This is a genomic window from Geomicrobium sp. JCM 19039 (assembly GCF_000698145.1).
In the GTDB taxonomy this organism is placed as follows: Bacteria; Bacillota; Bacilli; order Bacillales; family Marinococcaceae; genus Geomicrobium_A.
Genome location: NZ_BAXB01000008.1, coordinates 1 through 57,671 on the forward strand (window position 1 = coordinate 1; position 57,671 = coordinate 57,671).

49 protein-coding genes, 9 pseudogenes and 1 riboswitch (1 of these 59 running past the window's edge) are annotated in these 57,671 nt (G+C 42.6%); of the genes and pseudogenes, 42 read left to right on the forward strand and 16 right to left on the reverse strand.

Annotated features, from left to right (window positions below):
* A pseudogene (locus JCM19039_RS26895) lies at positions 1–561 on the reverse strand (hypothetical protein); the annotation flags it as partial.
* A 139-nt stretch (positions 562–700) separates the two neighbouring features.
* Here JCM19039_RS26895 and JCM19039_RS24345 point away from each other — a divergent pair.
* Together JCM19039_RS24345 and JCM19039_RS09475 are read left to right on the forward strand one after the other, a co-directional pair.
* Positions 701–868 carry a hypothetical protein gene (locus tag JCM19039_RS24345; RefSeq protein WP_193744194.1) on the forward strand — a complete coding sequence of 56 codons (168 nt, stop codon included), beginning with the start codon at positions 701–703 and terminating at the stop codon, positions 866–868.
* An 87-nt stretch (positions 869–955) separates the two neighbouring features.
* Positions 956–1,453: a YusW family protein gene (locus JCM19039_RS09475; RefSeq protein ID WP_042426457.1), complete on the forward strand. Its 498-nt coding sequence runs from the start codon at positions 956–958 to the stop codon at positions 1,451–1,453.
* Between the two features lie 327 nt (positions 1,454–1,780).
* On the opposite strand, the gene allD is transcribed toward JCM19039_RS09475, so the two are convergent.
* Positions 1,781–2,794 (reverse strand): ureidoglycolate dehydrogenase, encoded by a 1,014-nt coding sequence (gene allD / locus JCM19039_RS09480; protein ID WP_042426460.1) that lies wholly within the window; start codon positions 2,792–2,794, stop codon positions 1,781–1,783.
* Positions 2,795–2,889: 95 nt separating this feature from the next.
* Here allD and JCM19039_RS09485 point away from each other — a divergent pair, with 95 nt between their 5' ends.
* The 8 genes and pseudogenes from JCM19039_RS09485 (at position 2,890) to JCM19039_RS09515 (ending at position 9,895) form a co-directional block, all read left to right on the forward strand.
* Positions 2,890–3,561, forward strand: coding sequence for a GntR family transcriptional regulator (locus tag JCM19039_RS09485; protein WP_042426462.1), 672 nt, complete (start codon positions 2,890–2,892; stop codon positions 3,559–3,561).
* A 712-nt stretch (positions 3,562–4,273) separates the two neighbouring features.
* Positions 4,274–5,178, forward strand: a pseudogene (locus JCM19039_RS09490) (TRAP transporter substrate-binding protein).
* The gene (locus JCM19039_RS09495; RefSeq protein WP_042426465.1) at positions 5,175–5,657 is read left to right on the forward strand and encodes a TRAP transporter small permease; all 483 of its coding nucleotides are present in this window, start codon (positions 5,175–5,177) and stop codon (positions 5,655–5,657) included. The pseudogene JCM19039_RS09490 and the gene JCM19039_RS09495 overlap by 4 nt, the downstream one beginning before the upstream one ends.
* Positions 5,657–6,926, forward strand: a pseudogene (locus JCM19039_RS09500) (TRAP transporter large permease). Before JCM19039_RS09495 ends, JCM19039_RS09500 begins: the two are co-directional and overlap by 1 nt.
* Positions 6,927–6,938: 12 nt before the next feature.
* A complete protein-coding gene (locus JCM19039_RS09505; RefSeq protein ID WP_307190219.1) occupies positions 6,939–7,601 on the forward strand; it encodes an alcohol dehydrogenase catalytic domain-containing protein in 663 nt (220 codons plus the stop codon).
* Positions 7,598–7,954, forward strand: a complete 357-nt coding sequence (locus tag JCM19039_RS27270; RefSeq protein WP_307190220.1) for a zinc-binding dehydrogenase — start codon at positions 7,598–7,600, stop codon at positions 7,952–7,954. Before JCM19039_RS09505 ends, JCM19039_RS27270 begins: the two co-directional genes overlap by 4 nt.
* 18 nt (positions 7,955–7,972) lie before the next feature.
* On the forward strand, positions 7,973–9,064 hold the full coding sequence (gene uxuA / locus JCM19039_RS09510) for a mannonate dehydratase (RefSeq protein ID WP_042426468.1): 1,092 nt from the start codon (positions 7,973–7,975) through the stop codon (positions 9,062–9,064).
* Positions 9,054–9,895: pseudogene (locus JCM19039_RS09515) on the forward strand (SDR family oxidoreductase). Before uxuA ends, JCM19039_RS09515 begins: the two are co-directional and overlap by 11 nt.
* A 114-nt stretch (positions 9,896–10,009) precedes the next feature.
* On the opposite strand, the gene JCM19039_RS09520 reads toward JCM19039_RS09515, so the two are convergent.
* Positions 10,010–10,366 carry a hypothetical protein gene (locus JCM19039_RS09520; RefSeq protein ID WP_042426472.1) on the reverse strand — a complete coding sequence of 119 codons (357 nt, stop codon included), beginning with the start codon at positions 10,364–10,366 and terminating at the stop codon, positions 10,010–10,012.
* A gap of 131 nt (positions 10,367–10,497) precedes the next feature.
* Between JCM19039_RS09520 and JCM19039_RS09525 the strand changes: the two genes are divergently transcribed.
* From JCM19039_RS09525 to JCM19039_RS09545, 5 genes and pseudogenes are all read left to right on the forward strand, one after another.
* Positions 10,498–11,562: an S-layer homology domain-containing protein gene (locus JCM19039_RS09525; RefSeq protein WP_042426475.1), complete on the forward strand. Its 1,065-nt coding sequence runs from the start codon at positions 10,498–10,500 to the stop codon at positions 11,560–11,562.
* The gene (locus JCM19039_RS09530; RefSeq protein ID WP_042426477.1) at positions 11,559–12,293 is read left to right on the forward strand and encodes a hypothetical protein; all 735 of its coding nucleotides are present in this window, start codon (positions 11,559–11,561) and stop codon (positions 12,291–12,293) included. The genes JCM19039_RS09525 and JCM19039_RS09530 overlap by 4 nt, the downstream gene beginning before the upstream one ends.
* Positions 12,294–12,969: 676 nt before the next feature.
* Positions 12,970–13,072: riboswitch (SAM riboswitch) on the forward strand.
* Between the two features lie 79 nt (positions 13,073–13,151).
* Positions 13,152–14,174: pseudogene (locus JCM19039_RS09535) on the forward strand (methionine ABC transporter ATP-binding protein).
* Positions 14,152–14,820 carry a methionine ABC transporter permease gene (locus JCM19039_RS09540; RefSeq protein ID WP_042426480.1) on the forward strand — a complete coding sequence of 223 codons (669 nt, stop codon included), beginning with the start codon at positions 14,152–14,154 and terminating at the stop codon, positions 14,818–14,820. The pseudogene JCM19039_RS09535 and the gene JCM19039_RS09540 overlap by 23 nt, the downstream one beginning before the upstream one ends.
* Before the next feature lie 235 nt (positions 14,821–15,055).
* Positions 15,056–15,866: pseudogene (locus JCM19039_RS09545) on the forward strand (MetQ/NlpA family ABC transporter substrate-binding protein).
* Positions 15,867–16,034: 168 nt separating this feature from the next.
* On the opposite strand, the gene JCM19039_RS09550 reads toward JCM19039_RS09545, so the two are convergent.
* The 11 genes from JCM19039_RS09550 to JCM19039_RS09590 form a co-directional block, all read right to left on the reverse strand.
* The gene (locus JCM19039_RS09550) at positions 16,035–16,361 is read right to left on the reverse strand and encodes a PTS lactose/cellobiose transporter subunit IIA (RefSeq protein ID WP_042426484.1); all 327 of its coding nucleotides are present in this window, start codon (positions 16,359–16,361) and stop codon (positions 16,035–16,037) included.
* Between the two features lie 13 nt (positions 16,362–16,374).
* Positions 16,375–16,980: a PTS transporter subunit EIIC gene (locus JCM19039_RS26465; protein ID WP_255343649.1), complete on the reverse strand. Its 606-nt coding sequence runs from the start codon at positions 16,978–16,980 to the stop codon at positions 16,375–16,377.
* Between the two features lie 85 nt (positions 16,981–17,065).
* Positions 17,066–17,695 carry a PTS transporter subunit EIIC gene (locus tag JCM19039_RS26470; RefSeq protein ID WP_255343650.1) on the reverse strand — a complete coding sequence of 210 codons (630 nt, stop codon included), beginning with the start codon at positions 17,693–17,695 and terminating at the stop codon, positions 17,066–17,068.
* Between the two features lie 13 nt (positions 17,696–17,708).
* Positions 17,709–18,026, reverse strand: coding sequence for a PTS sugar transporter subunit IIB (locus JCM19039_RS09560; RefSeq protein WP_042426487.1), 318 nt, complete (start codon positions 18,024–18,026; stop codon positions 17,709–17,711).
* Complete coding sequence (locus JCM19039_RS09565) at positions 18,007–18,276, reverse strand: hypothetical protein (protein ID WP_042426490.1); 270 nt, start codon at positions 18,274–18,276, stop codon at positions 18,007–18,009. The genes JCM19039_RS09560 and JCM19039_RS09565 overlap by 20 nt, the downstream gene beginning before the upstream one ends.
* Before the next feature lie 107 nt (positions 18,277–18,383).
* The gene (locus JCM19039_RS09570) at positions 18,384–19,190 is read right to left on the reverse strand and encodes an HAD-IIB family hydrolase (RefSeq protein ID WP_042426493.1); all 807 of its coding nucleotides are present in this window, start codon (positions 19,188–19,190) and stop codon (positions 18,384–18,386) included.
* 92 nt (positions 19,191–19,282) lie between these two features.
* The gene (locus JCM19039_RS09575; RefSeq protein ID WP_193744195.1) at positions 19,283–20,146 is read right to left on the reverse strand and encodes a hypothetical protein; all 864 of its coding nucleotides are present in this window, start codon (positions 20,144–20,146) and stop codon (positions 19,283–19,285) included.
* Entirely contained in the window at positions 20,113–20,289 is a 177-nt protein-coding gene (locus JCM19039_RS24350; RefSeq protein WP_193744196.1) for a hypothetical protein, read from the reverse strand. Before JCM19039_RS24350 ends, JCM19039_RS09575 begins: the two co-directional genes overlap by 34 nt.
* Positions 20,280–21,761 carry a sigma 54-interacting transcriptional regulator gene (locus tag JCM19039_RS09580; RefSeq protein WP_042426498.1) on the reverse strand — a complete coding sequence of 494 codons (1,482 nt, stop codon included), beginning with the start codon at positions 21,759–21,761 and terminating at the stop codon, positions 20,280–20,282. Before JCM19039_RS09580 ends, JCM19039_RS24350 begins: the two co-directional genes overlap by 10 nt.
* 948 nt (positions 21,762–22,709) lie before the next feature.
* Positions 22,710–23,090, reverse strand: coding sequence for a hypothetical protein (locus JCM19039_RS09585; RefSeq protein WP_042426501.1), 381 nt, complete (start codon positions 23,088–23,090; stop codon positions 22,710–22,712).
* A gap of 215 nt (positions 23,091–23,305) precedes the next feature.
* Entirely contained in the window at positions 23,306–24,193 is an 888-nt protein-coding gene (locus JCM19039_RS09590; RefSeq protein WP_042426504.1) for an S-layer homology domain-containing protein, read from the reverse strand.
* 206 nt (positions 24,194–24,399) lie between these two features.
* Here JCM19039_RS09590 and JCM19039_RS09595 point away from each other — a divergent pair.
* The 21 genes and pseudogenes from JCM19039_RS09595 to JCM19039_RS09680 all read left to right on the forward strand — a co-directional run.
* Positions 24,400–24,582, forward strand: a pseudogene (locus tag JCM19039_RS09595) (hypothetical protein); the annotation flags it as partial.
* Positions 24,583–24,714: 132 nt separating this feature from the next.
* Positions 24,715–25,848: a DNA cytosine methyltransferase gene (locus JCM19039_RS09600; RefSeq protein ID WP_042426509.1), complete on the forward strand. Its 1,134-nt coding sequence runs from the start codon at positions 24,715–24,717 to the stop codon at positions 25,846–25,848.
* On the forward strand, positions 25,841–28,933 hold the full coding sequence (drmD, locus tag JCM19039_RS09605) for a DISARM system SNF2-like helicase DrmD (protein WP_202963194.1): 3,093 nt from the start codon (positions 25,841–25,843) through the stop codon (positions 28,931–28,933). The genes JCM19039_RS09600 and drmD overlap by 8 nt, the downstream gene beginning before the upstream one ends.
* Positions 28,934–29,000: 67 nt before the next feature.
* Entirely contained in the window at positions 29,001–30,785 is a 1,785-nt protein-coding gene (locus JCM19039_RS09610) for a hypothetical protein (protein WP_152550158.1), read from the forward strand.
* Positions 30,786–30,805: 20 nt separating this feature from the next.
* Entirely contained in the window at positions 30,806–31,513 is a 708-nt protein-coding gene (locus tag JCM19039_RS23750) for an Eco57I restriction-modification methylase domain-containing protein (protein WP_193744197.1), read from the forward strand.
* A complete protein-coding gene (locus JCM19039_RS23755) occupies positions 31,513–32,382 on the forward strand; it encodes an Eco57I restriction-modification methylase domain-containing protein (RefSeq protein ID WP_042426511.1) in 870 nt (289 codons plus the stop codon). The genes JCM19039_RS23750 and JCM19039_RS23755 overlap by 1 nt, the downstream gene beginning before the upstream one ends.
* A complete protein-coding gene (locus tag JCM19039_RS09620; RefSeq protein WP_307190221.1) occupies positions 32,355–33,044 on the forward strand; it encodes a type IIL restriction-modification enzyme MmeI in 690 nt (229 codons plus the stop codon). The genes JCM19039_RS23755 and JCM19039_RS09620 overlap by 28 nt, the downstream gene beginning before the upstream one ends.
* 42 nt (positions 33,045–33,086) lie before the next feature.
* Positions 33,087–34,388, forward strand: coding sequence for a hypothetical protein (locus tag JCM19039_RS24800; protein WP_202963195.1), 1,302 nt, complete (start codon positions 33,087–33,089; stop codon positions 34,386–34,388).
* Positions 34,389–34,408: 20 nt separating this feature from the next.
* The gene (gene drmA / locus JCM19039_RS09625) at positions 34,409–36,994 is read left to right on the forward strand and encodes a DISARM system helicase DrmA (protein WP_202963196.1); all 2,586 of its coding nucleotides are present in this window, start codon (positions 34,409–34,411) and stop codon (positions 36,992–36,994) included.
* Complete coding sequence (gene drmB, locus JCM19039_RS09630) at positions 36,995–38,836, forward strand: DUF1998 domain-containing protein (RefSeq protein WP_042426517.1); 1,842 nt, start codon at positions 36,995–36,997, stop codon at positions 38,834–38,836.
* The gene (gene drmC, locus JCM19039_RS09635; RefSeq protein ID WP_042426521.1) at positions 38,833–39,618 is read left to right on the forward strand and encodes a DISARM system phospholipase D-like protein DrmC; all 786 of its coding nucleotides are present in this window, start codon (positions 38,833–38,835) and stop codon (positions 39,616–39,618) included. The genes drmB and drmC overlap by 4 nt, the downstream gene beginning before the upstream one ends.
* Before the next feature lie 156 nt (positions 39,619–39,774).
* A complete protein-coding gene (locus JCM19039_RS23145) occupies positions 39,775–39,978 on the forward strand; it encodes a hypothetical protein (RefSeq protein ID WP_081834442.1) in 204 nt (67 codons plus the stop codon).
* A 999-nt stretch (positions 39,979–40,977) separates the two neighbouring features.
* Entirely contained in the window at positions 40,978–41,736 is a 759-nt protein-coding gene (locus tag JCM19039_RS09645; RefSeq protein WP_042426524.1) for a DUF3427 domain-containing protein, read from the forward strand.
* Between the two features lie 450 nt (positions 41,737–42,186).
* Complete coding sequence (locus JCM19039_RS09650; protein ID WP_042426527.1) at positions 42,187–43,170, forward strand: plasmid pRiA4b ORF-3 family protein; 984 nt, start codon at positions 42,187–42,189, stop codon at positions 43,168–43,170.
* Positions 43,098–43,715, forward strand: coding sequence for a hypothetical protein (locus JCM19039_RS09655; protein WP_152550161.1), 618 nt, complete (start codon positions 43,098–43,100; stop codon positions 43,713–43,715). The genes JCM19039_RS09650 and JCM19039_RS09655 overlap by 73 nt, the downstream gene beginning before the upstream one ends.
* Positions 43,716–44,394: 679 nt before the next feature.
* Entirely contained in the window at positions 44,395–45,219 is an 825-nt protein-coding gene (locus JCM19039_RS24355; protein WP_042426532.1) for a tripartite tricarboxylate transporter TctB family protein, read from the forward strand.
* Between the two features lie 417 nt (positions 45,220–45,636).
* Positions 45,637–45,909 carry a hypothetical protein gene (locus JCM19039_RS09665; RefSeq protein ID WP_042426535.1) on the forward strand — a complete coding sequence of 91 codons (273 nt, stop codon included), beginning with the start codon at positions 45,637–45,639 and terminating at the stop codon, positions 45,907–45,909.
* Between the two features lie 81 nt (positions 45,910–45,990).
* Positions 45,991–46,527 carry a hypothetical protein gene (locus JCM19039_RS09670; protein ID WP_042426538.1) on the forward strand — a complete coding sequence of 179 codons (537 nt, stop codon included), beginning with the start codon at positions 45,991–45,993 and terminating at the stop codon, positions 46,525–46,527.
* 1,263 nt (positions 46,528–47,790) lie between these two features.
* Positions 47,791–48,291, forward strand: a complete 501-nt coding sequence (locus JCM19039_RS21955; RefSeq protein WP_052398675.1) for a M14 family zinc carboxypeptidase — start codon at positions 47,791–47,793, stop codon at positions 48,289–48,291.
* Complete coding sequence (locus tag JCM19039_RS09675) at positions 48,275–49,303, forward strand: hypothetical protein (RefSeq protein WP_052398676.1); 1,029 nt, start codon at positions 48,275–48,277, stop codon at positions 49,301–49,303. The genes JCM19039_RS21955 and JCM19039_RS09675 overlap by 17 nt, the downstream gene beginning before the upstream one ends.
* Positions 49,264–49,917: a hypothetical protein gene (locus JCM19039_RS09680; protein ID WP_042426541.1), complete on the forward strand. Its 654-nt coding sequence runs from the start codon at positions 49,264–49,266 to the stop codon at positions 49,915–49,917. Before JCM19039_RS09675 ends, JCM19039_RS09680 begins: the two co-directional genes overlap by 40 nt.
* Positions 49,918–50,082: 165 nt before the next feature.
* On the opposite strand, the gene JCM19039_RS24360 is transcribed toward JCM19039_RS09680, so the two are convergent.
* A complete protein-coding gene (locus JCM19039_RS24360) occupies positions 50,083–50,250 on the reverse strand; it encodes a hypothetical protein (RefSeq protein ID WP_193744198.1) in 168 nt (55 codons plus the stop codon).
* A gap of 119 nt (positions 50,251–50,369) precedes the next feature.
* Here JCM19039_RS24360 and JCM19039_RS09685 point away from each other — a divergent pair, with 119 nt between their 5' ends.
* A complete protein-coding gene (locus JCM19039_RS09685) occupies positions 50,370–50,705 on the forward strand; it encodes a nucleoside triphosphate pyrophosphohydrolase (RefSeq protein ID WP_042426544.1) in 336 nt (111 codons plus the stop codon).
* A gap of 632 nt (positions 50,706–51,337) precedes the next feature.
* Positions 51,338–52,531, forward strand: coding sequence for a YecA family protein (locus tag JCM19039_RS09690; RefSeq protein WP_042426547.1), 1,194 nt, complete (start codon positions 51,338–51,340; stop codon positions 52,529–52,531).
* 129 nt (positions 52,532–52,660) lie between these two features.
* Here the strand turns inward: JCM19039_RS09690 and JCM19039_RS09695 are convergent, their stop codons facing one another.
* Complete coding sequence (locus tag JCM19039_RS09695) at positions 52,661–53,410, reverse strand: LysR family transcriptional regulator (RefSeq protein ID WP_052398677.1); 750 nt, start codon at positions 53,408–53,410, stop codon at positions 52,661–52,663.
* Between the two features lie 115 nt (positions 53,411–53,525).
* Here JCM19039_RS09695 and JCM19039_RS09700 point away from each other — a divergent pair.
* From JCM19039_RS09700 to JCM19039_RS09715, 4 genes and pseudogenes are all read left to right on the forward strand, one after another.
* A pseudogene (locus tag JCM19039_RS09700) lies at positions 53,526–54,606 on the forward strand (isocitrate/isopropylmalate dehydrogenase family protein).
* Positions 54,590–55,321 (forward strand): DUF6282 family protein, encoded by a 732-nt coding sequence (locus JCM19039_RS09705; protein WP_052398678.1) that lies wholly within the window; start codon positions 54,590–54,592, stop codon positions 55,319–55,321. Before JCM19039_RS09700 ends, JCM19039_RS09705 begins: the two are co-directional and overlap by 17 nt.
* Positions 55,322–55,583: 262 nt before the next feature.
* On the forward strand, positions 55,584–56,621 hold the full coding sequence (gene ltaE / locus JCM19039_RS09710) for a low-specificity L-threonine aldolase (protein WP_042426550.1): 1,038 nt from the start codon (positions 55,584–55,586) through the stop codon (positions 56,619–56,621).
* Between the two features lie 44 nt (positions 56,622–56,665).
* Positions 56,666–57,671 (forward strand): annotated as a pseudogene (locus tag JCM19039_RS09715) (CitMHS family transporter) (it continues 347 nt past the right edge of the window).

Genomic DNA, 57,671 nt, shown 5'->3' on the forward strand with positions numbered 1-57,671 from the left:
GCCCGTGACACCTTGAGGCCCGGTACTACCTGTGACGCCTGTAACGCCCTGAGGTCCAGTATTGCCCGTGGCACCCGTGATGCCCTGAGGCCCAGTGTTGCCTGAGGCTCCCGTGACGCCTTGAGGCCCGGTGATGCCTGAGGCACCCGTGATGCCTTGAGGCCCGGTACTGCCTGAGGCACCCGTGATGCCTTGAGGCCCGGTACTGCCAGTGACTCCCGTTACGCCTTGAGCACCGGTAGTCCCTGTAACACCTGTAACAATTAATTGATAATCATTTGAAGAACCAGGTAGCCCCTGTGGGGAATCTGATAATACCTGATAAATGGAGCCTTCATAGGAAATGAGCATATTTCGTTGATATGTTGGTCTAGCATTTTCTGAAAAAGGGATGGCTTGTTGTAATCCAATCCTTGTGGGGCCTTGTGGTCCTGTACTACCAGTTGGACCTGTTGGACCATGTAAGTGGTGAGAGTTATATGCTATACCATTAATTAAATTGTTATTAAGATGAATTGATGGGTTTCGATTTTCCTTGCCTAAATGCCAAAATTCACGCACTTGATCACCTCATCATAGCGTACTGTAAATATTATGATATAACGACAACTTGTATCTTGTGTTTACTAGGTGTTGTAAAGTACAACATTGCCACCGTTATAACTGAAATACGAATTGTAAAGGAATGTTTAGATAACAGGTGATTCAAATAAACACGACAGGTTCGTTGGACGGTGAGATTGGTCCGGGTCGTGATAATCGTGGTGAAGTGCCGTTTGATGTGAACGCTTCTGATGAGTATGAGTTTATCTTTGAAAATCCATTCACGAGCGGGCAAGCAATCTGGACGATTACAGATTTAGAATGATGATTCGGCAGGCGAAGGCCTGCCTTTTTTGTTTAAATTTGGGTGAGATGGGCATCTTAAAGAAAACGATTGTGGAGGAATGTTCGGATGAAGAAGTATAACATGGCTAGCTTGTCGATCCTTATCGCCCTCGGACTCGTTGGGTGTGGCGGTACGGACGACGGAACGGTAGAAAATGAACAACCGCCGATGGAAGAGTCTACACCGACAGAAGATGAGGGTATGGCAGGCGACGAAACAACCGGCGGTTGGCACGAGTCGCTGTCATTTGAGGAATTTCAATTGGATGTCGAGTACAAAAGCGAAGAGTACGAAGTGGATTACGATTACAACAACGGCAACCCCGAAGCAGAAATTCAAGACACTAGGGGCGGATCAAACATCCAGGTAGCAGGAGATGAAGCCCTTGATCAACTTGCCTCTATTCTGCCGGAACTCGACATTGATGAGCAAACCTCGCCAGATGAGCTGGTTCAAGCCGTCGTGGAAGCGTTTGATTTAGATGAGACCTATGACGAACTCGACGTCGATGTAGAATTTTTCAACAACGAAGAAATTGAAGCCGAAGAAGATCAGAATCAATGAGACAAAGCCCGTGCGGGAATCGCACGGGCTTTACACATGTAGAGTCGGCCGGGTTGGATTGGCCAAAACCGTTCTCGAGTTGAGACAAGCTGTTACCGAGTTCCCTGCTTTATTCCGCAGAGCGGAAACATTTGACTAACTCGGTAACAGAATATATGAACTAGGGAACAGATGCAGTGAGTCACGCTGAAAAACCACGTCGGCGCGACGTTAGGTGCTTGGGAATATGAGCAAACCCCCGGTGAATCCTTGGATTCACCGGGGGTTTGTTAATGATATTTGTTTTCTGAAGCAGGATGCATGAAAATTTGCCGGTACAGACCGCCGCTATCGTCCATTTTCCATAAGAAACTCGTAAACAGATTCTGGCAGTGGAATGCCACTTTGCTTTCTTGTTTTAGCCGTTTGTGTCTCAATTTCGCCTGGAACAAAGACTCCTTCGTTGCCTTCAATGGCTGGAATGGACCGAAGTTCACGGATCATCATGTCCATGCGTTTTGTGAATGTTTCCAAGTGTGTGAACACACTAGGGTCCAGCGCCAAAACGAAGTGACCAAGTTCGCGATTTTGTCCATAGTCTCCATACATTTTAGATACGTGTGGGCCAAAGGCGGCTCCTGTGAGTAATGCTGAGAATATTTCCACAACCATCGCAAGACCATAGCCTTTCGGTCCACCAAAGGGTGTGAGGGAGACGACTTGGTGAGGATCAGTTGTAGAGTTTCCGTCTTTGTCTACGCCCCACCCTTCAGGAATGGATTGCCCTTTTTCTTTTGCTTGTAGAATTTTTCCTAGAGCGACTGTACTCGTGGCGAAGTCTAGAATGACGGATCCTTCTTCAGCAGACGGGAAGCCAAAGGCAATTGGGTTCGTACCGAAAAATGGCTCTGTACCACCAAACGGAACGACCACTTTGTCTGTATGGGTCATGGCAAGGCCAATCATGCCAGCGTCTGCAGCTTGCTGTACGAAGTAGGAGAGCGCACCGCAATGACTGCTATTTTTAACCGCGACAGCACCGATGCCTTGTTCTTTTGCAATCTGGATGGATTGATTCATCGCTTCTTTTGCGATGTAATGACCAAAACCGTTGTTTCCATCAAGGATCCCTGTACTTGGGGATGTTTTTGTGAATGTCGGCTCTGCATGGGCATCGAGACCACCTTCAGCTACTCGTCGAAGATAATGTTCAACCCGAAGCACGCCGTGGGAATCAACACCACGTAAGTTTGCGTGCACGAGCACGTCGGTTACATGTTCTGCGATGTGCTTTGGAATACCACCCCGCGTAAAAGCCGTTGTCGTAATGTCTGTTAGCTGTTGTTCTGTGAGCGTACTCATTCATTAATCACTCCTTAAGTATGTAAACGCTTTAAAATAATAGTAGCATACTTGTATGGTAGTGTGGTAGCATCATTTTTAGGAGGTGAGAAAAGTTGAATCGGACAAATTTTAAAGGATCAACCCGAGAGTATGTGTACGAGAAGATCCGTGAATCAATATTGAGTCTCGAGCTTACGCCGGGGACGGTCATTTCCGAAAAAGAAATCTCTGATGATTTGGAAGTGAGTCGGACACCGGTCCGTGAAGCTTTTCTTAAATTAACTGAAGATGAGTTGTTGACGGTTTTGCCACAAAGAGGTTCATTTGTCACACTTATTGACTTGGATCATGTTGAAGAAGCCCGTTTTCTTAGAGAGCAAGCAGAAGTAGGGATGATGAAGCTCGCATGCCATTCTTTTCCGGAATCGAAACGATTGGATATGTTGGCAAACATTGAAAAGCAAAAGCTTGCCAAGGAGAAAGAAGATGAACAAGCCCTTTTTTTGTTGGATCGCGATTTTCATTTGTTCTTAGCAGAAGGTACAAATAAAAAACGTGTTTGGCAAGTCATACAACGTATGGATGTGCATTCGCAAAGATTGCGTAAGTTGAGCATGAATTTGAAGTTGAATTGGAACCTCCTCATTGAACAACATGAAGCGATGGTTCAGGCAATTGAGCAAAAAGATGAACGAGCTGGAATGGAAATTATGCACGAGCACTTGACGTTGTTGCAGTATGACCAATCCCCGCTAAAAGCGGAATTTCCGGATTATTTTCAATAAAAACCTCTATAATCAAAAAAATTATCATTTTCTTGATTTGCACAGTTGCTGCTTTCCTTGCAAGCGAATGGTTTTACTCTAGAGCGCAAGGGCGACATCGGTGGCCAAAGTACGACCCCCGTGTTTTCTTTATACTCCAGAGCATAAGGGAGATACGGTTCACGTTTCTGCCTACTGGCTGCGGTGCGTAGAAACAAGTCCAAATGCCTCATATATTCATTTAAGTGACACTTGGCATAGAAAAATCATCATTTTAAACGTGGATGCGCACAAAAACGGAGTCACCGGTCACAAATCGCGATATAAGTGACAGTTGAGAGCCGAAAGTGGTCGGTGTAAGCGTTGGATTGTCACATAAGAGACAGGGCATAACATTCTTTGTGCCAGGTGGTGGCCCTCGGTCACGTCTTTTTGCCCTTCGACCAACGTTTTCCGTGTTGCCCGCAACCCTTGCAGTGACGAACAACGTTTGGGACCGAAGTAGTCGAAGGGAAACGAGATGAACTTCAACAGACAATATGTAGGCGTTTGCCCGTAAAGACCGATTTTAATCCTGGGATTTAGTGAATTTCTTTAGTTAAACTTATATAGAAAGCAGGTGTAGGCAATGTGGAAAGGGTTTTTGGCTTGTGTCTCTGGTGCTGTGCTGCTGCTCGGTGGATGCGCAGCCGAAACGTCCTCCTCCTCAAAAGAGGACGTTACTCGTTGGAAAATGACACACATTTCTGATTCGAGTCACTTGTGGCACCGAACAGCCGAAGAGTTTGCTGAACTCGTCGAAGAAAAAACAGACGGTGCTGTTGTGGTTGATATTTTTCCGAACAGTCAGTTAGGCAGTGAAGTAGATAACATCAACTCCATTCGCTACGGTGCAACCGACCTCACGATTACTGGAGAGACGTTAGAAGTGTGGACGCCAAACGCGGTCATGCTCGCCGTACCGTACGCATTTGAAGATGAGGACCATATGCGTCGTGTCATTGAAGGCCCATTAGGTGGCATTATTGAAAGCGATATCGAGCGTGATATTGGACTCACACCTCTTTTTTATATGGAACGAGCACCAAGGAACTTAACGTCGAATGTTGAAATTAATACGCCGGAAGATTTGCGCGGGTTTAATATGCGTGTACCAAACGTACCGTTATTTTTAGATGCGTGGTCACAAGCAGGGGCACAACCACAAGTGCTCAGTTTGAACGAAGTGTTTACCGGATTGCAACAAGGGGTGATCGACGGACAAGAGAACCTAATGACTTGATTGAGAGCAACGGGTTTTATGAGGTGCAGCAATACTTAAATGAAACCGAGCACGTACGTTCATGGATTTATGTAGTCGTTGGTAGCGAGCAATTGGAAGCGTTGCCAGCAGACCAGCAAGCGGCGGTCAAAGAAGCAGCGGCTGAAGCAGAAGCGTATGCCCAAGATCTTCATGAGGCAGAAACTGAAGCAGTACGGGAACGATTAGATGAGCAAGGCATGACCTTCAATGACGACGTGGATCAAGAAGCGTTTCGTGAAGCAATGATGCCAGCACTGGAAGAGTACTTCACAGAAGAACAGAACGAGTTGTACTTAGATATTCTCGCTGAAGGTGAAGGAGGAGAGAGTGAATGAAGCAGATGGAAAAAGTCGATGCGACACTTGGAACAACGACGATCCTATTATTTGCTGGTTTATTGCTCGTCGTCGTCATTCAAATCCTGAGCCGGTATTTCCCTTATGATTTTACGTGGACTGAAGAGCTTTCTCGCTACTTATTTGTTTATTCAATTGTGACGGCAGCTCCTTTGGCTTTACGAAAACAAGAATTTATCCGCATTGACATGTTAATTCTAGCACTTCCAAAATCAATTCAACGAATCTATGAAACCGTCATTAGTGTGCTTATTATTTTATTTTCAGCGGTACTTTTCGTGTTTGGTCTCCAGTTTACGGGATTAGGGTTAGATTTCTACGCGCCAACACTAGGAATACCTATGGCCTATGCGTATGCGGCTGTACCGATCCTCGGTTTATTGTTAATCGTGTATGGGGTTGTGACCATCATTGAACGCCTGCAAGGTGCCTATGACGAGAAAGGAGAAGAAAGCTAATGGCTATCCTCGTCATCGTATTGTTTTTATTACTCATTGCTCTTGGAATACCGATTGCGTTTAGCTTAGGGATTTCATCACTCATTTACTTACTCGTTGCCGGCGTACCTCTCACAGTCATTCCGCAAACGATGTTTGCCGGAATTGATTCATTTGTCATGCTAGCGATTCCAGCCTTCATCCTTGCAGGAAACTTAATGAATGCTGGCGGGATTACGAATCGAATCATTGACTTTGCTAATGCGGTTGTCGGGCGCATTCGCGGGGGACTTGCGCTAACGAACGTCGCTTCTTCCCTCGGGTTCGCCGGGATTTCAGGTACGGCGTTATCGGACACAGCGAGTATCGGATCAGTTATGATTCCAGCGATGAAAAACAAGGGTACGGGTCGGGTTTTCAGCGGCAGTTACCTCAATTTCATCAACAGTTGGACCGATGCTTCCTCCGTCGTTGCCGATGATCATTATCGGTACGCTCGCTAGCATTTCCATCGGTGATTTGTTCCTTGCCGGAGCGATCCCTGGTATTTTGCTTGCGATTGGATTTTTAATCGTCACATACATCATTAGTGTGAAGCGCCAATATCCAAAAGGGGAGAAGCAGTCACTTTCTACAATTGGAAAAACGTTTTTAGGGGCGTTTTGGGCGCTAATTATGGTCGTTATTATTCTTTGGGGGATTCTTGGTGGGTATTTCACACCAACTGAAGCTGCTGTCGTATGTGTGATCTATGCGTTTCTCGTTGGAAAATTTGTTTATCGAGAGTTAAATCTCAAGCTAGTACCGTCCATCATTAAAAACACACTCATCTCAACGGCTTCCATCCTTTTGCTCGTAGGATTTGCGAACACGTTCGGCTGGATTCTTGTCAGTGAAGGTGTGCCGCTTGTTATAGCTGACGGCATTCTCTCGATTACAGAGAACCCGATTTTTGTTATTTTACTCATTATTCTTTTATTGCTTGTGCTAGGAATGTTTATGGAGACCATCGCGGCACTTGTCATTTTGTTCCCCGTACTACTTCCGGTTGCGACAAGTATTGGTATGGACCCGATTCACTTCGGTGTCGTCATGGTGCTCGCACTCATGATTGGACTTTCCACGCCACCGGTCGGGGTTTGTTTGTTCGTAGCGTCATCATTTGCAAAAGTGCCAATTACAGTAACGGTTAGAGAGTTGCTCCCATTTTTCGCTGTTGCGATTCTCGTTCTACTCATCGTTGCGTACGTACCACAATTATCACTATTTTTACCCGGACTATTTGAGTAAAGGATGATGAAGATGAAAGCCATTCAAGTAAAACAACCTCACCAACTCGACATCGTTGACACGGAACGCCCAAAAGTTCAAACCGAAACGGACGTCATTGTACGTGTAACGACGGTTGGAATTTGTGGTTCGGATATGCACATTTATCACGGAAGCAACCCGTTTACCGTTTACCCTCGAGTCATTGGACATGAGGTGGCAGGACGTGTTGAAGAAACGGGTGCTGCTGTTACAAACGTGAAAAAGGGCGACCTCGTCGCCCTAGAGCCGATTCGCTCGTGTGGCACGTGTTATGCATGTAAGAACGACCGCCCGAACGTATGCACAGACCTCGTCGTGTACGGCGTGCATGCTGACGGTGGCATGAGCGAATGGATGCGAGCCGATCAGAGAAATTGGCACCCGGTCGAAGATCACGTGACTGAAGAAGCTGCGGCACTTATTGAACCGTTGACGATCGGTGCGCAAGCTAGTTTTCGTGGAAACATCCAGTCTGGGGACACTGTACTCATTATGGGGGCGGGCCCGACAGGCATAGCTTGTCTATTGCTCGCAAAAGAGCGAGGGGCGACAGTGTGGATGTCAGATTTCAATACGAATCGTCTTGATTACGCAACGTCTATCGGAGCAGATCGATCATTAACCCGGGAACGACAGACGTGGAAGAAGAAGTGACAAGAGCAACGGATGGCGAAATGATGAACGTCGTCATCGATGCGGTCGGCATTACGAGTACGTTTGAGCAAGCGGTTCAACTTGCATCAGTTGCCGGAACGGTCGTGACGTTAGGATTTAATGAGCAGCCGTCACACATTCCTTCTTTTCAACTTACAAAGAAAGAATTAAACGTTGTTGGCTCTCGACTACAGACGCATCAATTTCCTGCAGTGATTGAAAAAGTCAATGCTGGCCAGTTGAAACCAGAAGCGATCATTTCCCATCGGTTTCATTTTAAAGATGTTAAAAAAGCATTCTCTCTGTTGGAAAATGAACCTGAGAATGTACGAAAAGTCGTTATTGAATTTTAGTGGAAGGGGTTGAACGCGATGAGAATGACATTTCGCTGGTACGGAGAAGGCAATGACTCCGTTACAGCCGAGCAAATTAAACAAATTCCTGGCATAGAAGGGCTTGTGTGGGCTCTTCACGATCAGCCAGCAGGTAACGTGTGGCCACTGGAAGACATCATGCGTGTCAAAAAATACGCCGATACCCACGGCTTTCATCTTCACGTCGTGGAGAGCATTAACGTCCATGAAGACATCAAACTCGGCGCTGACACGCGAGACCGTTACATTGAGAACTACAAGCAAACGTTAAAAAACGTTGCTCAGGCAGGCGCACGCGTCGTCTGCTTCAATTTCATGCCGGTATTTGATTGGACAAGAACCGATCTTTTTAAACAATTAGAAGACGGTTCTACTGCCCTTTTCTATGAAAAAGCGAAAGTTGACCGGATGGATCCGTATGAGTTAATCGAACAAACGACGGACTCTGAATTCACGATGCCTGGGTGGGAGCCGGAACGCTTGAAGACGATCGAACACTCACTTCGAGCATATGAGCAAGTGAGTGAAGAAGACTTATGGGCGAATCTCCACTATTTCTTAGAGCGAGTATTGCCAGTCGCAGAAGAAGAAAATATTAAACTAGCCATCCATCCAGACGATCCACCGTGGTCTGTGTTTGGCTTGCCAAGAATTATCAATAGTGAAGAAGCGATTGAACGGTATTTGGCCATTTCCGACAGTCCGTCTCACTGTCTTACGCTGTGTAGCGGTTCACTCGGGTCAAATCCGGCAAACGATGTCCCTGCGATCATTCGCCGCTTTCATAATCGCATCGCATTTGCTCACATCCGAAATGTTCGTATCTATGAAAATGGGGATTTTATTGAGACGTCCCATCGAACGAAAGACGGGTCCGTTCCAATTGATGACGTCGTCAGAGCGTATCACGAGTCAGGTTTTACAGGGTACGTCCGCCCCGACCACGGCCGACATTTATGGAACGAACAATGTCGCCCAGGGTATGGGTTGTACGACCGGGCATTAGGGATCATGCACTTATGGGGTCTTTGGGACGCTTATGAACTTGTTGAAAAAACGAATCAGGAGGCGAAATCACATGCTCCCTAGACATACGAATTTAAAAGGGAACGTCGCAGTAATTACAGGAGGCAGTGGGGTGCTCTGCCGCACTATGGCAAAAGAGCTCGCGCGCCAAGGTATGAAAGTCGCGATACTAAACCGAAATGTAGCGAACGGTGAAAAAGTCGCCGAACAGATCAACATTGCAGGCGGAGAAGCTGTGGCTGTCGGATGCGACGTGTTAGACGAAACGAGCATCGCTGCCGCTTACGCGCAAGTAAAGAAAACGTTCGGCGCGTGCGACCTGTTAATTAACGGTGCTGGTGGCAATCACCCCGACGCGATCACCGAAAAAGAAACGTACGAAACTGGCGATCTAGAAAGCGATATTCAGTCGTTTTTCGATCTGCAATTAAGCGGATTTGATCACGTGTTCCGGTTAAACCTCGTCGGGACACTCTTGCCTACACAAGTATTTGCCCGAGACATGACATCAAGCGGGGGCACAGTCATTAACATTTCTTCCATGTCGGCCCCGGCCCCGATGACGAAAGTACCGGCCTACAGTGCCGCCAAAGCTGGTATCGACAACTTAACAAAATGGACAGCTGTCCATTTTGCAGAGACGGGTATTCGTGTGAACGCAATCGCGCCAGGGTTCTTCCTCACTGAACAAAATCGTGATTTGCTCACCACCCAGACGGGGGACGTACCGAACGTGCCAACAAAATTATTGATCATACCCCGCAGCGACGTTTCGGTGAACCCGAAGACTTACTCGGCACGTTGCTCTGGCTTGCCGATGACGAAACGTCACGCTTTGTCACTGGTATTACAGTCCCGGTCGACGGAGGGTTTATGGCATACTCCGGCGTGTAAAGAAGTCAAGCCTCTTGCAATGGTAAAAAGTCACCGTTGCAGGAGGCGTTTTTTTAATGCCGGTATATCTTGTGCTTTTCAAAATAAAAAGCAACCCTATTATACAAGGGCTGCCTAGTCGAATTCTTTCCAAAACTCGCCTGTATATTTGTCAACATAATAGCGGTTTAATGTCGCGATGTGTGACGGATCACCATCTTCGTCTGTAACCGACTCCACCGCGCGAATCACATATTCATTGTCGTCATTAATCCCGTCATTCATAAAGCCGTAATTTTCAGCTTCTGTTTCAAAGTCATTGCTCACAATGCCGATTACTTCTTCTTCATCGAGTATGTGCTCCTCTTCTGCTTCCACCTCTATCGTTCCTTGTTCTTCCATACGCTCACTTGGTTCAGACACCAATTCTCCTGCAACAGATTGAGACAAAGCCGCAGCGCTGAAGATTGATAAAGCTTGCAATGGATTCAATCAGACCATCTCCTTGCCTAACGATTCCCTAAAACATGAAAAAATCAACCCAAAAAATGAAAATAAATCTAAATTTTTGTATTTTGTTAAGCTATAATAAATATATCAAAATGAATAAGGGGATTATGTTAATGAGAAAGAATTTTTTAGTACTTAGCCTTGCAGGCGCCTTGGGTGCAGCAGCGTACTCAGGTCCTTCGGAAGTAAACGCTACTTACGATTGCCACCATGACATCATGGGACCGATTTTTGAAGATGTTTGTCATGGTACGACACACTCTTCCGAGATTCGTGAAATGCGAGATCGTGGTATTCTGACCGGTTATTCGGATGGCAATTTCCACCCAAATGAAACGATCATTCGCGGGCAGGTTGCAACATTAATGACGAGAGCTTTTGATATCCCTGTCCCTGATACCGTTTCAGAAGATCTTTATCCAGATGTGTCGTCAAGTCATCATTATGCACCTGTCGTCAAAGCGGTAACCGATGCAGGAATTATGACAGGCAGAGAAGGCAACTCAGTGTTTGATACAGGAGTCACTTTGCATCGTCAACAGATGGCGTCGATTCTCATGCGCGTGCTTGATATGAACGATGTTGAACGAGCAGAAGGAAATGGAGGACAAGTCACTGACTTGGACGATGCTCTTGCTGTGCATCAAGACAACATTCAAGCATTGCAAGCACATGGAATTACACAAACAACAGACGGAACATTTCGCCCAATGGAACCGGTCTCTCGTAGCCAAATGGCAACCTTTATCGAAAGAACGTTAGCTGTCCTCTATACAGATGAACTTGGGTTGCAATCTATGGAAATGGTCGATCCATATACGTTTAACATTCATTTTAACCGAGATATTCGCGATGTAGAATGGGATGCCGATGATTTTAGGTTACGCGGAAACACGGAACATTTGGAAGTGATCGATGATCAAACATTGCAAATTCGGACCGATTATAGATTGAATTATGGACAGGCACTTGTTTTGTACTATCAAGATCAACGTACGACACTCTCATACGAAAGAGAACGATCCGATATACGAAATGTGAACGTAGACATTAATGGAGCTCGTGTAGATGTGAGCGGGAATTCCCAGTTGACTTTGATGATTCAGGTTTTTACATTGTTTTGGAAGGTCCTGATGGTTTTGAGGAAAGTGCAGAAAAAGGGGCTGGATTGCAAATGAATGGGCATCGATTTGAGGCTTCATTTTCTAGACTCGTGCCGGGCGATTATATCCTCCTGTTAGACTCAAGGAACTACGGCAGAGAGGAATTCGAAATTACTATCGAGGAGTTTGATCCTACGTTTAGCCGAGTGGATGCTACGACAGACACGATTCGAAAAGAAGCAGGTCAAACATTGCAATTTGATGTAGACGGGCTGGAACTTTCAGTGGATGAATTGGCAGCTGAAGGGTATGAACTCATATTTAATCTAACCGATGGGTATGAGCTGACCGACTCATCAGGTGGATTTGACGCCTCAGAGCTTGCTCATCGGGAAACATTCAGCTACACAGTCGCAATTCGTGATGAAGAAGGTACAGAAATAACGTCCGATTCGCAAGAAGTGCTCGTCATTGACCCGAACGTTCCTGTCCACATCAGTCCGTTATTCGAACTCGATGGCAACTTCATGTCAAGATTTGTACGACTGGACCATACCGGTGCACAATTGGTGTTCAGAGGTCAAAACTACTTCTATGAATCCGTACCGACTGAGGTATTCGAATCCATAACGATTAAAGAAGTCACTTCAAGTCATCCAGAAAGTGCCGAATACGACTTAGAAGATGGATTGATTGTTCACGAAACAGGAGACACTGAACACGTCACATTTGACATCAGCTTTGAAGAAATTGAAGAAACCGCAAGCATCACACTGCCAGTGTACGGATACACGCCCGACAATTAAACAAACATGCAACAAGGCCGCCACTATATTGAAGTGGCGGCCTTGTTATGTTTTCCCAACGAGCGAGAGCCGTCAGGACTACTAGGGATAAAAACCCCATCCTTCTATATTTTTCAATCCACGCACCCATACAGGGTGCGACAACGATGTCTTTGCTCACTACCAGCAAACCGCTGAAATTTCAATCCACGCACCTGTACAAGGTGCGACCAGGTTAATCGTCTCTTCTTTTTGCTCTTTGACCATTTCAATCCACGCACCCATACAGGGTGCGACGGTACGTACGTACGAAGGTTCGTATATTGCGAAATATTTCAATCCACGCACCCATACAGGGTGCGACTGCGAAATTAAGGGTCTTTTGACCAATATCCGCTTATTCTTTCTTCTAACAACTACTTATTTCGCACATTAATGGGGTATAAACTAGCAATCATTACATACTTTCACAAAATTGACCCGATTTTTGGTGCGGGTCACCCAGGGTTTTTATGTTCGCTTCGGGTTCGCACCGGATGTGCATAGCCAATTTGAGGAAGCTTATGTAAGATGATTCGACATCGTTCATCCGCTTCCTGCAATAAAAATCATACTTCAATTCCGATCAGAAAAGTTAGTATTTTTGTTGACATTATCGCTTTAAAGTATTACGATAACTACTACTAACTTCATATTTTGCTTATCGAGAGTGACCGAGGGAATGGCCCGATGACGTCCGGCAACCTCCAATGAGGAAGGTGCCAAGTCCAGCAGAATGCAACAATTCTGAAAGATAAGTCGCGAAATTGTGCACATTGCCATTCAAGACTTTTTTCAGACGAAAAGGGTCTTTTTTTTTATTGGGTTGGGGGTCGAGAGATGATTGAAATTAACAATTTGACAAAAGTATATCAGACGAAAAAGAAATCGGTGACCGGTGTTAAGGATGTGAGTTTGTCGATTGCACGGGGAGATATCTTTGGCATCATCGGATACTCCGGGGCAGGAAAAAGTTCGTTGCTCCGCTGCATAAACGTGCTTGAACGACCGACGAGTGGTTCAGTCAGCGTAGACGGTACAGAGATGACTGGATTGAAGGGAGAGGAGCTCCGTAAGCAACGACTGAAGATCGGATGATTTTTCAGCATTTTTACTTAATTAGTCAAAAAACGGTCTATGACAACGTAGCGTTTGCGCTTCGGGCAGCAGGGGAGTCGAAAGAAGCCATCCCCGCACGGTCGACGAGCTACTTGGACTGGTTGAACTTTCCGATAAGCGTGATGTTTACCCGGCGCAACTGAGCGGTGGTCAGAAACAACGTGTCGGCATAGCGCGTGCTCTTGCAAATAACCCGGCGGTGCTCTTGTGCGACGAGGCTACGTCGGCTCTTGATCCGACGACGACGCAATCCATCTTGCGGCTGTTAAAAAATTTGAATCGAGACTTAGGATTAACGATAGTACTCATTACACATGAAATGGGTGTGGTGAAAGAGATTTGCAACCGAATGGCGATTATGCAGGACGGGGAAGTTGTTGAGCATGGGCGCGTATATGATCTATTTGCTGATCCGCAAGAAGCGCTCACACAAGAGTTCATCTCCAACGTCGTCTCATTTGAAGTGCCAGAAGAAACGCTCTCTGGGTGCTCGGGGACGATTATTAAAGTGACATTTCGCGGAACGGTAGCTGGTGAAGGCATCATCGGGATATGTTGCAACAGATTGACATCAAGGGAAATTTCTTGCACGGTGCGATTGAATACATTGAAAACCGACCGCTCGGCATCTTCATCATGGAGCTGCGCGGAGAAATTGGTGACATACAAATGGGTATCAACTACATTCAGCAACGACAAGCAGATGTGGAGGTGTTGCGCGATGGACTTTCAGCATCTCATTAATCTGTTGCCTGACATGGCAGAAGCATTTGTGGAAACGATGCAGATGATCGGCATATCTACCGCCGTCGCAATCATCATCGGTCTGCCTCTCGGCATCATTTTATTCGTCACCGACCGTGGATTGTTTTGGCAGAACGTCATCTTGCAGCAGACACTTGGCTTTATCGTCAACATCGTCCGCTCGATTCCGTACATTATCTTGCTCGTACTACTCTTTCCGGTAACTGGGCTGCTCGTCGGTACAACGACCGGACCTGTCGCGGCGAGCGTGTCCTTATCTGTGGCCGCCATCCCATTCTTTGCGCGGATCGTTGAGACCGCCCTTCGTGATATTGATAAAGGCATGATTGAGGCAGCCATTGCGACTGGGGCGACACCGTGGATGATCATGAAAGACGTCCTTTTCCCAGAAGCCCGCTCATCAATTATTCAAGGCCTTACCCTTACGATTATCAGCCTCATCGCTTACTCCGCGATGGCCGGTGTAGTCGGTGGGGGCGGCATCGGAGACCTTGCCATTCGCTATGGCCATTACCGGTACGACACAACGATCATGATCGCAACCGTCGTGTTGCTCATCGTCCTCGTCCAAGTAATCCAACAAATTGGAGACCTGATCGCTAAGCGTGTGGACAAACGAACATAAAACCGCAAGAGCTGCAAGGGTCAAAACGGGAGCGACGGTCATAGCAAATGACATTTCCCTTATGAGCTTTAGCCGGAACAGAAACAGCGTGACCAACGAATTCTGTTACGGACAGGAGCAGCGATCCTAGCAAATGCCATTCCGCCTAGGGGCACTACCCGGAACGCAAGCAACGAGAAGTAAGATCCATGTCCCAACTAAAGAGAGTATACAAATAGAGAAGGAGAGAAATCAGTTGAAAAAATCGACCGTATTCTTATTAGGAAGTGTATTGGTATTGTCCGCTTGCGGAGATGAAAGTGAAGGCAGCGAGGAGGCGGCTGGCGACATCACATTGGGAGCTACCGCCGGTCCTTATAGCGATATGTTGTCGGAGGCGATCGTGCCCGGCTTGGAAGAAAAGGGGTACTCCGTCGACATTCAAGAATTCTCCGACTATGTGTATCCGAACAATGCGCTAGCAAATGAAGAAATCGACGCCAACTTGTTTCAACACACCGTCTACCTTGAGAACTTCACTGAAGAAAACAATCTAGATCTTGTTGGGCTTATTACCGTCCCGACTGCACCGATGGGCTTGTATTCCGATGAGTACAGTGACTTGAGCGACGTTGCTGAAGGCACGGAAGTTGCGATTCCGAACGATCCAACCAACGCCGCCCGCGCCTTCATTATGCTCGAAGAAGAAGGCTTATCGAATTTGAAGACGGCATCGACGAGCTCACGGCTTCTGCTCGCGACATTACCGGCAACCCCCTCGATTTGCAGTTTGTAGAACTCGAAGCCGCACAACTGCCACGCCAAGTCGGGAGCTCAGCGCTCACTGCTGTACCCGGCAACTTCGCCCTCGGTGCCGAGATGGATCTGTTAGATGCGCTCGCACTTGAAAACATGCCTGACCAGTACCGCAACGTCGTCGCCGTCCGTGCCGAAGACGAAGACGGGCAACTTGCCAGTGACATCGTAGAGTGATTGAGTCTGAACAGTTCGAAGAAGTCATTGACGAGCAGTTCGAAGGATTCGGGAAGCCGGAGTGGATGGAGTAGCAATTTTTAGCCTTTATCATTTGAAAAAGGGTCAAAATCAAACCATAGAATTGTCTATGGTTTGATTTCTTGATTCTATATATTATTTTCGGTTTTGGAGATATTTTTGAGGAAGAAATCGGCTCATAGAATGTTCTATGAGGCGATATTTCGAATTCACTTATTCTTCTAACTTGCTACGCGCTCACATAAAGCTTTTGTTTCTTTAATCTGCAGGATGAGGCGTTTGATTAACGATAATTCGGCTTGTGCAGTCATGAGGTGATCTTGTGCGTGAATCATGACAAAAGACGGAACCGCATTCTCATCATCTTGATGCGAGATTAGTTCGGTTTGCCATTTATGACCAGCTATGAATTCTTGCTCGGCTTCTTTCAATTTTTCTTCTGCTTCACTGAAGTTTCCCTCTTCCGCAGCATCCAGTGCTTCATACGCTGCCCCGCGGGCGTTACCGCCGTGAAGAATAAGATGAGTCATCGTTTTTTCGTAATTCATCGTGTGTTTCACCTCAAGTTGTGGCAGCTGCTTCGTCTTCTGAAGACGCGCTTTGCTGCTGTTTAATCAGTTGTTTTTCATAGCGTTTGAAGAACGGATAATAGATAGCCGTTGCGACGAGCACGTTAATAATTTGGATTAAGATCGCCATAAACGAACCGCCGGTCGCTAAGAAGCCTCCGAACCCGAGCGGCACCGTGAAAGGGGGTTGGATGACGACCGGTGGCAGTATCCCTGTTGTAAACATAATGTAGTTGATTGTCACAACAACGACCGGTGCTAGTACGAACGGTATGAACAGGACGGGGTTTAAAACGATCGGCAGCCCGAAGATGACAGGTTCATTAATGTTAAAGATGGACGGAATAATGGATGTGCGTCCGACTTGCTTAATTTGAATGGAAGCAGAGAACATCATAAAGATGACGAGGCCGAGCGTAACCCCTGAACCACCGATGTGCGTGAACATGTGAAAGAACGGTTCGGTTACGATTCCCGTCGCTTCTTGACCGGCCGCAACTGCATCAGCGTTCTGCGCGAGTTGGGCCATCCAGAACGGATAGACAACCGATGATACGACGTTCATGCCATGAATGCCCATCCCCCATAACACCATCATAACAAGAATCATCCGAGTGCGGCCCAATAACTGTTCGATGCTGTTACGAGCGGCTCGAATATAGCCATTATGGCTTGTGACATCGTCATCTCAAAGTTGGCATAGATGATCCACTGCAGAGCCAAACAAGAGGGATGATGATCATAAAAGGAATAAGTACGCGGAACGTCCGCATCACATAAGGGGGAACACCGTCAGGCATTTCAATGGTAATCCCTTTTTTAATCAAAAAGTTCATCAATTCAGTAACGATGATACTAAGAATGATGGCTACGAATAACCCTTCGCCACCGAGCATGCCAAGCACTTCACCGAATTGTATTTGCTCAATGTCGACCATCGGGAATGCGGTCATTAGAAAGGCAAGCATTGACAACATGCCGGCCATAACCGCGTCCACATCAATTCGTTGTGCGAGACTGTAGCCGACACCAAAGGCGACAACGAGCGCCATCAAACCGAACGTTAAGTTAAACGGAAACAACAGTTGAGCCTGGATCGGTTCGACTGCATTCACCCACGCGTCTACCATGGGCCCAAACACCGGTGTGCCACTGATTTCATCAGGAGGATTAGCGATAATTAAGAAGATGGAACCTGTGATGATTACAGGCAGTGCGAAAATAACAAACGCATCACGGATCGACTGCAGATATTTATTTTGCGCAATCTTACCGAGTGGTTCCATCAGATGATCTTCAAGCCATTGAATCATAAGAGAACCTCCTCTATTCCATTAGTTGTAATACTTGGTCAAGCACTTTGTCTCCGTTCATCAAAGCAAATGCTGTCTGATCAACCATCTCTACAGGTACGTTGTGCGGCTCTGCAATTCGCGTCACTTCTTTTCTTAAATGGCGAACTTGCGGTTCCAATAGGGCCACATCGTAATCTGACGCTTTATCTTTAAAGTCACCGGTGCCCCCTGCATCAATCTTTGCCGTGATGCCTCTTTTTTCCGCGGCTTGCTGTACTTTCTTCGCCAATTGACTCGAAGTTGCTCCCCAACTGCACAAGATAATGACATTAATAGACTGTTCTGCCATGTCGATCACTCCTTGATTTTTTTGATTTTGCTTGCGTCAGAATAACATTTGCTTTCTCATCGACAACTTTGTAGTGGCCCATGAGCCACCTTGAGAACCATGTGGCCGCTAGTAACACCACCGTGAAAGCGATTCCAAATAGGAATAGAGATAACCCATTCGGTTGGCCGCTCAGCCAGTGAAAAACGGTATATCCATTCCAAATCACAACGAACGCCAACGTATACCAAAAGGATAATTTTCTAAGCAATTGAATCCTCCTTTCTTGTTCAACCCTCTATAATGCAAACGCTGTGCCAAATTAAAAAAGCCTACAATAGCAGGCTTTTCTTCAATGTGTGCAATGAGGCTGCACACTTAATCGGAAAAATAATCTTGAAGAACTCCGAGCATTCCTTTCGTGTAACGATGCTCGGTGATGTTCTCGTGTCTTCGTTTCGCTTCGTCAGTGGCGTTGGCGAGTAAGTAACCGTGGCGAACAGCTTTCACCATTTCCAAGTCATTGCCGCTGTCGCCGAATGCGAGCGTGTGCTCGAACTCGATCGAAAACATTTGATTGATGAAGTGAACAACTGCCTTCTTCCCTGTGCCTAACGGCGTGAAGTCAATGTCGTAAGCATGTTCTGGATCTCCCGCAAGAGGGTTGCATCGGTTCATATTAAGGTTTAAATGATTGGATGTAGCGAGTTGAGAAAGGGACGCCAAGTTCTTGCGGTCATTTTCCTCGTCAATCATGTAATAATAATAATTTCGTTTGTATGAGGATGGGCTATGCTGCGTTTGGGAATGTAAGGAGACGTCTGTTTCCTCTACGAATTTTGCGACGCGGTCATTGAACGTACTGTCATGAATGTGTTTTAGCCACTGCTCGTCTCGTTCAAGGATGCCTGATTCATTGATCCAGTAAATCTCAGTTCCTAAATCAGATGCAATAAAGTGCGGCATGTAGTGATGACCGCTTTCCAGCTTTTGGAGTGCAGACATGATACTGCTCCCGGTTACAAGACCGAAAAGAACATTTTGACGTTTGGCAAGAAAATCCTCAAAAGCATGTAACGCCTTTGCAGGATGATGCGTATGACAATAATACGTTTCGTCCAAGTCGGAATAGATGATGTGTTCAACAGGTGCTAATAAAGGATAGCGCTTTACGTTTGTTTTCATTTGCAGTCACCTCATTCACGTATAACTGCAAAGTTTATGCCATCTCTTGTCGTTCGGGGCTGAAGCTAACGTGTGCAGAACGACTGCACACGTTAGCGGGCGAGTTTAACTGAACCACGCAAGAACTCATCAGGAATGAATATGTGAAAGGATACTTCAATTTGCTTTAAAAACGGAAACCACAACTTGTACTCTTCAGGGAGAACTTTAAGGTCAGGGTACGCCGGAATGGTAGAAATCAATTTTTTCTCCTCATTGTTCATCTGTGCATCAAGCATGCGATCAATAAAGACGCCGATGTGCATACTCATGCCGAGTGAGCGGTCAAATTCCCAATCATAATATTTACGTAATCCCGGGATGTGCTCATCTAACAGTTTGCAAAAAAGAGCGGCGTCTAAATGGGAGACGATTTCGTTAAGGCCGGGTTCGATGATGCACATGCTGTCTTCTGAAAGAACATTCTCAGGTTCAGTATGCGACGAATCATATTTTCGGGTCATTTCGAGTAACTTAAACAATCTTGAACTGCCTTCTTCTTTCAGAAGCTCCCACGCCGGGATGAAAGGAACCTCATCCATCGAAATGGACACCGTACCGATAATCGCGATCATCTCATAGTAATCTTTCAATTGATACAAAAGTGATGTGTCACGTGTAACCGGATCGACACGGACCGTTCGGATGACAACATCATCGTCAGCGGTGGTCAACTGACTGGCAATCCATTCCTCAAGTAACTGAGCAGCTCCTTCGCCAGTAAAGCATACGGTCGCAATTACACGTTTCTTCTTCGGTAAAGACGGTGCTGTTTCATGTCGCATGAACACGGTCATCGCATCGTAAGCGGCCTCGTAAACCTGATGTGCGGTAATCCCTTCAACGAGCGACTTCCGGCCCGCTTCTAAAACCATGGGCATATTTACACAGGAGAGGGTGTGTATGGCAGATTCCAATCCGTGAGCGTATCCCCCATCGTAACGAGCGAACCCATATCGACGAGCAGGAGAATGCCATTATACGAATGTTCTGTCACTGCGGTATCGATTCGTTTACGCACATGTTCATATGTTTGTTCGGCAGAGACGTCTAACGGCATATCAACAGCTTCAATGACGTGTGTGCCAACAATGTGTTCGTGACTTCAGCCATTGATGAAGCAGCAGCTCTTCCATGTGTGACAAGTAGAACGTAGACCGATTGATTTGCCCAAGGATTGTTGTCGGATGGTTCTGTCCGTAGAAAGTGAGCGATCAAGTTTATTTCTTCTTCGGGAAGCGACAACCCAATGGACTGTTGTGCATGTAATGCCAGTTGTCTAGCAGCTTCCAGTTCTTCTGCTGGTGCACGCGATATGGCAGGCAACGTACTTGAGTGACCGTGACGATGCTTACGGTAATTTTGCAAATGGAGCCCGATCACATACAATCGTTTTTCATCTAGTTTTATTGAGCTGCCTTTTACAAGGGGAAAAGGTGCCTGCTGAAGCGTTTGGAGCAAATCAGCATCAATCAAGTTCAGCCAAGCACCGCTTTCTAGCTTTTCTCGTGATTGATGTGTGAGCAAATCTTCAATATATTCATTTACGACGTATTGTAAGGTGTCTTCGACCGTCTTTTGGTTTGAAGATAGGACGTTTATGTGCAGTTCATTGAGGCGCTCATAGATGCTGACCGGTTCTGAATCTGCATCCGCAGTTTTACCGTTCAAACTGCGTTTGATTGGTAAAAAGTCATCTTTAATCACCACTTCACTTAGCCCATTGTTCAAGTAATGCAAGTATGCCCTGGCGCATGCGATTTGAATGTCGCTCTTTAGTTGTCCAATGTTGCCTGGACATGCATAGGTAAGCAAGAGCTCCCTGCCGGAATCGTCAATGGAAAGAGAGGCATCCATTTTTTCTTCTTCAGCATGTAAGAAATGGTTGAGCAAATCACTTCGTTCTTGGCGCGGACGCTGACGCAAAGGCGGCACGGTTAGATGAAGAGATAATCGCCGTAATAACGTAGGAAGAAGAACGTTATGCGGAGCCTCCGTTGTGGCGGCAATTAACGTTAACTTCGCTGTGCGCTCACGCGTCGCTTCACCAAGACGTCGGTATACCCCTTTATCAAGCAAATAAAAGAGCATTTCCTGACCTGCTTCTGAAAGTCTATGAATTTCATCAAGAAATAAAATGCCGCCGTTCGCCTGCTCTACGAGGCCTTGTGTATCTTGGGAAGCGCCGGTATAAGCGCCTTTTCGCATGCCGAAGACTTGTCCGACGAGAAGTTCAGGATTGTGTGCATAATCAGCACAATTAAATGAGATAAATGGCGTGCCAGCTTCAATGTATGACCTTTGCATCGCCATTTCGTATAATTTTTCGGCTAGGTACGTTTTCCCTGTACCCGTTTCCCCATCTAACAAGATATGCAAACTTTGAAAAGGATAAGAGAGAGCAGCCATTCCTTGTTCCATCAACGGCTGCAAACTCTCACTTATCGTTACCCCAGATGTAGATAAAGGTTGGTAACGAACAGGCTTGCCCGCTACTTTTACCGCTTTCTCTAGTTTTACCAATTCATTCAAATAACGCTCGCCGTTGACCGGTTCATAGTAAGTGACGTCGCAACATCCGCCGCACTGGCACCTCGGTCTATGAAACGATGAAGATTCTCCAACACGTCATCCAGTCTGCTCATAGCATTACACCTCAAAACCGATACTTTATTCATAGTCTAACAGTACGGTCCAGTAAGTTGCCAGTGTATTGTGTCAATAGAAATGTGAGGATACGAATCCATCTGGCAGGGGAAAGGGGACACTGACCTTTTCTTAACGATATGCACCGTCTGGGAGGTACTCTCAATCTACGCGAGAGCAAACGGCATGTTCTATGAGAGGAGCTTTAGCTTTCATCACCAGAAAAAGGATTAAATATGTACCATCGAATTGTCTAGGTTACGAATTTCAGTTTTGGAGATATATTTAGAGGAGGAAACCAGCTTATAGAATGTTCTTTAAGCCGGTTTGTGGAATTCATGATTTCTGGTTCGTGCTCATCAGGCGTGAACTTTCGATCTTCGGAAACAGGGTGTGCTTATTGATTATCCACTGTGTGACTCGCAATACTTATAGCTAATTAGAGAACCACTACTCCCTGAAATTTTGCACACAAAATTACAAATTACGCACCCATACAGGGTGCGACACTGACAGGCGCGGTATTTCTGACGGGATAGCATTTCAATCCACGCACCCATACAGGGTGCGACTGCGAAATAAATGGTCTTCTGACCTACTTTCGCTTATTTCTTCTTCTCATAATTACTCATTAACACTTTAAAGGCAATTTAAACCTGGCGCCATTACATATTCTCACACAATTGACACGAATTTTGGTGCGGGTCCCTAGGGTTTTATGTTCGCTTCGGGTTCGCACCTGACTTTTACTGCTGATATAACGAAGTTTCGACACGGTTCGACGACGAGCATGGTAACGAATCGTTAAGGCCGTATTTAACTTTAAAATCAGTCTTAATGTTGCTCTTGAGCAATAGCAGGTGTAAAGAATTTACCCAACAAATAAGTGATTGTATAGAATCCAGTTGCGAGCACCAGATTATTTAGGATGAATATCCAAGAATTGTGAATGAGCGCGATAAATGTACTTGTTAATACACCTAAAACGATGGCCAATACGAATAGAATGCCGAATACTATTGCAAAGGTTTGGGTCTTAATTAGAAGATAAGTGACAGAATAGATAATTAATACAGGTGCAGAAATCGCAAGGTAAAGGGCAGCGAACCCAGATGACGCTACGTCAATCATATTGCTTTGCATCGGACCTGTGGAAACGGCAAACAGAAATAAGGATAATACGAGCAATAAAGTAAGGAGCGAACTAATCAGCACTGGCCACGTGCGAAGTGTCCTCCCGTTATGAAACGCATTGTGAAGATCATTATATCAAATTTTCTGACTAATAGTAAATCCCGCATACATGTCTATATGCGGGATTGTTACAAGAGAATCAAGAACACTACTCGCGCTAATCAACTAGCGCTGTATGGGAAAAAACATCTCCGTCACTAATGTACTCCCCGTCGTATTTCAAGTAGTAGGTCGTATCACTTGGCTTCGGGAAACAATGATGTCGGGTGACGGTATTCATGAAGCATCGTGTTTGAGCGATCAACTGGATAAATATCAAAATCACCATTTTCACGGTCAAGCTGGTCGGTACCGTTATACGGGGCATCCATGAGCTCCAGCTTGTCCCAATCCAACGTCCGCTCCGCACTTACGGAAAAGTGATCTCCCTCATCGACAGTCGCCCCTGCTGTGGCCATTTCAATTCCGTTTACGGTATAGTTCTCATTGATGATCGCTCGGTCAAGAAACATGGAAAGCTGGCTACGTGTCAACGATTCTGTCGGACGAAAATGCTGTCCTGGGCCGACGCCGAGGGAGCTCACATTCGTATGAAAAATCGCCTCGATGTTCGGCTGATGCACGTCAGACGCCTCGTCAAGATCAGCAAGCGAGCCTTCAGTGTTACAGCCATACGCGTAAGTAAGTCCACCATTCACACAATCACGCAACTCAAACGCCCGGTTCAATACCGACGCCATCTGCTGCCGGGAAATCGGTTCGCCTGCACTAAAGCGCGTGCCACCATCTTGGCCAACAAAAATGCCCGCCTCGTGCAACGCCACAGCCGCTTCATAATACTGACTATCCGCAGATAAATCCACAAATGGATTCTCTTGACCTGAAGCTTCTAGATCAAGGGCGCGGTACAGCATGTTCGCCACCTGCCCGCGAATGATCGTCTCATTCGGGCGGAACGTATTGTCCGAGTAGCCCGTAATATTCTCACGCTCCACATTTCGGTATGTAGAATCCGTATCATAAATCGAATCGTGGTCATCAAAATGAGCCACCTCCGCCGACAAAGGCTCCGTCAGAACTAGCCCACCGACCATCACCATGATTCCAGTCAACAAACGTTTCATCAAGACTCTCCCTTCGAAACTCGTAATCCGTGAAAATTGTAACACGAGGAGAAATATTTGTAATGTTAAGGTGACAGAAGTTGTCAGGGTGCGGGGTAGAGTAGAGGGGTGGTGGAAGAGAATTCGAAATTACTGAAATTCATGTGAGTTCTAGGTCTATCTATAGTATAATCTCCCTAAATAATATTCCGAGGAATGGTGAGAAAATGCGTGGTAACTTTTCTTTCTTAAGTGGCAAGTGGAAGGTGCTTGCGAATTTAGGAGAAACAGCTGAAAAGAATGTACATCAAGACCCCCATACAACGATTATGAAGCTTCGTTTGTTTGCAGAGACGTTAGCTCAATTTGTGTTAGCTTCTGAGAATATAAAAGAAGTTCAATGCACGACAATAAACTTGTAATTTAGTAAAATAATAATATACTACATGAGACGTGCTTTTATAGTATAGCAATGGAATTAAAAATAACTATGAAAATAAATATTAAAGTATAGTTTAAGAGATCTTTTAGGAGGAAAAGTTATGGCAGGAAAACAATCAGGTTTAAACACGTTAAGTGGTAGTAGTCAAACTCCTAAACGGAAAATATATGCCATTGATTTGTTCTCTGGGGCAGGAGGATTAACTCATGGTCTAGAAAGAGTTGGAATTGATGTAAGGTTAGGCATTGATATTGATCCTGCTTGTGAATACCCATATACCGAAAATAATAATGCTAAATTTCTTTTGAAATCAGTCGAGGAACTGAAAGGGAGAGAAATCGCTTCTTATTATAGGCATAATAGTATCAAATTATTGACAGGTTGTGCGCCATGTCAAACTTTCTCTACATATAATCAAAAAGCAACTCAAGATGATAAACGATGGTGGCTTCTAAAAGAATTTTCAAGGATAGTTAGAGAGGTTAATCCTGAATTGATAACTATGGAGAATGTACCTAATTTGGAAGGACAAAATGTATTTGAAGAATTTTTAGGTGATCTAAAATCCCTAAATTACCATGTTAGTTTTGAGGTTGTGAATTGTGCTAATTATGGGGTACCTCAAAATCGTAATAGGTTAGTATTACTAGCTTCTAAATTTGCTCCAATCAATATATTGCCACCAGAGGTGTTTACTAATGGAGCAAAAACTGTACGTGATGCTATCTATGAATTACCACCTATAAAATCAGGAGAAATATATAAGAATGATCCGTTACACCAATGCTCTGAATTAAATGAGCTCAATTTAAAAAGAATTCAATCTTCGAGGCCGGGTGGTACTTGGAGGGATTGGGACGAAGATCTAATAGCGGAATGTCATAAAAAAAAATCTGGAAAAACTTATCCCAGTGTTTACGGCAGAATGTCTTGGGATTCTCCGGCACCAACTATGACAACACAATTTATTGGTTTTGGGAATGGGAGGTTCGGACATCCTGAACAAGATCGAGCTATTTCATTAAGAGAAGGAGCAATCCTTCAAAGCTTTCCAAGTGACTATGAATTTGTACCAAAAGGGGAGCCTGTCATTAGAAAGTCCATTGGTAGACTAATTGGTAATGCAGTTCCAGTTAGGCTTGGTGAAGTGATTGGATTAAGTTTCCACAAGCATTTAAGAGATAATATTAGAACTATACAGGATTATTTTAGGAGTGAGAAGGTAAATGGCTAAGGCTAATAACATAAATGAAAAACAATATATAATTTCTGTACCAAAGCCAGGCCAACTTGTAGAAGTTAGAAGACGGCAATGGGTAGTTACACAGGTACAAGGGTCTTTGTTAGAACTATCTAAAAAGCAACACCTTGTAAAGTTAACTTCTATTGATGAGGATTCACATGATGAAGAATTACAAGTTATATGGCAACTAGAACCTGGTGCACAAATCATTGAAAAAGCAGGCCTTCCCAATATGTCAGGATGGGATACTTCTGAGCAAATAGAAGCATTTCTTGATGCAATTCGTTGGGGCGCATCAACCAATGCAGATAGATCCCTATTACAATCTCCCTTCCGTAGTGGAATTACAATTGAAGATTATCAGCTTGACCCAGTAGTACGTGCCATTGATATGGCTCGAGTAAATTTATTAATAGCGGATGATGTTGGTCTTGGTAAAACAATTGAAGCAGGATTAGTAATTCAGGAGCTTTTAGTTCGACATAGAGCCCACACTGTTCTAGCGATTTGTCCCTCTTCACTTCAGTTGAAGTGGCAAATTGAGATGCAAGAAAAATTCGGTCTAGACTTTCGCATTGTTGATACCAATTATGTTAAACAACTTAGGAGAGAACGAGGAATACATGCAAATCCCTGGACATCATTCCCTCGTTTAATTACTTCTATGGATTGGATGAAAAATGGAGAAGGACTTAGACAAATCAAAGAGATCTTACCACCACATGAATGCTATCCAAGGAAATTTGATATTTTGGTGTTGGATGAGGCACATAACGTTGCTCCTTCTGCAACATCTAACTATGCAATTGAAAGTCAGAGAACTAAATTGATTCGTATGCTTTCCCCACATTTTAATCACCGTTTATTCTTAAGTGCTACCCCGCATAATGGGTATCAAGAATCTTTCACTTCCTTACTTGAGTTACTTGATGACCAGCGATTTGCAAGGACCGTAATGCCCGATGAAAAAAAACTACAGCAAGTAATGGTTCGACGTTTGAAAAATGATATTGTAGATGAGAAGGGGCTATCTGTTTTTCCAGGAAGGAAACTTGAAGCCTTAGAAGTGGACTATTCAAAAGAGGAAATTGAGGTAAATCGTTTATTACAAAATTTTATTGAAATTAGAAAAAGAAATTTAGACGAGAATCAAGGAAATTACGGAGAAGATTTCATTTATATTTTATTAAAGAAAAGACTTTTCTCTTCACCTATGGCATTCGCAGGTACCCTTGCGAAATACTGTAGTGGTATAGAAAGTGGACGGAAATCCAAGTTGGAAAAAAGCAAAATGGGTAATCGTATATTACGTAATGCAATAATGCGAATCAATGACGATTATTCAGATGATGAATTATTTGAAGAAGAGTTACACGATGCTTTAGATTTAGCTACTAATACCTCTACTCCACTTAGTAAGGAAGAACGTGAAATACTAAATAAGATTTCACGATGGGCAGAGGATGCAAAGGTTAAAAAGGATTCGAAAGCGATTGCGATTATAGAGTGGTTAAATAGTCATCTGAAAAATGGTGAAGAATGGAATAATAAAAGGGTTGTTTTGTTTACAGAATATCGTGCAACACATACTTGGTTGCATCAAATTTTAACAAGTCATGGATTTGGTGGTAATCGTTTAATGTTTTTACACGGAAGTATGTTACCAGATGAACGTGAGCAAGTAAAAGCAGCATTCCAAACAGATCCAAATGTCTCACCCGTTCGTATATTGTTAGCAACTGATGCAGCATCAGAGGGAATTGATTTACAAAATCATTGTAATTATCTAATTCATGTTGAAATACCATGGAACCCAAATGTAATGGAGCAAAGGAATGGGCGAATAGATCGGCACGGACAAAAGGAAAAACATGTATATGTTTGGCATCCGGTAGGTAAAGGGTTTGATCAAGATAAAACTACTCAAAATGTAACAAAGGTTATGGGGGATCATGTATTTTTAATGCGTGCAGCTTTGAAGGTTGATCGAATTCGAGAGGATTTGGGGAGTGTTGGCTCAGTTATTGCTCATCAAATTGAGGAAGCCATGTTAGGTAATCGAAAACAGTTAGATACTAGTCTTGCTGAAACAAAGGCTGAAAAGAGTCGTAGGGTGATCCGAGTTGATAGGCAATTAAGGGAAAAGATCAGTAGGTTGCATGATCGACTTATGGATGCTAAGGATAGTTTTCACCTAGCTCCAGAAAATATATATCGAGCAGTAAAAGTGGCTTTGGAGTTAGCGGAGAAACGGGAATTAAAACCCATAGAGTTCTTAGGCGTTCCTTCTGGAAAAGTATTTGAGGTTCCAATTTTGCCGGGGTCATGGGGACAAGCAACAGTAGGCCTTGAGCACCCTCACACTGGTAAACGCCGTCCAATAACCTTTGATCATGATATAGCAAAAGGGAGAGATGATGTTGTTCTTGTTCACTTAAATCACAAATTAGTTCAAATGAGTTTACGGCTTTTAAGGGAAGAGATATGGAAGTTGGATGACTCTAAAAAGTTAAATCGCATATCTGTAAGGGGTGTACCAGATGCTATATTAGAAGACTGTGCAATTGTTATCCAATCACGACTAATTGTAACCGGTGGTGACCATCATCGTATACATGAGGAGTTAACCTTTGCAGGTGGTTTACTCAAAGATAAAGGATTCTTGAGGATACCTCAGGTTACTAGGGTTGAATCTCTTATGGAGTCTTCGTCACAAGTTGAACCTAATAACAATTTATTTTTAAAGCTAAAAAAACGGTTTTACATGAGTGAAGAAGCAATACTTGCTACAGTTGAAGCACGATCTCAAGATCGTTTAAAATATCTAGAAAATACTATAGATCGTAGAAGGGATAGTGAAATTAAGGATATATCGACTTTATTGGATGATTTAAAGAATATTATCGAAAGAGAACTCAAAGACCAACAAACTGAGCAGTTACAATTGTTTGAATGGCCAGAGGATCAACAAAATCAACTTCGTCGTGATTTAAACTCTTTACGAGATAGGTTAAAAAGGATTCCATCTGAAAAAAAATTAGAAATTGAACTATTAAGAAACGTTATTCTAATTTAACTGACAGAACATTCCCTGTAGCGGTTGTTTTTCTAGTACCTAAATCTCAATTGACTGGAAGTGAAAAATGATGAAAAATATATCCCGACATTATGAATGGCTTTCCTTGATAGAGATTTCCGGATCTTTTTTATCTATTCCTGTTTTAGAAAGGGCATTTCCACAAGGATTGGATTTTGTTGATTCGAATATACGTAAGAATGTTCGTGCAGCTTATGAAGAGTGGTTTGAGGCCAAAGAAAGTAAAGATCCAGACCTTTATGATTTAAACAGAGAGTGGGTAAAGCTTGTTTTATCTGATGTTCTCGAATATGGTGATGAAGTTTTGTTTCAAAACAATAAGGAAACTGGATATACATTAGAAGCTACTGATGGCTCTTCTAGCTTCACTCCAGATTTTATAGTTAAAGGTGACATCAAGGGAAAACCTCGTTTATTAATATCTATTCAAGAACCTCATACTGATTTATTATCAGTAGAAAATAAGGATAGTTGGATAGTATCGGCTTTTGATCGTATGAAAATGTTGAGTCGGAATATAAGTATAAACCTTGGTTTGATAACTAATGGTGAACAATGGATGTTAGTATATAGATCCAAAGATGGAGTATATGGTCATGTATCTTGGTATTCGCGTTTATGGTTTCAAGAACCAATCACTTTAAAGGCATTTCAATCATTATTAGGTGTACGTAGAAGTTTCGGACCTAAAGAAGAAAATATTGAATCATTGCTAGAAGAATCTTTAGATTATCACGATGAAGTTACGGAGACATTAGGTGAACAGGTTCGTCGAGCAGTAGAAGTACTTGTGCAGTCCTTAGATATAGCAGACGAAGATAGAAACCGAAAATTATTAGAAAATGTATCACCTGACGAGCTATATGAAGCAGGTTTAACAGTAATGATGCGTCTAGTTTTTTTACTATGCGCTGAAGAACGTGAATTATTATTTCTAGGTGATCCTGTCTATGACCAGCATTATGCAATTAAGAATCTTAGGAGTCAACTAGCGGAAGATTCTGATAGACATGGCCCTGAGGTTTTAGAAAGACGTAATGATGCATGGGCTCGATTACTTTCTTTGTTTCGTGCAGTATATGGTGGAATAGAACACGAAGCACTTCGTTTATCACCACTTGGTGGTACATTATTTGATCCTGATCGTTATCCTTTCCTAGAAGGTAGAGATAAAGGTAGTAAATGGACTGAAGAATATGCTAAGCCACTACCAATTGACAATCGTACTGTGCTACTTTTATTGACTTCTTTACAAGTACTTGAGCAAAGTGGTGGTGCGATATACCTTTCTTATAAAGGACTTGATGTTGAACAGATTGGACATGTATATGAAGGGTTACTTGAAAATACAGTAGTTCGTGTTCCAGAAGTTACTTTAGGCTTACAAGGGTCACAAAAGATTCAAAATCCTAATATTCCGCTATCGAAACTTGAGGAATTAAAAAATAAAAACTTTGAAGACTTAATTAACTTACTTAAGGAAAAGACTGGTAGATCAGAGTCTGCCCTACGTAATGCTATTTCTACTAATATAGACGAAGATAAATTTTCAATTTTAATTAAAGCTTCCGCTGGAAATATAAAATTAGCTGAACGTATAAAACCTTTTATGAAATTGCTAAGAACAGATGCTTGGGGAGATTTAATTGTTTATCGAGGAAATTCTTTTATTGTAACTACGGGTACTGAAAGACGTGAATCAGGTACTCATTATACTCCTAAATCTCTAACAGAATCTATAGTATCAACACTCTTGAACCACTGGTATTTCATGGTCCATCTGAGGGTAAAGAACTTAAAGAATGGTATCTTAAATCACCTTCAGAAATAATAAATCTTAAGATTTGTGATATGGCTATGGGGTCTGGTGCCTTCCTAGTGCAAGCTTGTCGGTGGATTGCTCAACATTTAGTTGAATCATGGAATAGAGAGGAAAAAGAAGGTAGGATCATATCGATTAATGGAGAAGTACATGATTCATATCTAGGAGAAACAATGCCTAGACAGGCAGATGATAGGCTTTTAATAGCTAGAAGAGTTGTTGCAGAAAAATGCTTATATGGTGTTGACTTAAACCCCATGGCTGTTGAACTGGCTAAGCTTTCAATATGGCTAATTACGTTATCAAAAGGACGACCCTTTGGGTTCCTTGACCATAACCTTCGTCATGGTGACAGTCTTTTGGGCACTTATAATATAGAACAATTGAAAAAGCTAAACTTTAACGCTGAAGAAGAAAATCAGCAATTACGTATATTTGGAGACTTGATTGAAAAAAAGGTAGCAGAGGTACTCAGACTTAGAAAAAAGATACGTGGAATTGCGATAATTGATATTTACGATGTAAAAGAAAAGGCTCGAATAGACCAAGAAGCAAGGGAAAGGATTAAAAATGTAGAATTAGTAGCTAATGCAATGGTCGGAGAAGTATTGCGATTTAATAGTAATAATAGGGTATTAGAAAAAGCTTTAGACACATTATCTACAGAAGTTTGGGATATGTTTAATGGAAATAAAAAATGGTTAATCATATCTTCAAAAAGTCCCATGAAGGATTAATGAAAGTTTCGAAAAATTCAAATGAATTAAGGGGGCCTTTCCATTGGCCTTTAGAGTTTCCTGAGGTTTTTGTAAGTGGAGGCTTTGATGCAATTATAGGAAACCCACCATTTATGGGTGGAAGGCGTATGAGAGGGTCACTTGGTGATTCAATGATGGAATGGTTTTCTTTTTCGTGGCCACACGCAAGCCTTAATGCAGACTTAAGCTCTTTCTTCTATTTACGAGCAGCAAATTTACTAACTACTGGTGGAGAGTTTGGCCTGTTAGCAACACAAACAATAGGTAAAGGTGACACAGCTAGAACAGGTCTTTCGCACTTAATCCAGAAAGAAAAAATAACAATTCGAAATGCATTATCTTCATTTACATGGCCAGGAAAAGCATCAGTTACTGCAGCGCTTGTTATAGGACATAAAGGTATTTGGAGGGGGATCAAGTACCTTGATAATAGCAAGGTAGATAAAATTTCACCAGCTCTTGATAAACTTGAAGGGTGGGGGAAAGCTAAGGCCCTAAAAATGAATAAAGATAAAAGTTTTCAAGGTTCTGTGTTAAGAGGAAAAGGATTTATATTATCAGATGAGGAGGCTAGAACATTCCTCCAAGAAAGGTCGATTAGTAGTCAAGTTATTTCCCCTTTTATGAGTGGTGAAGATCTTAATTCAAGTCCTCAACAAAAAACAATTCGTTGGACAATAAATTTCAAAGATATGGAATTTGATGAATGTGAAAATAATTGGCCAGAATTAATGGAACGTGTTAGAGAACTTGTAAACCTGAAAGGGAAAAAGCAGCAAAAAAGCAAACAGATCGAGAAAACTGGTGGCAACACTGGAGAATACGAAATAAGCTTTATGATCAAATAAACAATAATTCCGAAGTTTTTGCCATATCAAGGGTGACAAAATATGTAATGATATCGAAAGTCCCGGCACAACAAGTTTTTAGCGATGCTTTAGTGGTATTGGATTTACCCAACTGGTCAAGTTTTGCTATGTTACAGTGTTCATTCCATGAACTATGGGTTCGTCGAGAAAGTTCTTCGATGAAAAAAGATATTAGATATACACCGTCAGACAGTTTTGATACCTACCCATTTTTACACACTAATAGTGATAAACTTGAAAAGTTAGGTGAAGAGTATTATAAACTTCGACAGAAAATAATGATTACTCGTAATGAAGGGTTAACAAAGACTTACAACCATTTTCATAATTCTGATGAAAAATCTAGAGACATTCAAGAATTACGGAAATTACATGAAAGTATGGATAAAGGAGTTACAGAGGTTTATGGATGGAAAGACATAAATCTAAATCATGACTTCTATAACACTAAACATGGTATACGTTATAAAATTTCAGAAGAGGCACAACACGAGGTTTTAAAACGTCTTCTTGAACTTAATCATGAGTTATATGAAAAAGAACTTAAAAGGAAATCTGTTGTAAAAAAAAGTAGAAAAACAAGTAAGAAAAAGCAGGACGATCAATCGAAGGAAGAAGAGCAACTCAACCTCTTTAATTAATAAAGTGGCACTGATTTAAAAAGTAAAGAATGAGGGGATAAAATGAGTGAAGAAAATAGAAAGGTTTTTAAAGCAGATATAGAAGGTTCAGAACCCGGAGTAAACCGAAATGCATGGTTAGTTTGGGTTGAAGATTACCAAAGTGTACAGAATTTCACATTAACTTTAGGTGTTTCAGGACCTGAGTGTCAAGGAATACATACGGGTGACCCTTTTTTAATTTTTTCTGAAACGAATAAAGTATTATTCCCAATCGCATTTGCAAGAGTATATCTCAAACGCTCTACCTTAACTCAAACAACTTTTTATTTCGATGGTTATATACCTATTACTTCCAGTGACAAACTTAATCTAAAAACATTCCCTAGTGATGAACAGGCACCAATTAAACGTCTGGAATGGTCAGAATTTGAGAGGGAAATCATGGGGATTTATGGTTATGACTTCTCCTCTTTTAAAACTATCTCTGGGGAATCTCCCCAAGAACAATCATATATTCGTACACTACTTGAAAATGCTGTTAAGGACGATCTCCTTGGTCCAGCAGACGGTCCAGATGAAGAGATAGTTGGTATGAGTGTTAGAGATAGATATATTATTGGAAGATTAGCACCAAAAGAAACACATGAGGAAGAATTTGATGATTATGGTTTAGCATACTCATCTGTCAGTTCTGCTGGTGCAAGTGGAAGAACTGATGACGATGAGTCAAGTGGTGGGAGAGATGTATCCACAAATCAATCACTTGTCCCATCATCATTTGGAGTTACATTTTGTGTCAATGAATCGGTTGAAAAGTTACTTGTTGATGCCAGCTGGGGTAGATATATACGTGTTAAAAGTGATAAAGAGGACATTAAAACTGGAAAGCAACTTCGTGCATGGAAGAGAACACCTTTAGGGGATAAGAAGATATTAAAACTATCTCAAGGGAAAATACAACCTTTTATAATTGATAAAGAATGTCCGGAGGTTTTTATTCAAGGTACAGTATACCCACCACTTGAAAACGGTGATAAAATGGTTACTCTTTTCCTAGTTAATAATCAAATAAAGCCTGAACAAAACCAAGATGCAGCTTGGATATTTCAACCTGAATTATTGATAAGAGATATAGAAGGTAATGCTGTCTTTAGAAGAAGACCTATATTAAATGACGATTCTGAATTAGATATAGAGCGTCAATCTCTAGAAATGGTGTATAGGAATGAAGTTGAGTTTGCAGTCGGTCACGGAGTATCAGTGCATGCTACACCCGATATAAATAATAGGAACCACGCAACAGATATTCATACAAGTGTATTGCCTAGCTATGAAATCCCTGTGACTGAAACACCAGGCTAAATTCAGAAGATCGTCAAGCTATGCGCCAAATGGTTAATGAAAGTTATCTGGATATGGAAAATTTAGCAACTATGGATCAACAGGAACTTTGTGCTGCATTATCAGTCTTAACTAATGATTATCAACAATGGATACAGGAACAAAGGAAGAGAATTGGCAAATCGGTCAAAGGTTTTGATGGTGTCGCTTCAGATGCCATGGATCGATGTGAAGAAATATTAAGGAGGCTTCGGGAAGGGATATCAGTACTCAGCTCTGACAACGATGCATTAGAGTCATTTCGTTTTGCAAATAAAGCAATGGCATCTCAGCGAATTCGCAGTATCTATTCATTAAGGCGGAGACGTGGAAATAATTTAGATTACGAAACACTTAACGTACCTAAAAATAGATCTTGGCGGCCTTTTCAGTTAGCATTTATGCTTTTATCAATACCATCTTTAGCTGATCCAGAACATAAAGACCGTACAAATCAAATTGAAGCTTATGCCGATTTATTATGGTTCCCTACTGGTGGTGGTAAAACTGAAGCTTATTTAGGGGTTGCCGCATTTACAATGGCTATAAGAAGAAGGCAAGGTAAACTTGGGGAACTAGATGCAGACCGGGGATTGTCTGTCATTATGCGCTATACATTAAGGTTATTAACCTTACAACAGTTCCAAAGGGCAAGTACCCTTCTTTGTGCAATGGAAGTTTTAAGAAAAGCTAACCCTGATAAATGGGGGAATCACCCTTTTACAATAGGTTTATGGGTTGGAAAGAAAATTACGCCAAATACTACTGAACAAAGTCACGAATTTATAGAGAATGAAAGAGAAGAAAAACGGAGAAATGGATCTACTCCTGCACAACTCACTAGTTGCCCATGGTGTGGTAGCGAAATATCACCAGGAAGAGATATTCAAGTTGATAGAGATATTGGGAGGACATTAATTTTTTGTGGGGATAAATATGGTAGATGCGAATTTAGTCGTGCAAAATCACCAGAACTAGGACTTCCAGTTCTTGTTGTAGATGATGAAATTTATCGAAATCCTCCATCAATGTTAATAGCAACAGTAGATAAGTTCGCATTAATGGCTTGGCGAGGAGAAATTAGGACACTTTTTGGATATGTTTCAGAGGAATGTCCAAGACATGGATTTATTTGGCCAGGTTCTCAATGTACTGGAGAACATAGAAAAAAAGGTAAGTATCCTTCTACTACCGTAAAACAAGTTACAAAGGTTAGACCACCAGATTTAATAATTCAAGATGAGTTTCATTTAATAAGTGGACCTTTAGGAACAATGGTTGGCCTATATGAGACTGCAGTGGACTCTTTATCAGCATGGGAGTATAACGGGAAAAAAGTTATGCCAAAGGTTATTGCATCTACAGCTACTGTAAAAAAAGCAGAAGAACAAGTTACAAATGTGTTTATGCGCCAAGTTTCGGTCTTTCCTCCGCAAGGACTTGATATTGGTGACAATTTCTTCTCGGTACAAAGACCAAAGGAACAAAACCCGGGCCGACGATATTTAGGGATTTGTTCCCCTGGTAGCTCGAGACCTGCTGTTTTAATACGTGTATATGTAGCTTTATTAACTGCAGCTCAATCATTATACAATCATTTTGGACAAGTTGCTGATCCTTATATGACTTTAGTTGGGTATTTCAATTCATTACGTGAACTAGGCGGGATGCGACGACTTGCTGAGGACGATGTCCAGACTCGAGCGTATAAAGTTCAGATGAGCGACATTGAAAGACCAGGTTTAAGTCAGAGAAAACTTAGGAATATAGAGGAGCTTACTTCAAGGGTTTCAAGTAGAGATATACCTAAGAAACTTGACCAACTTGAAGTTGAGTTTAAACAAACATGGAACAAGGGAGAAACCCAAGCTATAGATATTGCTTTAGCAACAAATATGTTATCTGTCGGAGTTGACGTTAATCGTCTTGGATTAATGATAGTAAATGGTCAACCTAAGACTACAGCTGAATATATTCAATCTACAAGCCGTGTAGGACGTTCTTTTCCAGGGTTAGTTTTTACAGTACTAACATGGTCCAGACCAAGAGATTTGTCCCATTATGAAACCTTTGAACACTATCATTCAACATTCTATAAACATGTGGAAGCTCAGTCTGTTACTCCTTTTGCACCAAGAGCGTTGGATCGTGGACTTACAGGAACTATGATAAGTATCATAAGGTTAATAAATGAAGAATTAAACCATAATGAGGGAGCTCAAAAATTGGATAGTACGTCTAATTCAAAAGCTAAAAATGTAAAAGAAATCATTTCTCAGAGGGGATGGACAATAAAAGATAGGAGTATTTCGGAAAGAGTTGACGGAATGGTAAAAGAACGTATTGATAGTTGGGTTAAAGAATCTAATGAACCAGGGAGAAAACTGGGATATGAATCAGAAAGAAAAAAAGGAGATCTAGCACCGTTATTAAAAAGACCAGGGAGCTTATCGTGGGATAAATTTACAGCCCCAATGTCTATGCGTGAAGTTGAACCTGGTGTTCAACTCATAATGGATGTAGATTCATTATCAGAAGCCCCTTCTTGGAAAATGAGAAAAAAAGACAATGACGGGAGGGAATCTTAAATGAGTACACACAGAGTAGGTGATGTTCGACCAACGCAATTACTTTGGACATATGGTCCTGGTGCACTTATAGATCTCCCAAACCTTTCAGTTATGACTATGGGATTGGAACGGTGGGATGAAGAACAGTGTACTCCTGTAGAAGAGGCTAGATTATTGGCAGCTGTAAAAAAAGTTCTTGGAAAACAAGTTGAACGACTACGTATCCCTCCTTATTTAAGGGATGAAAATGCTAGCCCGTTATCTGCTGAAGGTAAAATAGGTGTTCCGGTCAGACCTTTTCCACGTTGGCTTAGATGTGTTAAGTGCCAATTACTTGCAGAATACGATTCAGGATTATTTAAAGTAAAACCAAATCCCTTTCGTCCGGAAAAAATACATTTTGTACATGAAAACTGTGAAAAGGGTTCTAAGTCAGAAGCAGTACCTGCTCGTTTTCTACTAGCATGTAAAAATGGTCATTTAGACGATTTTCCTTGGCATTGGTTTGTGCATGGGGGTAAAGATGATTGTAAAGGAACTTTACGTTTTTTCGAGAGTGGTGCTTCTTTACAAACAGAAAACCTAAAGGTTAGATGTGATACCTGTAAAAAGAGTAAGTCGTTAGCATTAGCTTTTGGAAAAACTGGTCAAGAAAATCTTCCGGCTTGCCGTGGTCGTCACCCACATTTGGATAGCTATGATTCAACTTGTGACGAGGATCCAAGAGTCGTTTTACTTGGGGCAACCAACAGTTGGTTCCCTATTACCTTGTCAGCACTAGCTATACCAATGGAGAAAAATCCTTTGCTTCAACTAATAATAGATGGATGGACATACTTTGAAGATGTTGAATCAGAATCGGAAGCTAAGGCTACAGTTAAAACATTGTCTAAAAGTGGTGTACTACCGGGGATAGGACAGTATGATTATAAAGATGTATGGAAAGCAATCCTGGATAAAAAAGAAGGAAATTCAGGTGAGGAACTTGTTTCTGAGAAAGATATAAAAGTACCAGAGTGGGAGGTTTTAACCTCGTCTTCTCCACCAACCGATTGGCCTCATTTCCTAAGTAGAAAAGTAGAGCCACCACCAAATTTTCAAGTAGAAATTGAAAATGTATTACTCTTAGAGAGGCTTAGGGAGGTTAACGCTTTAATTGGTTATACTAGAGTGGAAACAATTGAGGAGTATATGGACGATAACGAGCGTCCAACAATGGCTAGGCTTACAAAAGGTAATCCTAAATGGGTTCCAGCAAGTGAGGTTCACGGAGAAGGAATATTCATTCAGTTTAAGGAAGAGCAAATAATAGAATGGGAAAAGAGAGCTGCGGTAGATGTGCAAAACACAAAACTAGTAAAAGGACATCGTGGTTGGAGAAATGCACGCAAATTAGATTCTGAAGAAGGTTATCCTGGAATTAGATATACTATGTTACACACCTTAGCGCATTTGTTGATACGTGAATTAGCCCTAGAATGTGGTTATAACGAAGCTAGTATTAGAGAAAGGATTTACGGAGATAAAGATGAGTCAATGGCTGGTATATTACTGTATACTGCTGCAGCCGATTCAGATGGTACATTAGGTGGATTGGTTGAACTTGGGATCCCTAAAAATCTTGGTAGGTTAATTGAACAGGCACTACAAAGAGCAACTATATGTTCGTCGGATCCTATGTGTTCTGAACATGATCCTAGAGAAGATAGATCCCTTCATGCTGCATCTTGTCATGCATGTTCATTTGTAGCTGAGACTTCTTGTGAAAAAGGGAACCGTTATTTGGATAGAACTCTTTTGGTAAGTACATTGGACAATGATGATGCTGCATTTTTTAATAGGGAGAATTATGTTAGATGAGTAAACTTTGGGACGTAATTGCCCATTTAGGGATAGAATTGCATCAAAATAGAATTGATTATATGGTACGAAAAATTTTGAAAATAAATTCTCCTAAAGAATTAGCCAGTCCATCATTTAAAAGAGGGTTAAATATCAATAGTGAGTCGATAATACAGTTAATAAGTGCTTGGGAACAACAACCTAGTATATCAGCAAAAGAAATTGCAGCTGCTTTAAAATCAGCAAGTATAACCTCGCATAAATCAATTAAACGTCAAGGATTGATTGAATTGGTATGGACTGGACCACCTACAGATATGGTTCCTGTTAGGCAAACTGAGCAAGTCCTGAATGAAGTTATTGATTTAGCGAAGATTAGAATTTTTATAGTTAGTTTCGTTGCATATGAAGTTTCTTCTATAGTAAATTCATTAAAAAGAGCCGTGGAAAGAAACGTAAGAATTGATGTATTACTAGAAGTTTCGGATGAGCAGGGTGGAAGAGTCAGTTATGATTCAATAAACTTAATGAAAGAAATGATACCTCATGTAAATATATATATATGGGATCAATATGAAAAAAAATCATCTGAACAGTATTTAGGAGCTGTACATCCAAAATGTGCAGTTTCTGATGGGAAACTCGCCTTTATTACTAGTGCGAATTTGACCAAAGCCGCAATGGAAAAGAACATGGAATTGGGTGTACTTATTAAAGATGGAAAAGTTCCTGAAAAACTAGACTTACATTTAAAAGCACTAATAACAATTGGAATTATAAAAAAAGTAAAAGTGAATTGACTACACTAATTTGGATAACTTTATTGTGGAGGATTACACTACAAAAAAAGAACCCACAAGGAGTGAATATCATGTCGCAACTAAAAGAAGAACGCCTAACGTTCACTCCTAAGTTTTAAAAAAACAAACGGCTCAGCTTTATCAGAGTGGAAAGTCATGCGCGCCATTGCCCGAGAGTATTACTTAGTATCGTCCTATTTAGACAAATGGATCAAACAAGAAATGACAACCAGCTCATTTAAAGAAAAGGACAATCGCTCCGAACAAGAAGAACTCCAGCGATTACGAAAAGAATTAGCTCACGCCAAAATGGAAAATGATATTGTAAAGCAATCAGCGCTGATAATGAGACGAAAGTAGATGTGACTTAATATAATACTCACAAGTATTCGGTATCAGCAATGGGCCATCCTAAAAACTCTCGATTTACGTATTATTATGTGGTATAACACACGCAATGTAAGCCTAAAGAGGGTCCACTAATAGCGCTTGTCTATAGTCTTTTTCAAGAAAGCAGAGGAACCTATGGAATGCTTAAATTTTAAGGATGGTCTTCATCGTAAGGGGACTGTGTATCGAGAAGACGTATTGGTCGTATCATGACCAAGGAAGGTTTGATTTCCGTTTATACAGTGGGTAGTTATAATCCACGAAAACCCCAACTAACGAGGTGGTTATTACCAATAAATTGAATCAGTCATTTACACATTAAATTGAGCAACACAGTATCGTGAGTGACCTCACCTTTACAAGAATAAGGGGGGTGATGGCAATATGTTTGTTTATTGCTTGATCCCTACAAGCGATAAGTGATTGGTTGGAGCAATGGTCCAAATAAAACAAGTGGGCTTGTTAAAAGAGCCTTCGCTCCAGGTCGTGGAGATTTACGGATTATTAAGATTTTCCACACTAATTGAGGGATTGAATTTACAAGCCGAGTGAATGACATATCCCTTCATGCATTTTGGATTGAACGTTCACTAAGCCTAAAAGGTTACCCCTATGCCGACGCTCGTCCAAAAAAAGTATGACCCAGCGTGACTGGCCCCATTTCATTCATCTGGCTACTAGTACAATTAGGAGCATCACCGAACACTGCTTTATTTATGACCAAACGAAGTAATTTTAGCAGGTACGCCCTTATAAGCTTCGCAGAGATCCATGAATATCATCCCATAGTCTCGCGGTCATTAGCGAAAAAATAAATGGTCATTAATGACTGCGAGCATTAAGGCGGATTAACAAATCGTTGAATCATTGGGGAATTTTTCACGTACCTTTGTATAGAATTTTTTTGTAATAGCTCAAACAGACAAGGCCATTGGAGTAGCTGAATTTTAAGAGGAGGACTTATAGTTCATGGCCCCTTTCGTTGTAGGCAATAATTATTCCCGAAAAGATGTTTGTAGGATAATGAAAGTACCTGTAGAAAGGCAGAGGGGAAATTGGTTTACAGGTTACAATACTTTTAACAATGATGTGTTTATATTTGCTAATATAAATTCTGTTGGTAGAACTGGACATAACTATAATAACAATTTTATAGGGGATGATTTGCAGTGGTTTAGTAAGAACAATCATTCACTCAAGTCTCAGACGATCAAAGAAATGTTAGATCCTAATAAGTTAATTTATATATTTACGCGGGAAGATAGTAATGATGTAAATTTTACATTTCAAGGTAAGGGTAGAGCAAAGGAGACAGGTGGTGGAAAACCAGCTAGAATTCTATGGGAGTTTACTAACCCAAATGAAGGTCGACCAGAAAAGTTGGCTGAAGAGGTATTTAACCCCGAGTGCTATCTTGAAGGGTCGACTAAAACAATTACTGTAAACATTTATGAACGTAACCTAGTGGCAAGAAAAAAATGTATAGAATATTATGGTTCTACTTGCACTATTTGCGAATTTGATTTTAAAAGAAAGTATGGTGCTATTGGTGAAGATTTTATACATATCCATCATCTTAAAGAATTGAGTAAGATTAAAAAAGAATATAAATTGAATCCTATTAATGATTTACGACCCGTATGTCCCAATTGTCATGCAATGCTACATAGAAGAAAACCTGCTTTTACTATTGAAGAATTAATAGTTCAAATGTTTGACTCTAAATAACTCCCCGAATACTAACTATGCGGTAACAGGTCTTGAATAGCTTCTACAAGACATATATCTAGATGAAAATGAAAAAGGAGACTTCTTTACCCGATCTGGCCTAAAAATAAAGGGAATACTTTGTTTCGTAAACATAAAGCTTATAAATGAATCTGTGAACAAAAATCCGGTGTTTTTGTTAATCATTCAAATCGGGGTGACTTAAAGAAGTGTGTTGAATATAAGCATGCTTGAGTGGATCATCCTATTTTACCCAAGCCTATAATGGACCTCTGCCTATTGGACCTTTATTACAACCTGATAAGTTCACAAGCGTAATCTTATATTTCCGAAAAACTCAAAACGCAGCCTGCACAACGAATCTCTAATTGTCAGGACTCACAGTAAATTACAAAAAGCCCAGCACACCAACACTACTTTCTAGTATGCTTGGGGAAAGGATGTGATACGGTGATTTTTAAGTTAAATATTCAGCTAAGCTATCTAAGCCCGGCGATTGAACGAACGATTCTCTTTGATGGTCAAACGACTTTTGGACAATTGCACGATGTTATTCAGTGTGCATTTGGTTGGGAGAATAGTCATATTCATGATTTTAAAGTGGAAACTGAGGAAGGGGAAAATGTCGTCAATCTTTTTGGGAATAAGATGAAATCGATCATTACAAATCCTGATATGGTTTTTGATGCGATTATTGAGCCATATAATGAAGCGAAGGAAATTATCGCTGACTGGTTTAATGGAGAAAGGGATGAAATTGAATACCTTTATGACCCTGGCGACGATTGGTTGCATACAATTAAACTTATGAAGGTCTTGGAAGGACGAAAGGAATGTCCAGAGATCATTGAGCTCAGTTACTTTGCACCTGAAGAAGATTCCCGGAGCGAATGGCCGGAAGATGAGTGGATGGAGTCTGGTAATCACGAGGTTCCTGACCAAGAAACAGAAGAGATGTTGATGAGTGAGAAGAATGGGATGATGTGGTCGCAACGTTTTCGACTCGGGCCAGCAGATTTGTTTATTGACAACATCTGGGACAACCTCCTCACTGAAACAACACGATTCAAAGCTGCAGCGCCGTGGAAGGCGTTAAATTCTGATGATATTATCGCCATAAAGCACCCAGAAATGGAAAAAATGCTGTATTGCAGTGTCATGGGCGCTCTCGGAGAGATGTACGGCATGGCCGTCTACCAAGGTGATGAAGGTTTGCAATCGCTACTTGGCGTGCTAGAAGGAACAGAAGACGGACTGAATCAGAAATGTTTGATGCTTTCTTTCGATAATCGTAATGACTTAACGAACCGGGATTACCGGTTGATCAAAGATGCGGGTCACACGTTCCGAGGAAAAAATGCGTGGCCGCTGTTTCGGTCGTTCAGGCTGGATATTATCCGTGGCATATTGAGCCAGAGGAAGCGGCAGAGTTGATGTTGGCGATGGAGCAGGTAATTGAGGTTGTGCGCGAGTACGAGGAGCCGTCAGAAGGTAGGGTGTTTGCGCGAATTCCTACTATGACTAATGAAGGCGCAGAGTGGAAAAGTAAAATGATCGATTTTGAATATACAGAAGTAGAAAAAGAGGTACAGCCGCTGCCCTTTGAGCAGATTAGGCAAGTACAAGCTGCGGCTAGACAGATGGATGACGTGCTTGAGATTGATGTGCGGTCATTCCCAGAACCAGTACAAGATCAAAAGGACGAACGGCCTCACTTTCCAATTCTGTATGTCGCATTTAGCCAAAGGATGGGCATGATCGCAGATCACAAAATGATACATTTCGAAGAGGAATCGGATCTTCCGCAAATGATCATTGATTATTTCCAAAAAACCGGATATTACCCAAAGCAAATGAACATCCAAAGCGAGCGGGCTTACAACGCTATAGCCGGTATTGAACAGACGATGGGCATCGAAGTGAAAGAAGGGCCACTGCAGAACTTGAACGGTGTGTTAAGGGAGATGGGGATGTTGTAGGGAAGTACGGGGTGCGAACCCTAAGCTTACTTAAAATCTATAAGGGGTTCGTACCATGAATTGAATCGGTTGATGGATGAATAGTCGAGAATTAGGGTAATATTTCCTCATGGATGTGGTTACAGGATTTGAGGTTTATAAATATCTCAGACCCTATCGTACCTTGTGCAGGTGCGTGGATTGAAACTATATTTTGTTTTTGTTGTAAGTTTTTACTAGAACCCATGATCGAGGTCATGGGTTCTTTTTCTTTTTCGGTTGATTATCAACTGAAATAGTTGATGATTTACTTATAAATGAAATAACAATCTATAGAAAGGAGCGAGCTGTTGTATGTTGCGCACATTTCTTTAGAGATAAACAATAGACCGCATACGTTAGCGGAGCACACGGTCTAAACGCTAGAATAAAATTGACAGATTTTGCTCGATTCGATTTCACACGTGTACTCTGCCAACAATGAACCTATAGAGTACGTTTGAATAGTTAAGTAAGTGCAACCTTTTATTGGCTGCACTTATTTTGGTGCGTTTGTTACTTTTGACTTCTGTTCTTTTTATATATTTTGTTTCTATTTTTTAAAAGTTTTGTAGTATTATTAGATCGGGGATGTTGAACTAATTATCTTGTTTTTTGCTTTTCGTTTTCACAATCTTAAAAATGAGAAGAGGAATGATGGATGTCATTTTTTGCAATATTATTAGCGATTTTATTTTTCTTTATTACAGGGGCTGCTATCATTTCATTAATCGTCTTTGCGGTCATGAAGAATAGGAAGTTTGTGATGATTTCAGGAATTACGGCTGGGTCTACTGCTGCTGCGTTTATTCTTTTTATTGTTGTGGCTGTTATTGCGTTTCCTTCATCTCAGGAAATTTCTGGAGATTCGCTCGATGATGAGGATATAGATGTTCCTATTGAGGAAGATGATGTGATTGAAGAGGAGGAGTTCGAACTCATTGAACTTGATCTTGAAGTCGATGATCCATTAGAGGAAGAGGAACCGACTCTAGAACCACAAGTAATGGAAGGAGATATCACTCCATTAGATCATATGGAGAGTTTATTAATCGAAGCTAATGGTGAGGATTATGTAAACCCGATTGTCGAACTTGATGAAGATGAAGTCCTGGCTGTTATCTCCGAGAATTCCAAAGAAAAATGGCCAGATGATTATAGCATGCAAGAATTTAGCCTTAACAATCAAGAAGAGGCATATCGTGAATTGCTAACTTTAGAGATTGATAATGTTTTTGACTATGTGTTAATAGAACAATCTTTTGATAAATGGGATTCAGATTTTGATATGGTTAAATTTAATTATGAGTATCAGCAGGAATCTTTAGTGGATCTATGGGAGATTAATAACAACTTAGCGGATGAAAATGAAGAAGACATATTCATTGAAGCTATAGACCATTGGGGGACGAATTTTGACATGGTTCTATTTCGTTACGAGGACCAGTTAGAAAGCTTTGACAACTTGAATTCTAGAAGTCCATAGGAATGAATACTTATGAAGTAAATGCATGGCATCTAGGGATTCGCTATACTAAAAATCCAAATGCTTACAAAAGACTTCATTCAAACATCCCCTTTCCATGAATATGGCATAAAGAGTTCTAACGGGTAATGTAGCAAATCCTTTTTACGACTTCATGATCACATGAATTTGGGAACGTAGTGTGTCTGTTGGCCAAAGCGATATTTCCTTAGAATATGCGATAGGGATACTCTATAAAGACCAAGTTTTATTCTGTCGACGGAATGCTTGGCAACGATTAGAAGCAAGCGATCACTTGCAAAACGATAGAACAGAATTTCATGTAGAACACAGGCGACTAAACCATAAACACCTGAAATACTTGACGCACTTGAATGCTATAATTAACTTGAAGACTAACGAAGTGGAGGAAGCAAAATGAGTAAAAATGATGTGTCCTTTACCAAAAAAGCTGACTTCTTGTTGACCTATAGTTGGAAAAATAAAACCAAAGATCAAGTAATAAAAGAGATGGATTTGCCGGATTATGAGCAAATTTATCTCGATGAAGCCATGCGTCATAATGAAGTAAAAGGTGATTATACGGGAATGGCGTTGGATCGTTATATCCTACAAAAATTAGATGAGGAACAAGCTGATAATTTTGATAAGGATGAGGTCATATACGTTAACCGAGATCATTCCAGGTGATTGTAAACAGAGACAATGAACAAGGATTTCCATGCCTAGCCTGCTATAATAAGAGGACTCCTCACTGATCGGAGCTCACACATGAACGAAAAATCATTCTACTTATCAAAGAAACGAACGAACTTAATTATTTTTATGTGCGTGTTGGCCGCTCTAGTTTTGTTCGCTTTTGCGTTTCTTGCTTGGATGAATCCGGATGGGCAGGGCACTTTTAGTTTAATATTGGTTGGGCTTTTGGTGCTTGGCTGTATTCCGATGATCTCTACGGTTACGGAAGATGCAGGGGCGATCATTACGGTGACGGATGAGGGCGTGAGGTTCACGGTAGGTCTCGTTCCGTGGGAAGATTTGTACTCTGTTCACTTGTATCGCAATAACGTCCATACGTACATCGTCTTTATTACACTAGATGATGCAAAATATGAAGAGAACTTTTCTAGTCAGAATGCCAGTTATGTTTATGACTGGCTTAGGAGTGAGGGGATTCCGGTATTTAGTTTTGACTATCATCATTTGAAAAACCGAAAAGAATTACTTCAAACGCTCATGGATTATGGCGTATCGGTTTACGACGTGAGAGGTCGACCGGTGAAACATGAGCGGAAAAAAGTATCTTAGAAATCAGGAAATACAAAAATCGCTATCTCTTATAGAGCATACCACTGAAAAATAGCGTTCCGCACTTATATAAAGTGAAGTGAACAATACTTCATTTATTCGTTAACATAAACGATCTGGGGTTTGAACTAGGTAGTGAACCGTTATGGGAGGATTTTCTCAATCTTGCTAGCTTATTCGGTTGGAATCTTACCATTGGCCATTCTATGGTAAGATTTCCAGTATCTATGGGAGGATTTTTAACAATACGCCTGGTAAAACAAGGGGAATCTTACCATAAAACGATATATGGTAAGATTTTTATCCCTCCCCCGTGACAATGCTCAGTCCGCTGGTGTTTCGAATTATCTTCACTAGCTACTACTAATCTCCAAAGTAAATCCCGATCTTGTCGTCGAATGAACCCCTTTAATTTAATTTATGTAGATCGCTGTATTCCAATAAACTCCAGATGAGTTCAGGTGCAAAGCTCAAACGATTAATCACTACACACTCATTCTTATAACATGAAATCATCGTATTAAATGGGATAGCGCATAGAAGAGAGTACGATTCTCATTGGCTCCCAGAGAGCAGGGTGCGTTTACTTACTGACTTCCTTCAAATTCCTCCCTCAACACATCCCCACGATTTGACCACTCTATACAATTCAACGCAGGTAATCTGAAAATCTTTTGAGCGACTATCGCTGGAAAGAGATCGGATTTACCGGAATGCTGCGTCGATTAACATATTCTACAATGTATTCTACTTCTTTGTTTCGTCGACCACTTCTACGAAGATTTCCTAATATATTCCGAAGCGATTACTTTTCTGGACACATCTCCACAGGATAAGTGCTGTTTCTATCCAACTCTTAAATCTTCGCTGTAAAGGGATAAATTTCTGTGTTCGGAAACTGTGTAATCCTCTGTTATGCGTGAGCGGAGCCTCATTGCTTCTCATAATGTACGAGGGTCGCGACGGATCGCTTACTGCACACATTAGTGGCATCAATTAACCCGAGGCTTTAAGTGAACCTACTAGTGAACGGTACTTATGCAGTGGTCGAAAAAAAGTAACTGCTTCTTATTAACTGAACAATGGCCAACTGAAAAAGTTAATCGGGTCATTGATCGTGCATGAAGTGCTGATTAACCATCCTCCTAGACAATTCCTCCCGACATCATACATTTTCGGACTATCTCTTCCCCTCCTGACAGGTGATTCGCATCCCGAAGGAAAACTTATTTAAGGACTGCAAGTACAAGGAGGGAAATGTGTATGCACTGGAAGAGAGTCGTTCCGATGGCGGCAATGCTTGCTGTACTGCCTGCGAATATGGCAGCGGCGGATTCGCCTGAGGATGCGTTGGAAAAGATGGACCGAATTCTCGAGATTGAGAAAGAGGATACGGGTGATGGGCAAGTGATGATGCGTAGCACGAACTTTGATCCGTCTGAGTGGATTCGGTATGATAATTTGTTGCCGGAGCTGGAGCGGATTGCAGAGTTGAGCGACGGAGAGTTCGACATTGATGTGCTCGGCCAATCCCAGCGCGGGCGGGACATTTATTCTACGCGCATCGGGACGGGCGACGAAGTGATCCTCATTACGAGTGAAATTCACGGCAATGAGAATTTCGGTACGGAATCGTTAGTTTCCCTTCTAGAGACACTTGCGACGAGTGATGAGGAAGAAGTTCAGTTCATTCTGGATGAGATTACGGTCGTGGCGGTCCCGAAGTTCAACGGACGGGGCGGAACTTGTGCAGCGTCAAAATGACATTACGTGGGACGAAGTCGTTGAAAACCATCCGCAATTGGAAGGGGCGGAGCCTGCATGGAACTATAACGAAAGCAGACAAGGGTTTGATGTGAACCGCGATTTCAATGCGGACTTGGATTATGTTCCTGAAGCAGCTGACCTTCCAGGCAACACGGCGAATTTTGGTTTCTTTTTATCGAATGAGTCACAAATTTTAAGAGATTTGTATCAAGAGTTGCAAGCGGAGTTTGGCGGGGTAGAGGCGTACGTGGACCTTCATCAGATGGGCGCGAACAATGTGATTGAAGGGACAGACGAACCGGTAACGATTGCCCTCGACTATCCGGCGCTTGGACCAGACGGAAATCCACGCTATGCAGACGATTATCCAGAGTGGGATCAAGATAAATCGCGCAAATACGCACTTGCGGCCGCCAACGGTGTGAACGAGCGGGCGGACGGTGGTGTCGAGCCTGGGTTGGCGCGGTATGTGCATCATTCTACTCGGGATTTACCTGGACAAGCGCGCCATGCGTTTGCTCTAAACGGCACCGGGACAGTATTGTTTGAAATGCCGGGCCAGCAGCCGAATGCACCGTATGATCAGAACCTCATCGACATTATGGAAGACGGGCTGTGGGGCATTCTCCATCATATGGCAGACGGCATCAATCAGCTCGATGGCGATGATTTTTATGAGTTGCCGAAGTATTGGCCGGACACACCGCCAGTGTCTGAACCTGCACAATTTGCAACTGACTTTACAGAGAATGCAGTTGGCGAGTCACCTTCGGATTGGTCGCCGTTCTGGCAAGCACGGGCTGACCAATTTACCGTACTTGACTTGCCCACACGCCTTCAGTTTCTGACTGGGTCCGGGTCCGTGGTCTCGTATCAGACAGTGTTGGTGAACTGTACGGTGATACAGAAATCTTCGGGCTCGTTCGTGGAAATGATATTCACCGGACGATGTTTGAGCTTGGCTTCCATATGTCTGGGTCTCCGGGAAGTGAGAATGGCATTTACGTAGATGCGCAAATGAATACGAATGAAGTGCGTATTATGCAGCGTAGAGGGGGCAGCACGTCTGCACTTGAAACGGCAGAATTGCCGTTCACGTTGGAAGAAGACGAGTGGTACCGCGTGTTGCTCAAGCGTCAAGCTGAATCGGTGCAAGTGAAAATGTGGCCGGATGGTGCAGAGGAACCAGCCGATTGGCAAGCGGTGACGATTCAGAGCAACATGTTCGGCGGTAAAGCGGGTATTTCCCATTCAACGCCAGGGAATGTGAATGAATACGCCTACGTCGGTGTCGGCATCGGCGGGCTTGAAGCACCGCACGCACCTGATGATCTCGTCAATCCTGTTGACCCTGACCTTACGGCTGAAGACATTCGCGCCCTTGTGTTTGACTTACAAGCGTCAGGAGACATTACCGACGAACGAGTCGTAAGAACGCTAACGCTCCACCTTACAGCGATCGCCAATTACGAGCGACGGGATAATGGAGCAAAAGTGCTCGAGCATATGGCGAGCTTTGAACTGTTGCTCGAACGTTACTTTGACAACGAGATGATCTCTCGGTATGCGAACTACATGCTATCCATTCATGCCGAAGCATTGATTGCAAAGTGGACAGATTAAATTATGAAGCAAGAAGGATGCCGCGGCTTCACGTGGCATCCCTTTTATCAACTGTATATAAATTTGACGAAGCACTCTTGAATGAATAAATGACAATCTCCTTCCAAATACTTTCTGTATTCTTTAATAACTCTGCGCTTTGAAGCGTTCACAATCCTCAACTCGCTACTTCTTCGTAAAAACCTTTTTGATCGTTTTCAGCACCCGCTTGTAAGTCGGTCCCATGATCTTCTCGTTAAATACATCGAACAAGTTGGAGAAAAAAAGGATGATGGCTAGAAAGCTCGCAATAATTAATGTTGTTTGAAGTAGCTCCATGTTGATGAGGTCCATACGCGTCACCCGTTTTGTTTTAATTCGTAGATCCGATCGTATCAACTAAGGCGGTCGTTTTCAACTGCACTTTTTTGTTATCATTAAAGACAATAACCTCTACGAAAAGGATGACGCCTATGCCTGCGTACAACAAACTTGTTAGAGATCGGATACCGGCAATCATTAAACAACAAGGCAAGCATCCGGCAACGATTGTTTTGACTCACAATGAATACGAGCACGAACTCCGCAACAAGTTAAACGAAGAGGTCGAGGAGTATTTGACGGCGTCAACAACGGAAGAAGCGCTAGAGGAACTTGCCGACATAATTGAAGTCGTATATGCTCTAGCGACCGCTCATGGCAGTTCAGCAGAGCAAGTAGAACAGATTCGTGCAAACAAGCTGGCAGAGCGCGGCGGTTTTCACGACAGAGTCTTTCTGGAACGGGTTGATAACGACAACAACGATTAGTCTTGGGCTGATTTGCACAGGTAGTTGTAGTCCGGACTACAAGTGCAACATCGGTGGTTAGAGATCGCCCACCGTGTTTTTTATGCTGTCCAGAGCAAAACGGCGACGCGGTTCACGTTTATGCCTACTGGCTAAGGTGTGTGGAAAGAAGTCCAAATGCCCCATATATTCATTAATGTGACACTTGAGAAAGAAAAATCATCATTTTAAACGTGGATGCGCACATAAACGGAGCCAATGGTCACAAATCGCGATATATGTGACCGTTGAGGGCCGAAAGTGGCCGGTTTGAGGGCTGGATTGTCACATACGTGACCGGCCATCACGTGCTTGTGCCAAGTGGTGACCCTAGGTCACCACTTTTTACCCTTCGGCAAACGTTTTCCGTGTTGCCCGCAACCCTTGCAGTGACGAACAATGATCGACAACGAAGTTGTCGAAGTGAGATGTACTTCAACAGTCAATAGGTAGGCGTTTGCCTGTAAGGATCGATCGCGATAATAGGACTCACTGAATTTCTTTCGTTCAACGTATATAGCACGAATGATTGGCTTTTCGGGCGCAGTCTTCTACAATTAGTTTAAGAGGTTCATAGATCGTGCATAATGTAAAGACAAATGGAGGGACTGTTCATGAACGAAAAGCAGAAGCAAGAGTTGTTGCAGGAGCTTGAATTACGTAAGACAGATGAAGATAGAAGAATCGATCGCGAAGAGGAGAAGATTTGGTCAGCGGTGAAGGAACCCGGAGACCTCCGGCAGGCGTTTCAAGCCCTTACCCGAGACCAACTCATCGGAATTACGAAGCTATATAAAATCAAGAATTATAGTAAACTCAATAAAACGAAGTTGATTGATATGCTCGTCGAGCAAGTGTCTGAGCGAGCTCATCCATTCTATAAGCGGATGCCATCTCACGTCTATCAAACAATGAAGCGTGCGCTGGATGAGGAAGACGGCGTAATTGAGCCGAGTTTATCCCCTTATTATAAAGAACTCTACTCGTATTGTTTGCTGTTCCCGGCAACGGTTGATGGAAAACGGGTACTGTACTTGCCTGAAGAATTAAAGCAAGTATTCAAAAAAGCTGATGGGGACGAACTACAGGAACAAGTAAATAAGAATACAGAGTGGGTCCAAGTCATAAAAGGCTTGCTCCATTACTATGGTGCGATCGAAGCTCCTCGTACACTCATGGAGTTGCTTTTGTTAAACACGAACTACTCATATAAAAAAGAGGGAACTGCGTTTATCGATGCCCTTCATTTTGATTTACAATTTACCGACCAATTTGATATGGAAGCCGAATTCCTTTCAAGTTTCATGGTGGATGATGTGGACCGAGTGTTAGCGGAGCAAGAGAAACGTCCTGACCTCGACTATCGAGAGTTTACAAACGAGCAGTTAATCGAAGCTTCTGATGAATCGTATTATGAGCGTACTCCAGAAATGAATCGTCTTCTTAAGACGATTGCAAAAAATTACGATGTGACCGACGAAGAGATCTTAGATGATATCGGTTTTGAAGTGATGATGTTTACGAAACAATCCACACCGATTTCAGGAATGTTGATGTTCTTAGAAGACCGCACAGGAGTGCCACCCCTAAGTGAAGACGTAAACCAGCTCATCCATGAGCTAAATGACGTATACAATTCCACCCCAAGTTGGGAGCTCAAAGGCCATAGACCAAATGAAGTGGCCGGTGAATCAGCAGGAACCCCACGTAACAATGTCGTTCCCTTCAAACCTGGCCCGAAAGTGGGACGAAACGAACCATGCCCGTGCGGAAGTGGGAAGAAGTATAAAAAGTGTTGTATGGACTAGCCTAGAGTTGTGAAGTGAGCCTTGCTTCACAACTTTTTTATATGCTCCACGAATTTCTGAACGAGGTTCAGATCGGTTGTTTGTTGTTTATAGACAAGTCTCGTCGGCCACATGATGTTCTCCCCGTTTTTAGTTTGAATGTTGAATCGTTAAGCTGGAGTCTCTTGGGACCATCATTTCAGGTGCGATTATATAGCCTAATCCTTGTTCACAAAATTTCTGAGCAATTTCCATCGTGCTCGTCGTTATACTTACGCTAGGGGGTTGTTTATACTGGTCTCGCCACCAATTATCAATGATTGCCGTCAAGTACGGGTCGGTTTGATAGAGGATCCGTTTATTGATCGGTAACTGATCGAGAGGGATTTTCTCGGTAGCGAGAATACATATCCGTTCTTCTGTAAGGGTAAGTTGTGCATCAGTCCAATGGTGGTCTCCTCGAACGATGCCGACGTGCACATCTTCTTTATACACCGACTGGATGATCTCTTTATTAAAGCCGTCGGTAATCGTATAGCTAACATTCGGGTGCTTGTGAGAATAGGCGTGAAGAATTTCAGGGAGAAGGTGAAGAGCGGCAGAACGAGAGGCACCGATGCGAAGTGTCCCATGAGGTTCTTCCTCCAAGTTCCATAGATTTTCTTGCAGTGTTCTCATATTCGTTAACAACTTTTCCGAGTGTTTAAGTAGATACAATCCTTGATCAGTAAATTCTACCCCTTTTCGTCCTCGTTTTAAAATCGTAATTTCGAGCTGTTTCTCTAGTTGTTTAATCCGATGTGTAACGGTCGGTTGCGAGATAAATAGTCGATTGCCTACTTTCGTGAGGTTGCCTTCTTCATGAATGGCTTTAAGAATCTCAAAATCTTTAAAATCCATTATTAATCCCTCGTTATTTGTATTTTTAATCACATACAATTAATATAATCTATTTTTTTAATAATTCACTTTAGTATACACTGAATGAAAGTGAAGTCGTAAAGGGGAAATGAACGTGAACTCATACAAAGTTGCGGTGTTGGCTGGTGATGGCATTGGAAAAGAAATTATCGAGGCAAATCAACAAGTGGTCGAAGCTTGTATCGATGCAACCGTGTTAGACATTGAATGGATCGCTTTGCCGATGGGATGGGAAGGCATTCATAAAGAAGGAACGCCCTTATCAGAAAAAACGAAAGAGACGCTTCAAACGTGTGATGCATGGATTTTAGGTCCGCATGACTCTGCGGCTTACCCCCAGCAGTTCAAGGGAGAACGTAACCCGAGTGGCGAGCTGCGTCATCATTTCGATTTGTTTGCGAATGTTCGGCCTGCCAAGTCGATGCCGAAATCAAATGCACGAATCAGTGATATGGACCTCGTTATCTATCGAGAGAATACGGAAGGGTATTATGTGGATCGCAATATGCATACCGGTTTAGGAGAATTTAAAGTGACAGAAGATGTTGTCGTTTCCACCGGGGTGTTCACACGAAAGGCGATTACACGAATTGCTGAAGCCGCTTTTGAAGCAGCGATGGAGCGCAGAAAGAAAGTGACCATCGTCCATAAAGCGAATGTTATTCGCTTAGGTACAGGGTTCTTTTTTGGACGTTTGTCGAGAAGTTGCCGAGAAGTATCCTGAAGTAGACGTTGATGATTATCATATCGACGCAATGGCCGCGCACCTCGTTCGAAGAGGTGGGGATTTTGATGTCATCGTTACGGAGAATATGTTTGGGGATATTTTATCGGATCTTACAGGTGAGTTAGCAGGAAGCCTAGGCATCGCACCGTCCATTAATACGAGTAAAACGCAAGCGATGGCACAAGCCGCTCACGGTTCAGCCCCAGACATTGAAGGGAAGAATATCGCCAATCCAATTGGCATGATGCATTCAACGGTGATGCTTTTTGAATGGCTTGCGAAAAAGCACGATGATGAGCGGCTTACTCGCGTTGCGAGGAAAATGGAGGAGAGCATCGCAAGAACGATTCACCGAAACATCGTTACGCCAGATTTGGGGGGGAGCGCTACGACGTCCTCGTTTGCTGAAGCCGTCTGTGCTGAGGTTGCCAATGACACGGAGGTTTAATGGCATTGTAGATATGCACGTCCACTCAGCACCCGATGTACGTGCGCGTAAGCATGATGACCTTCAGTTGCTCGAAGCTGCACAATTGTCTGGGCTAAAAGCGCTCGTCTTGAAATCGCACCATTTTCCGACGAGTGAGCGAGCGTCGTTATTAAACCAGCTTTACCCAGAGGTAAAAACATTCGGGAGCATCACATTGAATGAAGCGGTGGGTGGACTGAATCCGAAGGCTGTCGAAGTGACAGCTTCATTAGGAGGCAAAATCGTTTGGTTGCCGACGATTGATGCAGAGAATCATAGAAGAAAAGCCGGCATAACCGGAGGGGTTCGATTGTTTGAACAGGGGAAGCCTGTTTCAGCGCTTTGCCATATTTTAGAGATAATTGCAGACCGTGACTTGATTCTTGCGACAGGACATATCTCTAGTGTGGAAATGGAACCTATCATTCGGGAAGCGTTCAAACGAGGGGTTCAAAAAGTCGTCATTACTCACCCTGAATACCACATTGTGAACGTATCATTGAAGCAGCAACAGGAGTTGGTATCAGAATACCCCGTCTATTTTGAACGAACATTTGCTCAACCGCTAAAAGCCGGTGTTTACAAAATGAACATGCAAACAAATATCGAAGCAATTCATCGTGTTGGTTATGAGTCCACGATCATCTCAACGGACAGTGGTCAACTGGAAAACCCAGATTGCAGATGCTCTTGAAGACATGCACGCACAGCTGCATAAACATTTTACTTCCAACGAAGTGGACCAAATGATGAAGGATAACCCGTCCAAACTGCTTGAGATATAACGAAATTACCCACGCCCCCTGCTAGCCATCAGTTTTATTGATGGTCAATACAAAATAATCTGATTTCACTTCTGGCTGAATATTTATTACTATTATATTTAATTGCTGTACAGACCTAAAGTATTCAGTCTTGTAAGCGGTTTATTTCAATAGAGAGCATGGGGGGAGTCTATGACAATTGATCTGAGAAGTGACACCGTGACCCAACCTACCGAGCAGATGAGAGAGGCGATCTTACACGCTGAGGTTGGGGATGATGTGTACGGAGAAGACCCAACGATCAATGAGTTGCAGGAGCAGGCAGCCGCGCAGCTTGGAAAAGAAGCAGGGCTGTTTGTGACGAGTGGGACGCAAGGGAACCTCTTAGCGGTATTGAGTCAGACAGAACGAGGGGATGAGGTTATTCTCGGTGAAGATTCGCATCTGTTCTACTCAGAAACCGGTTCGCTTGCCGCCATTGCAGGCGTTCAGACGAGAACGTTAGAGAGCGTAAACGGACAGATGACGATCGAGCGGATCGCCAAATCGATCCGTACAACCACAGACCTTCACCAACCAAAAACCGGACTTGTTTGTTTGGAGAATACACATGCACGATCGGGCGGGTCGATATTGCCTCTTTCGTATATGGAGAAAGTGGCGGACCTGGCTGGCGGTATGAATATCCCTATTCACTTGGACGGATCAAGACTGTTTAATGCATCGGTTCGTTTAGGAGTCGATGTTCAAGACATCACGCAATATGCCGGTACAGTGCTCATTTGTCTATCGAAAGGATTGTCCGCACCGATGGGCTCGATTCTCGTCGGTGATCAGCCAACAATTAATCGAGCGAGAAGGTGGCGAAAAGCTCTCGGTGGAGGGACGAGACAAGCAGGAATTGTCGGTGCTGCCGGTCAGGTTGCATTGGCATCGATGGTTGATCGATTGGCCATTGATCATACGAACGCCGAAGTTCTTGCCGATGGTTTACATCGATTGCCCGAGCTACGCATCATCAATGAGGAAGTCCACTCGAATATCGTGATTGTATCGCTCGAACAGCTACCCATTGATGCCACTTTATTCATCCAAAGGCTTAAAGATCAGGGAATATTGGTGAGTCGAATGAATGAGCGCCAAGTCCGACTCGTTACCCATCGAGAAATATCAAGAGCAGATGTTGAACGAGTCGTTCGAGTGATTAAAGAAATGGTGCAAGAAGTGTGAATTGTAAAAACATAGATTAATAGCGATAGAAGGGGGAGTCCAGCATGTCAGAAGCATACTTAGCATTTTTTGGCTTTTTAATTATTTTTGCTGTAATCGCTTTCTTAATGTGGGGCAAGATTCATCCGATTGTTGCGATGGTGATTATACCTGTCATCGGTGCACTTATTGCAGGGTTCGGCTTTGATGAACTTAGAGAGTTCTTTAGTGGGGGACCGATCAAGTTATTAATGTAGCGATTATGTTTATTTTTGCAATTATCTTCTTCGGCATTATGAATGATGTCGGCTTATTTAATCCAATTATTAAAAACTTGATTATCCTTACGAGAGGGAATGTCATCATTGTTTGTATCGTCACAATTATCGTAGGGGCAATTGCCACCTTGACGGGGCTGGTGCGACCACCTATTTATTAACCATTCCTGCCCTCATTGGTTTATACAAACAGTTGAACATGAGCCCGATGTTATTGCTCATGCTCGCCACCTTTAGTCTTGGCTTTATGAATGTCGTTCCTTGGGGAGGCCCGGTTGGGCGGATTGCTCGGTGCTTGGGTATGATAACCCTGCTGAATTATGGTACCCGCTTATCCCGTGGCAAATCGGAGCGTTGTTCCTTGCGATTGGGTTTGCGATTGTTCTAGGTATGAGAGAGAAAAAACGTATCAAGAGACGTATAGATAACGGGGAAATTCAGAACACACAAAATATCGATTCAAGAGAAATTGCTGATGACTTTATTAAGCAACAAAAAGAAAATGAAGAAGCTTCCAATGAGAAAACGATCAAACATCCAGCCATGATCTGGATTAATGCACTATTGCTCGTCGGCGTATTGTTGTCGATGCTCTTTGATATCTTACCACCGGCGCTTGCCTTTATGATCGGTCTTGCGATTGCGTTACCGTTAAACTTTCGCTCGGTCGATGATCAAATGGGGCGAATTCGTGCCCATGCGCCAGCGGCATTAATGATGGCATCTATTATTCTGGCTGCCGGACTGTTTCTCGGTGTCATTACAGACTCAGGAATGCTTGATGCCCTTGCAT

Bases quoted from the DNA above. Each gene is read 5' to 3' on its own strand.
- JCM19039_RS09530 (WP_042426477.1), top strand. From the start codon at position 11,559: ATGAATGGGCATCGATTTGAGGCTTCATTTTCTAGACTCGTGCCGGGC.
- ltaE (WP_042426550.1), top strand. From the start codon at position 55,584: ATGACAATTGATCTGAGAAGTGACACCGTGACCCAACCTACCGAGCAG.
- JCM19039_RS09610 (WP_152550158.1), top strand. From the start codon at position 29,001: ATGATGAAAAATATATCCCGACATTATGAATGGCTTTCCTTGATAGAG.
- JCM19039_RS09680 (WP_042426541.1), top strand. From the start codon at position 49,264: ATGTCTGGGTCTCCGGGAAGTGAGAATGGCATTTACGTAGATGCGCAA.
- JCM19039_RS24350 (WP_193744196.1), bottom strand. From the start codon at position 20,289: ATGCCGTTAGACGTCTCTGCCGAACAAACATATGAACATGTGCGTAAA.
- JCM19039_RS26470 (WP_255343650.1), bottom strand. From the start codon at position 17,695: ATGATTCAATGGCTTGAAGATCATCTGATGGAACCACTCGGTAAGATT.
- JCM19039_RS09540 (WP_042426480.1), top strand. From the start codon at position 14,152: ATGGACTTTCAGCATCTCATTAATCTGTTGCCTGACATGGCAGAAGCA.
- drmB (WP_042426517.1), top strand. From the start codon at position 36,995: ATGAGTACACACAGAGTAGGTGATGTTCGACCAACGCAATTACTTTGG.
- JCM19039_RS09685 (WP_042426544.1), top strand. From the start codon at position 50,370: ATGCCTGCGTACAACAAACTTGTTAGAGATCGGATACCGGCAATCATT.
- drmA (WP_202963196.1), top strand. From the start codon at position 34,409: ATGCGCCAAATGGTTAATGAAAGTTATCTGGATATGGAAAATTTAGCA.
- JCM19039_RS24355 (WP_042426532.1), top strand. From the start codon at position 44,395: ATGTCATTTTTTGCAATATTATTAGCGATTTTATTTTTCTTTATTACA.
- JCM19039_RS23145 (WP_081834442.1), top strand. From the start codon at position 39,775: ATGCGCGCCATTGCCCGAGAGTATTACTTAGTATCGTCCTATTTAGAC.
- JCM19039_RS09645 (WP_042426524.1), top strand. From the start codon at position 40,978: ATGGCCCCTTTCGTTGTAGGCAATAATTATTCCCGAAAAGATGTTTGT.
- JCM19039_RS09670 (WP_042426538.1), top strand. From the start codon at position 45,991: ATGAACGAAAAATCATTCTACTTATCAAAGAAACGAACGAACTTAATT.
- JCM19039_RS09590 (WP_042426504.1), bottom strand. From the start codon at position 24,193: ATGAAACGTTTGTTGACTGGAATCATGGTGATGGTCGGTGGGCTAGTT.
- drmC (WP_042426521.1), top strand. From the start codon at position 38,833: ATGAGTAAACTTTGGGACGTAATTGCCCATTTAGGGATAGAATTGCAT.
- drmD (WP_202963194.1), top strand. From the start codon at position 25,841: ATGGCTAAGGCTAATAACATAAATGAAAAACAATATATAATTTCTGTA.
- JCM19039_RS09705 (WP_052398678.1), top strand. From the start codon at position 54,590: ATGACACGGAGGTTTAATGGCATTGTAGATATGCACGTCCACTCAGCA.
- JCM19039_RS09690 (WP_042426547.1), top strand. From the start codon at position 51,338: ATGAACGAAAAGCAGAAGCAAGAGTTGTTGCAGGAGCTTGAATTACGT.
- JCM19039_RS09695 (WP_052398677.1), bottom strand. From the start codon at position 53,410: ATGGATTTTAAAGATTTTGAGATTCTTAAAGCCATTCATGAAGAAGGC.
- uxuA (WP_042426468.1), top strand. From the start codon at position 7,973: ATGAGAATGACATTTCGCTGGTACGGAGAAGGCAATGACTCCGTTACA.
- JCM19039_RS09505 (WP_307190219.1), top strand. From the start codon at position 6,939: ATGAAAGCCATTCAAGTAAAACAACCTCACCAACTCGACATCGTTGAC.
- JCM19039_RS23750 (WP_193744197.1), top strand. From the start codon at position 30,806: ATGGCTATGGGGTCTGGTGCCTTCCTAGTGCAAGCTTGTCGGTGGATT.
- JCM19039_RS09495 (WP_042426465.1), top strand. From the start codon at position 5,175: ATGAAGCAGATGGAAAAAGTCGATGCGACACTTGGAACAACGACGATC.
- JCM19039_RS09570 (WP_042426493.1), bottom strand. From the start codon at position 19,190: ATGAAAACAAACGTAAAGCGCTATCCTTTATTAGCACCTGTTGAACAC.
- JCM19039_RS24360 (WP_193744198.1), bottom strand. From the start codon at position 50,250: ATGGACCTCATCAACATGGAGCTACTTCAAACAACATTAATTATTGCG.
- JCM19039_RS09665 (WP_042426535.1), top strand. From the start codon at position 45,637: ATGAGTAAAAATGATGTGTCCTTTACCAAAAAAGCTGACTTCTTGTTG.
- JCM19039_RS09550 (WP_042426484.1), bottom strand. From the start codon at position 16,361: ATGAATTACGAAAAAACGATGACTCATCTTATTCTTCACGGCGGTAAC.
- JCM19039_RS21955 (WP_052398675.1), top strand. From the start codon at position 47,791: ATGCACTGGAAGAGAGTCGTTCCGATGGCGGCAATGCTTGCTGTACTG.
- allD (WP_042426460.1), bottom strand. From the start codon at position 2,794: ATGAGTACGCTCACAGAACAACAGCTAACAGACATTACGACAACGGCT.
- JCM19039_RS09475 (WP_042426457.1), top strand. From the start codon at position 956: ATGAAGAAGTATAACATGGCTAGCTTGTCGATCCTTATCGCCCTCGGA.
- JCM19039_RS23755 (WP_042426511.1), top strand. From the start codon at position 31,513: ATGAAAGTTTCGAAAAATTCAAATGAATTAAGGGGGCCTTTCCATTGG.
- JCM19039_RS09525 (WP_042426475.1), top strand. From the start codon at position 10,498: ATGAGAAAGAATTTTTTAGTACTTAGCCTTGCAGGCGCCTTGGGTGCA.
- JCM19039_RS26465 (WP_255343649.1), bottom strand. From the start codon at position 16,980: ATGATGGTGTTATGGGGGATGGGCATTCATGGCATGAACGTCGTATCA.
- JCM19039_RS09600 (WP_042426509.1), top strand. From the start codon at position 24,715: ATGGCAGGAAAACAATCAGGTTTAAACACGTTAAGTGGTAGTAGTCAA.
- JCM19039_RS24800 (WP_202963195.1), top strand. From the start codon at position 33,087: ATGAGTGAAGAAAATAGAAAGGTTTTTAAAGCAGATATAGAAGGTTCA.
- JCM19039_RS09560 (WP_042426487.1), bottom strand. From the start codon at position 18,026: ATGGCAGAACAGTCTATTAATGTCATTATCTTGTGCAGTTGGGGAGCA.